We start from the raw sequence: 56,482 nt of genomic DNA on the forward strand, positions 1-56,482 counted from the left end.
GCCCTGGACCGGGCCGGCGTCAGCTCGGTGAGTTGGCCGTCGTCGCACTCGATCTTGCTCTGCTTTTCCGCCTTGAACCCACAGGCGGGGCACTTGGCGACCTTGGCCGGCTTCAGGAATTTGCACGACGTGCATTCCTTCGGCAGGGCCTCCTCGCGTGCCTTCGCATCGCGCTTCTGGCGCTCGCGCCCGTCGTCGAGCGTATCGTGGTGGATGTCGGTCACGAACCCAAGGCGCAGGTGCGTGTCCGAATGGTCGAGGATCAGGCAGTCGTCCTTGCCGTCCGCCGTCCGCAGGCCTCGTCCGATGATCTGGACGAACAGCATCTCGGACTTGGTCGGGCGGGCCAGGACGATGCAGCGAACGTCGAGATCGACGCCAGTGGTGAGGCACCCGACGCTGGTGATGACCCGCACGGTGCCGGCGGTGAACTGCCGGAAGATCGCCTCCCGGTCGGCGGGCTTCGTGTAGGCATCGATGTAGCCCGTCGAGACGTCCGCCTCAGTGAACTTGTTCTGCAGGGCCTTGGCGTGCGCCCGGTCCACCGCGAACACGAACGTCGGGCGGTTCTCCCCGTGCCGCTGCCACGTCTGGACGATGTCGGCGACCAGCTTGGGCTGGTTCATCGCCTTGCTCAGGTCGCCCTCGTGATAGTCACCGGCCACCGTCCGGACCCCTTTTAGGTCGGGGTGGCTCGGCGCGTAGACCCGAAACTGCGACAGGTACCCGGTCTCGATCAGCTCTTTCGTCGTCGTGACCTGAACGAGGTCGTCGTAATATTTCCCCAGGCCCTTCGTCCAAGGCGTCGCGGAGAGGCCGACGAACGGCACCGACGCCCAATCGGGCGCCTTCATCCACAGGCCCAGCATCTTGAACCAGCGATGGGCCTCGTCGATCACGACGATGTCGAAACGCGGGATCGCCCGGCGCTGAAGGGTCTGGATCGATGCCACCTGGATCGTCTTGCTCGCATCCGTCATCGGATGGTCGCCCTGGATCACGCCGACGTCGTGGATGCCTTCGGCGAAAAACGACCGCACCGTCTGGTCGATCAGCGCGACTGCGGGGACGACGAACAGGACCCGTTTGCCTTTGGACAGGGCGCCTTTGACGATCGCCCCGGCGACCACCGTCTTGCCGAAACCTGTCGGGGCCTGGAGCATGGGCCGGCGATGGCCGGTGGAGAGGGACTGACGCAGCCGCTCAATGATGGCCTGCTGATGAGGACGGAGATCGCGGCTCATCCAGCGAACTCCTCGTCACGGTCGTGCTGGTCGTAGCCGTTGCCGTCCAAGCCGTGGTGGATGGCGGGGCCGAAAGAGTCATCCCCATACGGCTCAGGTTGGCCGTCCGCCTGCTCACCCGTGTCAGTGCTACATCCTGATAGGTTCGTCTCGGCTAGGTTCTGATCCCTGGTCCTAGGTCCTAGGTCCAAGGTCTTTGATCTATATTCCAACATCGAGGCTTCGCGATTATTCGCGAGCCCTCGCGACTGTCCATCGAATGGGGGGAGTTTCGATTTCGACGGTTTGTCAATCTTCTGGTGTTTCAACCACTTAGGTATGTCGAGGTAGGTCGACCCATCGACGTCATACCGGCGGATGCATTCATGAGCCTCCAGCTCGGCCAACCACCCGTCGATAAGGCTCGGGGCATCGTCGTCGTAGGGGTACAGAAGGCTCGCGAGCATTCGCGAGGCCGCACGAGCCCTCCCTTCATCATCGACGATGGTCCAGAGGAGGATGAAGCATAGGCGGGCGTCTCGCGAGAGAACGCCGACCGTCTCCGACAGCGGGAATTCGGGTTTGATCGAGCGGATACGGGCCATTCTACGCTCGCCCCTCCGTCGGCATCGAGGCGAGGTCTGTCCGGCTTTTTGAGGGTTCGGAGCGAGGCTGCTGGCAGGCCAGCGCCTTGGCCTCCCAGAGGGCGTACAGCCGGTGCACGACACGCAGGCCGTACTTCTCCTGCTTCGCCGTAAGACCACCCTTGCCCGCCGCGTGCGCGAGGAGGCTGGCAGCGAAACCGAGATCCTTGTCGTCGGCATCCATGACGGCGATGCACCAACGCAGGCTATCAATCCAGATCCCGTTGGTTGGACAACACGGCACTTCTGACGCTATGAGGCTATATCCCTCTTCATCATCAGTCTGATGCAAGTATGCAGGTTCGGACATAGCCCCACCGTTCCGGAAAATGCTTGCGCATCCGGCGAAAAGTTGCTGAAGGGAGGTTGGCCGACGCTATGCGCCGAGGCGACAATCAGGGCGGGGCGCGGACCCTGGCCTTGGGGCGAGGCGTCGATTGAAGGTGGCCGCGGAATTCTGATCCCGGCGGTACGCAATGGCGTTCCCGCAGGGCTTTGAGACACTGTGCGGTCTGGCGATGCGCCGTCGCCCGCTGTCGGTTGGCCGTGGCGGCTACGTCCAGCCCCTCGGCTTCCAGGGATAAGGCCAAGCGGCCATCGACGCCGGCGCGCCCTTCGTGCCAGCGGATGAGCCTGTCGATCGCCGGTTCGGGCGGGACGTCGTAGACGTAGCTATCGGAGTCGACGCTCAATCGTCATTCTCCTGTAGCCAGACGCCGAGACCGGTCAGCCAGAGACCGTAGCGTGTGAGCATCCGCCCCAGCCGATCCTGTAGCCAAGCGGGACATGCGTTCCGCAAGCGCTTCGCACTCGGCAGCCAAGCTGGCCAGTTCATGTGATTTCCCCTGGCTACGTGCTGCACGAGCCGCCCGAATTGCCTCAATCTCACACGCCTCGATCCGTCGGGCCTTCCGGTACCAGAGGTCGAAAGCGCGCCAGTAGGACAAGCCTGCGCGACGTGCGGCTCGCCCGATCTGCGACTTGACGCGGTCCCCAGCGACAAGAGGGAGCGCGAGATCGCGCAGTCCTTCGGATGCTTCAAACGACAGAGCGGTCACTGACCCCTCCCAAGACTTTTGGGACATCTCCCAAGACTCCTCGGCCATGTTGATCGGCGTGACGAGGAGCGTTGAGATGCGGAACGGAAACGAAGGATCGGCAGTGCGCAACGTCTTGGCGGGCATTGGCGGACGGCAGATCAGTGACGTGACGAAATCGAAGCGGCCCGAGTACGGCAGCTACCAGGGGAAGGGGCGACCGCCTCACAACACGATGGTCGGCAGCAAGAGAGGAACGGTCGTGATGAGGCGCTGACGACATCATGGGTGCGCGCCCTCCGCGGCAACGGAGGGGCTGCCCGGTCGGCGCTTTACCGGCCGCATATCGGCGACGGTGACTTCGCCCGCGCTCAGTTCGACGATCCGGGCGGCAACTCGGATCGACGGTCCACGCTCCCGGTATCGGAGCTTTCGAATACCGGAAATCGATATTCCACCTACCTTTTCCGCCATTTGGCGATCCGAGAGACCGGCTATGCGCATCCACCTGCCGAGCACCATTTCACCGCCCTCCGCACTGCAGAAAGACGATGGTCGGAACCGGCGGCCGACCGAGACCGTCCTGGCTGACGCCCTCGCCGTGATGCTCGTGGACCTGATTGCGGTCCTGTCCGACTCGCACACCGTCGAGACGCTGGAGCGGTTGGCGAACCGCCTCGATGATCGCGGCAGGATAGCAAACGGGACACCGGCCGCGGCCCTGCTGGGGCAGGTGAGCGTGTCCTTGATGCGCATGGGCTTGTAAAAGAAGCATTCAAGCAGCCCCCGCAAGCATTCGCTCAGGTGGCGCAAGTGGGCGGGTATAGCGAAAATTGCGTCGGGCGGACGCCCAGGAAGCTGCCGGCACCTTGCCAGCAGAGATGTCAAAAGCTGCCGCTATAGCCCATGCCGGGATCGCACGCTCTCCCGTTTCCCACCGCTGGAGCGTGCGGGATGGGTTGCGGCCACCAATGGCTAGCCGGCGCGCGGCATCCGCGAGAGATAGACCCTTGCTGTCGCGCCACGCTCGAAAGGACATGCTTTTCGCCATAGATTGATGCATAGCCGATGCGGCTAACTCCGGCAACATGAATATGAGCCGCAGCGGCTATAGACCTCCAGAAACCGCGGAGTGCATACGGCTATATGAGCAAAACTGCCCCCAATCGCATCGCCGAGTTCCGGAAAGCGGAAGGCCTAACCCAGCAAGAGTTGGCGGAGGCAGTCGGCGCCCATTGGATCACCATCTCGCGCCTGGAGCGCGGCAAGCTGCCTCTGTCCTTCGATTGGGCCGAGCGCATAGGCAACGCGCTAAAGATCGGAAAATTTGCAGTCTATAATACAGAGCCAGAACAGAAGCGCATATTTGTTGATGGGTCAATTACTTCGAGGGGCGAAGTGGAATATTACCTCGACGAGGCGGGCAACGAAATATTTAATGGATATCTAGTAAATATCGATTTCTATCGTCGGGCCGGCGTGCAATGGTTCGAGATAGAGAGTGATGGTTTCTTTCCATTTTTTCAAACAAATGATTTAGTTCAGGTTACATGGCAAAAACCTGAAGACATAGATATATTTATCAACCGACTTTGTATCGCAAGTATCAAAATGGACAGCAAAGATTACACGAGAAACATTTTGGGATTTGTCGTTCCCGGCCGTAAAAATGGAACCTACGATGTTAACATCCTTAGCGGAGCGCCCCTGCGGAACGTCATCTTAGATACGGTTGCGGTGGTCACAATGGCTCTCTTCAATCCGTCAGCTTGGAAGAGCGTGGAGGCCGAGGATCGCTCCGATAGCGAGGGCTCAAACGGTACATAGCCGCAACGGCTAAAAATAAGTTGACATCGACATAGCCGATGGGGCTATGTTGCTTCTCGGGACTTAGCCGAGGAGCGCTTACATGCTTGCGAACACCTACCCCTTCCTCCCGATCTGCGCCTTCACCCTGCTCTGGGCGATCGGCAACGTCCTGACCAGCGGCGAGGCCTGACCCATGGCCCGCCGCAAGACTATCGCCGACGCCGAGGCCGCCGAGGTTGCCCGGTTCCTGGACGGCGCCACTGATGTCGGCCCGCTCGATCCGGTCGACGCAGCCATCGCGACGCACCGCGCGGCCTGGGCTAAGATGCTCACGCTGTACGAGGCGAAGAAAACGGCTAAGCCTAGGTACAAAGCCGAGTACGCCCTGCAGGATTACAAGGACGTCTACAGCGAGCATGTCGACGAATTCGTCCGCACGCTGCTCACCACCATGGCCCAAGTCACAGCGTTCGCGAGCTATATCGCCGAATTCTCAGGCACCTTCATGCCTTGGGACTGCCCTTCGTCGGCGCGGGGATGGCAGCTGTCCGCTGCCATGGCGAATGTCGCCGACGCACTGGTGCGCCTGAGCGCAGCCGCCCCCGCCATCACCACCGCCCGCGCGCCCTTGGCGCTCGCAGCCTGAATTCATCGGGCTCGCAATCCCGCGCGCCCGGAATGAAGCGGCCCCACCGGTGCTGAACCACCGGCGAGGCCTACCCCGAAACCCACGGAGATGAAGCATGGAACAGGGTGCTTTTGCCCATAGCACAGTCGTGTCCGAAGGGCAGGATGTGGAGCGCAGCGCGACCGATAAGGCGGCGCTGGACGATGCCGCGACGAAGCTGCTGACGGCGACGGAACAGCGGGCCTCGACCGAGGGAACGGCCGACCCGATCATTGCGCTGATCGAGGAAGGCCGCCGGCTCCTTGCCGTCTCCGAGACTCTTCACGCGAGGCCGGAAGCCGATACCGCCGAGGGTGAGGCCTTGGCGGAAGGCGAGCGCGCAGATGCCCTTCGCGCTCTTTGGGATCACAACAACGGCACGCTTCTTAAAACGGTGCCTCTTACCGCCGCTGGCTGCCGTGAACTGTCCCGGTTTGCCGTGGAGTATTCCGAGAAGAACGGTGTCTCGATTTCGGACGACGAGCAGGCCGTGACTAGCCTCATCGCACGGTCGCCCCTGTTACTGCGTCTTTCATTCGACGCCATTCCCGACCCGGTGTTCTCTGCCATCGAACGCTATCACGCGGCGCGGGCTGCTGGAGAAGCCTTCAGCAAGCGGTTTGAAGTCGAGGGGGCGGAAGCTCTCGGTGGCTGGGATGTCGCAAGTGAGGAAGATCTACGCCTCGCCTGCGTATGGTCCGACCTCGCCACCGAAGTTCTGGAAACCGCACCGACCACGGAAGCGGGGCGCCTCGCTCTCGCGGCCTTCATCGAGATGTGGGTGGACAATCACGGCAACTTGGACGGCTCGCCGCAGGACGGTTCCGAGACCGTCTTTGCCGAGGTCTATCCCGCGCTGCTCAAGGCGCTCCGGGCTTCTGTCCCTACCGGCTTTGAGCCGATCGCTGAGGTCCGCGCCTTGCCCCCGAAGCGCGCCACGGTGGCGCGCCCGCCTCAACCATCACCGGCGGTTATCCCTACTGGCGGCCTCGCCGAGGCCTGCGATTGGGCCGTGAGACATGCCGCATGGCTGAATGAGGCGACGATCGCGGAAGGCTGGACCAATGACCGCTTAGACGCAGAAATGACCAAGTATAATCTAGTTTGGGACCGCGCAGTTTCGGAGCCTGCTGACACTATCCAGACCTTGGCGGCAAAAGCCCGGATGCTAAAAACAAGTTGGCTGGACAACAAGTGCGATGAGGAGCGCGACGGTCTCGATAAGCTGATCTTATCCGTGATGGAGGACGTGGCCACGCTGAGCAGCCAGCAATCTGAGTCCGCGCCTTTATCGCTGGAGGCTCGGTCGTGAGCCAGAAGCTCAATACGCGCCCGGCCGGATCGCTCGCCTACGACGTCGCGGTGATGGGAAGGGACGATCATGCGCATCCCTGAAATCCGAGACGAGATGCAGGCCGCGGCGAACGAGACCACCGATCTGGTTTTCCGGGCGAAGCTCCTGCGCTGGGTTGGCGAGCTCCGCCGTCGCAAGCCTGTTCGCAAGGCGCGGCCACAGTGCCGGACTATGTCCGTGGGGCTGGCCGAGGCGATCAGGCGGTACGCCGCCGACCATCCGGGCGAGGGGTATCAAGCCATGTCGACGCGGTTCTCTGTGTCGGTCGGCCGGATCTCCGAAGTCCTCGCTGGTCGGAGGGATTAAGCCATGAAGGCGCCGGAAAAGCCGCCATACGGCTCCCCCTGCAACGGCTGCGGCTTCTGTTGCGCTGCCGTCCCGTGCGGGATCGCCATTGAGTACATCCCCGGCCACCCGAGCGAGGGGCCGTGCCAGGCCATGGAGTTCGCTGACGGCCGGTTCTTCTGCGGGATGATCCGTCGGCCGGGCCACTACATGGGCCTGCCGAACGATTGGGCCGACGACATGCTCGGCGGGATGATCGCCGAGGCCCTCGGCGCCGGCCGGGGCTGCGATGCCGACGACGGCGTCCTCGATATCGTGGAGATGGCATCATGAGGGTGCCGACCATCCTGGACTTATCCCAGGCGTGGGGCAGCCTCTCGCCGGCGCAGGCCGACTACATCGGCTTCCTCGCCCTCATCATGGTCTTCCACGGCTTCCTCGATGGCAGTGCCTACGAGGCGCCGGACAAGGTGCTGTCGGACCCTATCGCGCGCTCGGAGGCTAACGACCGGTCAAACGCCGCCCTGACCGAGATCTTCGCCTTCATTGAGGACGCTCTGCCCGACTTGTTCGGGCCGGAGGGCGAGCCCCCCCTATGGGCCATCTATTCGCAGGGAGTGCCGAGCAATGGTTGAAGCACAGCACGCCCCCATGCGCCCGATCGCCTGCCTTTCATTCGGCGGCACCACCCTACGGGCGCCGCCGGCAAGCGAACTGGAGCAAGGTCATGATCTAGACCATCCTCGTCCACGCTCTCACGGCTGTCATGGCCTTCACCTTCGGGCCGATGATCGTAGCCTGCTACGCCGCCCGCCGACACATCGAGGGCGGCCACTGCAACGCGAACGAAGGAATGGCAAAATGCCCGGAAAGAAACGAATTTCTGCCGTCGATAGGAGCGGCCGGGAATACAGTTGCGATGAAATGAGACTGGTCTTTAAGACGTTCTATAAGAAAAATACGGCCGTCATAGCAAAAATGCTCCCAAGTATATCAGAGGATGCAATGCGCAAGCGCGCGAAGTTTTACGGGGTAATGGAGGCGCGAGATTACGAAATTTATTCAGACTGTCATATTGCAATATTGCGGGACAAGTTCCCGGACTATGCGGAGATGGAAAGACTACTACCCGAACGCTCGGCCCGGAGCATTCGCGTCCGGTGTCGAAGGCTGGGTTTAAGACAGCCTCACTTGGGCGATTTCACCCCAGAAGAAGACGCGATGTTGCGGCGAGGCGAAAAGCCGCCCGGCCGGGGCCAGCAAAGTATATACAGACGGCACCTCAGGTTGGGCATTGATAAATCCTCCCTCAAAAAGGTCCTAGCCCTTGGAGAAGAGGCATTGCGCGAGCGGGTCAACTCTATCGTCCCGCGCGGCCTACCGCGTCACATTCGAGAGGAAGCAATCCAAATTGTCCATATGCTGTGCATCGAGGGCAAGTGCTCTCCTGAGGATGAGCCTTTACGCGCCGCCTGCAAGCGAGCCGTAACCGCCACTCGGAAAATGCACCCGGATTGGGGGGCGCCTTTGAGTATGGACGCCAAGCTCTTCGATGACGGCAGCGCGACCGTAGGTGATCGGATCTCGTCCGACACCTTCCACTTCTAGCTCCGTTCGCGCCGATGGCAGGCTCACAATTCACGAACCCGATTGTCGGCGCGAACGCCCCTCTGATCTCTACGGAGCCCGTCATGATCGAAGCCATGCGGCTGCCCTGCTGCGTCTCCACGAAGGAACTCGCGTGATGGCTAAGGCTAGGAGGGTCGCGATCCCGCAGGGACCGATCTCCGACACGACTCCGCTGCGCCTGGAAGTCGCCGCGGCCCTCGCCTACCCGGACGGGTCGATGACGGTCAGCGGCCTCCGCCGAGAGCGTGATGCTGGCCGGCTGGATGTCGAGCTCACGGCGGGCAAGGAATACACAACGTTGCACGCCATCGAGCAGATGAGGAAACAATGTCGAGGCCTTCGAAAGGCGCCCGTCTCTATGCTCAGGCAGAGCGGCGCGATCCACGAACCGGGGAGCTCCTTGAACGGGCCATCTGGGTCATCCGAGACGGTGGGACTAAGCGCAGCACAGGCGTCCCTGTCACGGACGATAGACGCGCTCCTCCAGAAGCCGAACAAGCCTTCAGCCGATACCTCGCCGAAAAGCACACGCCCCCGCGGGAAGGCCACCGTCCACTCGCTGCCATCCCGCTCGCGGATGTCATCAACATCTACCTGACGGACTGCGCCGACCGACAGGCGCGGCCGAAGGAGGTCGCCCAACGCGCCAGGGCGCTCCTTACGTTCTGGGGAACGAAGAGCCTTGCCCAGGTCAACGGCGACAGCTGCCGGGCCTATGTCGAGGAGGGCGGTACGCGGCGCCAGCTCGAAGACCTCCGGGCCGCTATCGAACACCATTTGTCCGAGGGCTACCACCGCGAGATCGTTCGTGTGGTTCTGCCGGAGAAGGGTCAATCCCGCGAGCGCTGGCTGACACGCGCCGAGGCCGCGCGCCTGGTCTGGGCAGCCTATAGGTATCGGGAGATCCAGAAGGGGCATGAGACGGACAAGCGCACTCGGCGTCACGTCGCTCGGTTCATCCTGATCGCCCTCTATACCGGCACCCGAGCGGGAGCGATCTGCGCCGCATCGTTCACGCCGACCGAGGGTCGAGGCTGGATCAACCTTGATACCGGCGTCTTCTACCGCCGGCCATCCGGCGAGCGCGAGACCAACAAGCGGAAGGCTCCGGTGCGCCTCCCCGACGGATTGCTGGCGCACCTGCGCCGATGGCATCGAAAGGGCCTATGCCGCAACCATCCGGTGGAATGGCAGGGGCGCCCCGTGAAGGACGTCGACAAGGCGTTCCGGCACGCACGAGCGGATGCTGGCCTATCCGACGACGTGACGCCTCACGTCCTGAAGCACACGGCGGTGACCTGGGCCATGCACCACGGCGTCAGTAAGGAGGAGGCGGCCAGCTTCTTCTCGACGACGGTCGACACGATCGAGCGCGTGTACTGGCACCACCATCCCGATTTTCAGAGGGAGGCGGCCAAGCGCATGGGCCGACGACCCCGACAGAAACCCGACAGAAACGACAGAAACGACCGTGAACAGGCGGGAACAAACGAGGGGAACGTGGTCGATTTCTCGAAGGCGGGCTAGTTTGCCCCCACGTTCGGGACGTGGGGGTCGCAGGTTCAAATCCTGCCACTCCGACCAAATTTCCCGAGAGTTCGCAGTCTCTTACTGCCTCCCCCAAAACCCCAGCCGCACGGCGTGGACCGCATGACGAGCATCGGTTTCCGCGTGATGTTGTCCGCCATCTTCGCGAACGGCGTGCCGCTGACAACGAGCCACGTCGCTGCGCTGTGGCGCGGAATGTGAGGCATTACGTCGTCGACGCAGGTCGGACATGGGCGGCGGCCATCGCGGCCCCGCCCACCCCGCTGCGCTACGGCTCGGTTCGCTCGCCGTGCGTCAGGCGGAGCCCGGCGGCGGGCCACCCATCAGACCAGATGCGCGAATCGGCCTCCCAGCGCTCGCGCTTCCGCCTGAAGGTCTTCTTCGTTCGCGGCGGCCTGCCCGGAAAGGCGGGCGACGATCATGGGCAATCGCCAGGCGTCGATGTCCCGCCTGTCGATGCCGCTTAATCGGCAATACGTCCACACGTAGAAATCCGCCAATCTCGCGCGGATCTGCGCATCAACCGCCTGACCCCAAGCGTTGACGGCGCCGGTGCGTCCGGATCGAAGGATGAGCTCGGTGCGAGCGACATCGGCCGCGGGATGTCCTGCCGTCGACTTTTCCCAGTCGATGACGACCAGTCCGTCCGGCGTGAAGAGCGCGTTCTCGGGGTGGAGATCACCGTGACAGAGGTTGTCCCCGTCGGGCAGGCGATCGAGCACGGCGAGCGTCGTCTGCTTCAGCCAGGCAGGAACCCGTGCTCTGGAGACCTGGACGCGAAGGGCATCCTGCTGATTGGGAAGCGGAGCATCGACGATCGTGTGGATGCCGACCTGAAATTGGGCAAGCTGCCTCAAGGCGCCCAGCAATCCGACCGGGCTCCGCTTGAAATGTTCGAGAACCGTCTTGCCGTCGATGTGTTCGAACAGCACGCCGGATCGTCCCTGCCGCTCGATGACCCCCAGAGGGGCCGGGACGCGCAGGCCTTGAGAATGGGCGTAAGACGTCGCAACGAACTCCCTCTCGGCGAGCGACTTTCCCCATCTCGCCTTGTAGAGTTTCAGTATCTGACCCGATTTTTCGACGAAGACTTCGGCACTCCGTCCCTCACCGATGCGACGTGCCTGATCAAGAGCGACCTCTTGCGTCAATACCATATCGATCCAACGTCATGGCCCCCTCGATGCCATGCGCGAAAGTATGGTCGATAAAGTTCAGTCGGCAATCCAATCCGGGACGGGATCGGCGCCGGCATGGGCAGGAGGTGCCGGTGCACACATGACGCAGCAAAAACCCCGCTCCGGCTCTCGCCGGGCGGGGTCTGACTGCGCGGACTCTTCACCCCGAAGTCTGCAGCCCGTCAGTAGCCGTAGCGGTAAGCCCGACGATAGTGCTGATCCTGGCGGCGCAGGTGAGCGTCATAGCGGCGTTCATGAAGCATCTGTCGGCGAATGTGCTTCCGATAGCGGTACTGGGGCGAATGCCCGTAACGGGGCCGGTACCCATACCCGTACTGGACGGTTTCGGTCGCTGCCGGCTGTCCGAGCGAGGTGGCATCCACGGCCAGGGGAGCGGCCTGGGCCGTTGACGTCAAGCCGGCACATACGAGCGCCGCGGCGAGCGCGAGGGAGCGCAGGTCTTTCATCGGATATCCTTCCTTGTGGGTAGGGCAACGGCATCTAGGGCGCTGAAGCTTGGCTTCAACCGATGAACCCCGCCGAACGGACCGATCCCGGTCGTCGGTCGGGATCGGTACCCCTTGGTATGGGCCATAAGCCCCTCATGCGGCGAGACGGTGGTCGAGGGTGCCGTTACGATGGGGCACGTGTACGGGCACCGTCGTCCCGACTATCGGGAAGAGGTGGCCGGGCGCAGGAGGCGGTGCCCCCGGCAGGCTCCTCCCGCAAAGCCGCTTGGTGAGAAGCCAACGGGACGCCGCTGGCCGGGCGCGATGAATGGGATCCATGCGACGTTGCTTCGTCTGTGAGGCCGACCTCCTCGAACCGACGGACCGGCACATCGTCCATGAGGATGGGCGGCGGCGGGCGTTTCCCTTCGCCTGCGCCTCGTGCGGCGTGCTGGTCCAAGACGGGGCGGACCCGGCCGCATGCTGGGCTGATCTCGCGCGGGGCTTGGCCGGGCGCGCGTTCCGCCTCGATCCGCAAGCGCCCTACGGTCTCGACATCTACACCCTGCGCCTTGCCGCGACCCGCCTCCGCCGTGGCGTGCGCGCGGTCCGCGAGGCCGACCGGGCGGCCCTGCTGCATCCGCATTCCGAGCGGGCCGCCGCCGGTGACCTGTTCGATCTCAACGCCGGACGGCCGGCGACGGTCTCCCTCGGCCTTCTCTGCCGACCTCAGGACCTGGAGGCGGTGCTGGCCGGCCTCCCCGCCCATGCGGCCTGGACCAATGACGTGGCGATCCTCGTCGACGCTCCCGACGGCCCGCCATCCGCCGCGCCCATCCGCGGCTATCCCTCCGGCGCCGTTCGGATCGCCGCCCGTCCCCTCGCCGACGATTTCGCGGCGCAGCGCAACGCGCTGCAGGACCTGTCGCGGCGTGCCTGGATGCTCCAGCTCGACGCCGACGAGGCGCTTGCGCCCGCCGTGGGTGAGCTGCTTCCGGCCCTTGCCGCCCTGGCCGAGGAGGGGGACGTCCTCTCCATCGGCCTGCCCCGGCGCAACCGCGTCGACGGGGTTCTGTCGGATGTCTATCCGGACGTTCAGTACCGCTTGAATCGCATGCATGTCCGCTTCCGCGGGCGCGTTCACGAGCGTCCCGATCTCGGCGGCGAATGGCGGCGGGGCTTCATCACCCTCCACGGCGCCATCGAGCACCGGCTCTCCCGTGCCCATGTGGAGGCGCGGTCCCGGCGCTACGAGGCGATGGACCCCGGCCGGGGGCGACCGGAGGAGGAGACGGCGCTTCTGCGCCCCTACCGGCCCTGACGCGCTCCGGCGATGGCCCGTTCGTAGAGCGCCAGGGTCTCGGACCCGAGCCGCGCCCGATCGAAGGCGCCGCTCGCCGCCAGGGCGCGGTCCCGCAGGCGCAGGCGCAAGCCGGAATCTAAGAGCAGCGGCCGGATGGCGTCGGCCAGGGCCGCCCCCGTCGCCTCGGACGCCAGCAGCCCGGCGCCCGGCGCGCCGACGAAGGCGCGGGCGCTGGCATCCACGGCGCAGGCCACCACCGGGCGGCCATGGGCCAGGGCTTCCTGGTAGACGAGGCCGAAACTCTCGTAGCGCGAGGGGGCGAGCACCGCATGCGCTTGCCCATAGGCGGCCTCCAGGGCCACGCCATCGATCCGGCCGAGGGGACGCAGGCGCCGTCGCGCGACGGCGGGACAATCCGCCGGGAGGTCGGCCTCGGGCACGCCCACGAGGGCGATCTCGAAGGGGGGAAGCGTTCCGGCCTCGTGGTCGGCACCGAGGATCGCGGCGGCGGCCAGCAGCAGATCGAACCCCTTGCGCGGTTCGGCCCGGCCGACGAAGAGCAGGCGCACCGGACCGTCCGTAGCCTCCGGGTAGGGCGCGGCGCGCGCGCGGTCGAGCATCTCCGGGGGCAGGCTCAGGCCGATGACGGCGTGGGGCCGGGCGGGGCGCAAGCCATAGAGCGCCGTCATTCGCCCCGCGTGCTCGCCGGTATTCGAGATGAGGCCGGCGCTCGCCCTGGCCTGCCGGCGTTCAAGCCGGTCGGCGGCGAGCCCGTCGAGGCGGTCGCGCAGGGAGGCGGCCGGTTCGCGCGAGAAGGCGGCGGGCGTCGAGTTGCGGGTCACCAGGGGCGGGGCTCCGCCGCCTCCGAGGAGGCAGGCCGGCCCGTACCAGTTCGTGGCCTCGATGCAGGCGAAGGGAGTCCGGGCATGGGCACGGAGCACCGCCCGGCGGAAGGCCATCGGCGCGGCGAGGTGCCCGGCCGATCCCCACTGGCGCAGCCGCGCGAGGGGGGAGCCCGGCGGGAGACCGATCCCCTCGATTGTCACGCCCCCATGGTCGCCGGACCCGGTGCGGTCGAGGGTGAACACCGTGACGGTGATGCCGAGCGCGCTCAGGCTCTCGGCGATCTCGCGCGCGGCGGTGGAGAGCCCGCTCGGGGCCGGGGGATAGTCCCAGGCGAGGAGCGCCGTGCGCATGCGCCCGCTCACCGGCCGAGCAGGCGCCGGTAGATCGCGAGGTAGTCGGCGGCCATGCGCTCGGCGGTGAAGCGTGCCTCGAAGCAGCGGCGCACCTCGGCCCGGTCGAGTTCGCCCACCCGCGCCAGGGCCGCCACCGCCTCGGCCTCGGAGGAGACGACGAAGCCCGTGACCCCGTCCTCGACGATCTCCGGCACGGAGCCCCGGTTCCAGGCGATCACCGGGGTGCCGCAGGCCATGGCCTCGATCATCACGAGGCCGAAGGGTTCGGGCCAGTCGATGGGAAACAGGAGGGCGCGCGCGCCGCCGAGGAGCCGGCCCTTGGCACGATCGTCCACCGGGCCGACATAGACGGCGTCGTCACCGAGCAGCGGGCGGACCGCCCTGTCGAAATAATCCGGGTTGCCCACGTCCACCGTCCCGGCGAGGCGGATCGGCAGGCCCGCCGCGCGTGCGACGCGGATGGCGACGTCGGGCCGCTTCTGGTCGGTCATCCGGCCGACGAAGGCGAGATGGCCCTCCGGCTCGCTGCACAGGGCGTAACGGTCGCGGGCGATGCCGTGATGGACGATGCCGGCGCGGTTCGCCGCCGGGATGCCGGCTTCCTGCGCCGCCGAGATCGCCGCCACGGGCAGGTCGGGAAACCCGGCGAAGAACAGCGCCCGGTCGCGCTCGTCCACGCGCCAGTGCACCGTCGTCAGGCTGCGGCATCGCCGCGCGCCGAGCACGGGCGCATGCGCGAACTCGCCGTGGCAATGGACGATGTCGAAATCGTCGAGGCGACGGGCAAGCGCTTCCATCTGCAGCGCTTCCAGGGCCGCGGGCACCCCCGGAGCCACCCGGCCCTCACGGGCTTCCAGGGCGGCGAGACTGAGATGATCCCCGACCCTTGGTATATCTGTCACACTGTCCGCCGGGGCGAAGAGCGTTACGTCAACCTGCAAGTTTCGCAGTGCTATGCTGAGATCGTGGATGACGCGCTCCGTCCCGCCATGATGCGTCGGAGGGGTCGGGAAGATGTTGGGTGCAACCTGCGCGACACGGATCACGGGTTGTTCTTGCGTTTTAGGTATGAAAGTCGACATTTCATCCTTGCTTGACGTGTCGGCACCCCGCCGCTGATGTTCGTTCTTCACATCGCGCTTCAAGGATGTCTTCGCGGTGACGATGTCGCCTATGGCCTCACCGCCGATACGGGCGGCCATATCCGCTACCTGCTCGATCTCGTCCGGGCCTGTGCCGGGGACACGGCCGCGGACCGGATCGTCATCGCCACCCGCCTGTTCGAGAGTGCGCTCGGGGCCGACTATGCCGTGCCCGAGGAAGCCGTATCGGGCAAGGTGACGATCGTGCGACTCGCCAGCGCGTCGCCGGACTACCTGCCCAAGGAAGCCCTGCACGGGGAGGTGGCGAGCTTCGCCGAAGCCCTCGTCGCCTGGATCGCCGCGCAGCCCGTGCGCCCCGCCATCCTCCACGCGCATTACGCCGATGCCGCCGCCGTCGCCGCCCTGGTCGAGGACCGGCTGGGCATCCCCTTCGTGTTCACCGCGCATTCCCTCGGGCGGGTGAAGGCCCGCGCCATGGGCCGGCCGTCGAACGATACCCCGTCCCTGGCGCACCGGATCGCCGCCGAGGAAACGGCCCTGGCCCGCGCCGCCCTGGTCATCGCCTCCTCCCGCGACGAGGGCGAGGTGCAATACGCGACCTATGCCGCCTACGATCCCGGTCGCATCCGCGTCCTGCCGCCGGGCAGCGACCTGGCGCGCTTCCACGCGGCGCGGACCTGCCCACGGGTCGACGCCTCCATCGACCGTTTCCTGCGCGAGCCGGGCAAGCCCGCGCTGCTCGCCCTCGCCCGGCCCGTGGCCAGGAAGAACCTCGCCGCCCTGGTCACCGCCTATGGCGAGAGCCCGGAGCTCCAGGCCCGCGCCAACCTCGTCCTCGTGGCCGGCACCCGCGACGACCTCGACGACCTCGACGGCGGCATGGCCGAGACCATGCGCGACCTCCTCGTGCTCATCGACCGCCACGACCTCTACGGGCGGGTGGCCTATCCGAAAACCCACCGCCCCGACGACGTGCCGGCCCTCTACGCCTATGCCCGCGAGCGCGGCGGGGTGTTCGTCAACCCGGCCCTCAACGAGCCCTTCGGCCTGACCCTGATCGAGGCCTCCGCCGCCGGCCTGCCCCTGGTCGCCACCGACAGCGGCGGTCCCAACGACATCGTCGAGACCTGCGGCAACGGCCTCCTCGTCGATCCGCGTGATCCGGCCGAGATCGCGCGGGCCTGCCTGCGCATCCTCACCGAGCCCGGCCTGCGCGACCGCTACGTCGCCGGCGGCGAGCGGGCGGCGGCCGCCTACGACTGGGACCGGCACGCCCTGCGCTACCACGCCCTGCTGCGGGCCCTCGCGGCGGCGGAGGCGCCGCCGAGCCCTCCGCGCCAGCTCCTGATCTGCGACATCGACAACACCCTGGTCGGATGCGATGCCGGTCTCACCGCGTTCCGCCAATGGCGCAGCGAGCAGGAGTGCCTCGCCTTCGGCGTCGCCACCGGGCGGTCGTTCCACAGCGCCATGGCGATCCTGGAGCAGCAGGCGAGCCCGCGCCCCCAGGTGATGATCACGTCGGTGGGCTCGGAGATCTATCATCTCGACGCCAACGGGGTGAGCTACACCGCCGACCGGTCCTGGCGGGACGCTGTGTCCCGCGGCTGGAGCCGGGAGGAGGTGAGGGCCGTGCTCGGGCAGGTTCCCGACCTCGTTCCGCAGGGCCCCCTGGAACAGCGCCCGCACAAGCTCAGCTATTTCGGCGATGCCGCCACCGCCCGGCGCGTGCGGGGCAGACTCGACGCCGCGGGTCTCGCCGCCTCGATCATCCACAGCCACGGCCGCTACCTCGACGTGCTGCCGCCCGCGGCCTCGAAGGGGACGGCGGTCGACCACGTCCGCGCGCTGTATGGCCTCGCCGAAGGCAACGTGTTCGTGGCGGGCGATTCCGGCAACGACGTGGAGATGCTGCGCGTGCGGCGACAGGCGATCATCGTCGCTAATTTCTCCGACGACCTCGCCACCCATGCGGCGCTCGGCCATTCCTACGTCGCCAGCGCCTCGCATGCGCGCGGCGTCATCGAGGGCGTCGCGCATTTCCGGAAGATGCCCGTCCATGCCGGCTAGCACGGCCTCGGCGAGCGTCCTCACCCTGGTCCGCCACCGGGACGGGCATCTGCGCAACCTGATGCGCGGGCTCGCCCGGCAGACGGTGGCGCCCCTGGAACTCGTGATCGCCTGGATGCAGCCGGAGCCGGCCCCCGACCTGCCGGATCCCGGCTGTCCCGTCCGGCACCTGCACGTGCCGGGGGAGCCGATGCCGCTCGCCGCCGCCCGCAACCGCGCCGCCGAGGCGGCGCAGGGCGAGCGCCTGATCTTCCTCGACGTGGATTGCATCCCCGGGACGGGACTGGTCGCGGCCTATGCCGGAGCCGAGGCCGAGGCGCTGCTGCTCGGCGAGGTGCTCTACCTGCCCGAGGGCGCCGTGGGCCTCAGCCTCGACTACGAAGCACTCGACCGTGCCGGGCGCGTGCATCCGGCCAAACCCCCGATTCCCGAGAACGGCCTCCGCCCGGAGCCGGAGGCGAGGGAGCTCTGGGGCCTGTCCTTCGCCCTCCCGGCCTCTGCCTACCGCAGCGTCGGCGGCATGGACGAGGGCTTTTCGGGCTACGGCGGCGAGGAAACCGATTTCGCCGTGCGCCTCTCGGCCTCCGGCCTGCCGACCTTCTGGGTCGCCGGGGCGCGGGCCTACCACCAGCATCATCCGGTCCACGTGCCGCCGCTGCCGCATTTCGAGTCGATCCTGCGCAATGCCACCCGCTTCCATGCCCGGCACGGCACCTGGTGCATGGAATACTGGCTCGGCCAGTTCCGCGATGCCGGCCTCATCGCCTGGGACGGACAGGCCGACTCCATCCGGCGCCTGCGCACACCCGACCCCGCCGAGATCGCCGCCGCCCGGCAGCCCGGCACGCGCCTGTTCTCCTGAACCCACCCCGAGTCCCATGACGAAACCCATCGCCTTCTTCGTCCACCACCAGGGGCGCGGACACGCCAACCGCACCCGCGCCGTGGTGGCCGAGTTCGCCGCCACGCGGCCGGTCTCCGTCCTCACCGCCGATCCGAGCCTGTTCGACGGCTTCTCCCGCGACATCGAGATCGTCGCCCTGCCCAACATGATCGGCGCCAGGGTGCCCACCGCGCGCCTGTTCGCCGAGCCGACGCCCCGCGTGATGCACTGCGTGCCGCTGGGCGTGAGGGAGACGCGCCGGACCATGCGCACCATCCTCGATCATCTCGACGACCGGGAGGTCGGCCTGTTCGTGGTGGACGTCTCGGCCGAGATCGCCCTGCTGGCGCGCGCGGCGAGCGTGCCGGCGGTACAGATCCGCATGCACGGCGACCGCTCCGACATCGGCCATGTGGGCGCCTACGAGGCCTGTATCGGCATGCTCGCCCCCTTCGACGAGCGGCTGGAGCAGGACGATTACCCGGACTATCTGCGCGCCCGGACCTTCTACAGCGGCGGCCTGTGCACCAGCGTCGATCCGGTGCTCTCTCGCGCCGAGGCCCGCGCCCGCCTGCGGCTCGATCCCGACCGGGAAATCGTCGTCGCCGTGACCGGGGGCGGTGGCAGCGGCACGCCCTACGCGCCCCTCACGGTGGCGGCGCGCGCCGTGCCCGACGCCCTCTGGCTGACCCTGGGGCCGACCCACCGCGAGGGTCACGAGACCGATTTCGGCAACCTGCGCGAACTCGGCTGGGTGCCGTCCGTGACCGATTACCTCGCCGCCGCCGACATCGTCATCGCCTCGGCCGGCGACAACACCGTCCACGAGGTCGCGCGGGTGGGCGGGCGCCTCGTGGTGATGCCCGAATGGCGCTATTTCGGCGAGCAGACGCGCAAGGCCGAGGCCCTGGTGCGCCTCGGCGTCGCCGTGCAGGCCCCGCACTGGCCCGGCGACCTCCAGGGCTGGCGCGACCTCCTCGACCGGGCGCGCCGCCTCGACGGCGAGACCCTGCGCCCGCTCCACGCCCCGGAGGCCGCCGCCCGCGCCGCCGGCTGGCTCGAATCCCTCACCGACGAACTCTGGGCCGGCGCCCCCGCCGCGCCCGCCGCCTGACCCCTTCCGCTCCCCCAAGAACCGGACCTCGAGAATGTCGACCGTTTCCGTCGTGACGCTGGCCAAGGGACGGCCTACGCATCTCACCAACCTCGTCCTCGGCCTGATGCGCCAGACGCAAGCTCCCGCCGAACTCGTCGTCGCCCGCATGCAGGACCAGCCCTACGACCTGCCGGAGGCGCCGTTCCCGATCCGCCAGATCGCCGTGGCGGGCGACCCGCTGCCTCTCGCCGCCGCCCGCAACCGCGCCGTGGCGGCCGCGTCGGGGGAGGCGGTGGTCTTCCTCGACGTGGATTGCATCCCCGCGCCCACCCTCGTGGCGGATTACGCCCGTCGCCTCGAGGAATGCGACGGCTTGCTCATGGGCGAGGTGCTCTACCTCCCCGGCGGCGCCACCGCCGGCGCGTGGAGCTGCGACGCCTTCGCGGACGTGGCCGTCCGGCATTCCGACCGGCGCGGCCCGCCGGGCGAGGGCATCGAGATCTGCACCGATTACCGCTGCTTCTGGTCCCTGAACTTCGCCATGCGGCGGGCGACCTTCCTCGGCCTCGGCGGTTTCGACGAGCGCTATGCGGGCTATGGCGGCGAGGACACCGATTTCGGCAAGCTCCTCGATACGCGGGGCATCGCCATCGCCTGGCTCGAAGGCGCGCGCGCCTATCACCAGTATCACCCGCACCACATGCCGCCGATCCATCATCTCGACAGCGTGGTGCGCAACGCCGAACTGTTCGAGGCGAAATGGGGCTACCGGACCATGGGCCATTGGCTCCATGCGTTCCGCCTCATGGGCCTGATCGACGACACGCCCGGACGGCCGATCCGGATCCTGCGCCGCCCGGATGCCGACGATCTGGCGCTCACGGGCCAGCAGAGCCACCAGCCCTACGCCAACACCGCCTCGGTCATCCGCATCCTCGATGCGCGGATCGCCGCCGCCCTCACCGAACCGGCCGGGGGCCTCGCGGCGGAGCCCGAGCCGGCATGAAAGCCATCCGATGAGGATCGCGCTCCTCGCCCATGTGCGCCAGCCCATCGCCCAGCCGTTCAAGGGCGGCATGGAGGCCCATAGCTGGCACCTCGCCCGAGGGTTGCAGGCCCGCGGCCACGAGGTCGTGCTGTTCGCCTCCGGCGACAGCGACCCGCGCTTCACCCTCGACCCGGTCCTGCCCGAGCACCAGGAACGGACGTTCCCCGGCCAGGAGCATACCGGCAACCCGGCGCTGATCGCCCATCTCGATGCCGGCTACGCCGCCGCCTGCGACCGGATCGCCGCCGGGGGCTTCGACGTGGTCCATAACAACAGCCTCAGCCGCCTTCCTCTGGCGCGCGGGCGAACGGAGGCGGTGCCCACCGTCACCTCCCTCCACGTGCCGCCCTACGATGCCCTGCGCTGGTTCGTCCACGACGGTGTCGCCCCCTCGCACCGGATCACGGTGACCTCACAGAGCCAGCTGCGGGCCTGGTTCCCGGACGGGGCGCCCCCCGAGGTGTCGGTGCTCCCCAACGGCATCGACCCGGCCGATTGGCCCTACCGCGACCGTGGCGACGGCAGCGCCGTCTGGTGCGGCCGGATCACGCCCTACAAGGGGACGCACCTCGCCATCGCGGCGGCGCGGAGGGCGGGCATCGCCCTCACCCTGTTCGGCTCGACGGAGGATGCCGGATACTGGGAGGAGACGGTCAGGCCCCTCCTCGGCGGGGCGATCCGCTATGGCGGCCATCTCGACGGAGCCTCCCTCGCGGCGGAGATCGGACGCGCCTCGGTCTTCCTGTTCACGCCCTGCTGGGACGAGCCGTTCGGCCTCGTCGCCATCGAGGCCATGGCCAGTGGCCTGCCCGTGGCCAGCATCGACAGGGGAGCGGCCCGCGAGGTCATCGGCGAGGCGGGCGCCTTCGCCCCGCCCGGAGACGACGCCGCCCTCGCCGACGCGATCGGGCGGGCCTTGGCCATCCCGCGACGCAGGGCGCATGACCGCGTCCGCCGCCATTTCACCCACGACGTCTGGCTGGACGCATGCGAGGCGCTTTACGCCGACGTCCGGCAACCGCATCCCCGCAGCCGGGATCGATAGGGAAAGCGGGACGGGACACGCCTCCCGTCGATCTGGATGATCCGCCTCGGGCGTCGCCGGCAGGGTGACACCCCCCACGGCGACGGAGCGGTCGATTTCGCCGTCCTCCTTCAGGGCCATCATCTCCTCGGCAACGGGTCGTTCGTCGTCCGACGCAGCTTCACGGACGGACGGTCGCCCGCCGTTCCGGATGACCCGACACGCCGGCACCGAGCCGACGGGATGGCGGTTTCCGGTGATCCGGCCACGTTCCGGGCTTGACGCTGGTATACCAATGGCAACATAGTGCCGGCGCTCCTCGAGAGGAGCCTTCCTATGAGCAAAACTTCACCCGCCCGGCTTCGGCCGAGGCGGGTTTTTCCGTACTTTTCGCCCCGCGCGGCATGAAGCCGGCCGTCGACGAGGAGCCGTTCCATAAGGCTGGGAGTTGAACCTGAGCGCCCTATCCTCTGTCGTCGAATGCGAGGCGCGCCATGAACGACAACGAACATGCCGTCTACGCCGTCGCTCCCGAACTCGGAGGGTGGACGGTCTACGACACCAAGACGCTGGAGCCCGCGCTGGTGAAGGGCGTCCGTCAGGTCGGACTGGGCCGGGAGGCGGCCGATGCCCTCGCCGACGTCCTCAACACCATGGAGCGGACGGCGCCCGGATCGTCCCTGGTCCGGTCGGACGGACCGTCCTAGGTCTCGCCGCCCTGCCGGTGCGTCCGCGCCGGAAGCCCGACCCCTCCTCCTACCGATCGAAGCCAACGCCGACCCGCCGATCCCGGCGACCCGATCGGACCATCCGTGCCGCGCCGGAGGCCGGCTCCCAGGAACTCAGCCCATGTCGTCATGGCCGGATCTCGACGATCCCCACCTCGCCCTCGTCGGCAACGCGCGGGAGATCGGCGATCACGGCAGGGCCATCGACGCAGCGTCCTGCGTGGTGCGCTTCAACAACGCCGCGGGGTTCGGCGGACCGGCGGGATCGCGCGTGACCATCCTCGCCCTCGTCAATCGCGGAGGCCAGGCCCGCGCCTGGGTGGAGGATGACGGGTTCCTCGATCGCCCCGTGATCCGGCAGGCCCGCAGCTACCTGCTGGCCTTCCCCGAACTCGCGCCGGACGAGGAGGGTGCCCATGAGCGCGTCTGCTGGACGGCTCCCCTGAGGGACAAGCTCGCCCGCCGCCCGATCCATGCCCTCCCGTCCGCCCTGCATGAGCGCGCCCGCCACCTGCTGGCCCCGCGCGTCTCCGGCACCCCGAATCCGAGCACGGGCTTCCTCGTGGCCCTCGCCATCATCGAGGGGCGCAGCCCGTCCCTGCCCCCGATCGACGTCTACGGGTTCGGCTTTGCCGGCTGGTCCGGCCACCCCTGGGAGGCCGAGCGGGACTGGTTCACGGCCTGCGGCAAGGCCGGGCGCCTGCGGCTCCATCCTCCCGCCGCGTCCTGACATCGGCTCGACCGCCAGGCATGGCAGCCCCGGAGGTAAAAGGTTCCACGGCCGGTCACAATCCCCATAGTTTTCCCCCAAATATCGATATCTATTTTTTGGGAGCCGCAAGGCAAAGCGAGCGTTCCTTGGAGGACTGACAGCGCCATGCCGCGTCGGTACGAAATAATACACTCGTTCAACTGGGATGATGTCTATGGCCGCCAAGCAGAAAACCTTGCATGACGCTTTCTACGAGACCCTCAAGGACGTCTATTACGCGGAGAAGCAATCCGTTCGTGCATTGAAGAAGTCGGCCAAATCCGCCGAGCACGACGAGTTGCGTCAGGCCTTCGAGACCCATGCCGAGGAGAGCGCCGTTCAGGTCGAGCGCCTTCAGCAGGTGTTCGAGATCATCGGCAAGTCGGCGCGGGCCAAGACCTGCGAGGCCATGCAGGGCCTCACCGCCGAGATGGACGAGGATCTCGAGGATTTCGGCGACAGCCCGGCGGCGGACGCGGTCCTGATCGGCTGCGCACAGGCGGTCGAGCATTACGAGATCGCCCGCTACGGCACGCTCAAGACCTGGGCGAGCCAGCTCGGCTACGAGGATGCCGCCAAGCTCCTCGACGAAACCCTTCAGGAAGAGAAGAAGACCGACGAACTCCTCACGCAGATCGCCCAGAGCATCAACGTCGAGGGCTCGGAGGAAGCCGGGACCGAAGACGAGGCCGGGACGGAAGACGAGGCGGCTCCCCGGAAGAAGGGCGTCAAGGCTGAGTCCGAGTCGAAGGCTAAGTCCAAGTCCAAGGCCGAGTAGGGAGGTCGCGTCATGGTCGATACCAGCAAGATCCAGGAGCACATGCCGGTCGTCGGTTCCGATGACGGGCATGTGGGCACGGTGGATCATCTCGACGGGCAGCGCATCAAGCTCACCCGGACCGATCCCGAGGCGCAGGGCCGGCACCACTTCCTCCACATCGACTCGATCGCTGCGGTGGAGGACGGCAAGGTCAAGCTGAACCGGACCTCCGCCCAGGCCAAGGACGAGTGGGGCACCGCGGAATAGCCCGACGCGCCGGACTGGAATCCGGAGGGGTTGCCGATGCGGCAGCCCCTTTTTCGGTTTGGCGACGGCACCCGTCGGCACGGGGCGCTCGGGCGTGGACTTTGCGGGCTCAGCGCTGGTCGCCGTGCCTGCGCGCGGCGCGAAACCTATTCCGCCGGGGCGTGCGCGGTCGCTGCCATCGCCGGGACAGGGACCGCGCCGCGGGCCGCCACGAAGAGCAGGCCCGCGACGAGCATGTAGGCCAGCGCCAGGGTCGGGGTCACCGCGAAGCCGACGGCGGGCCCGTGCATGAAGCCGAAGAAGGTGAGGACGCCCCCGGCCGCCGCGAAGGCCGAGGCCCTCGCGAAGTCGCGCTCGATGATGAAGGTCGCGATGGCGCCGAGGATCAGCCCGCCCAGGATCGCGCCTTCGCCGAGCACGGCGAGCCCGTGATAGAGCACGCCCACCTGTCCGAGCTTGTCCATGCCCACCGAAGCGGCGCTGGTGCCGGCCGCCCCCAGCGCCCCGTCGATCAGCGTCTTGGCCCAGGCGGCGAGATGCGGCGCGAAGGCCAGCACGATGGCGGGCGCGTGCGAATGCGGCGTCTCCTGGAAGGCCTGCGCCCCGATCAGCATGCCGATATAGAGCAGGATCGGCGAGATCGCGACGATCGGCACCACGCTGGAGATCAGCGAGATCAGGTTCAGCCAGGCCAGGATCAGGACGACGATGCCGGTGGCGAAGGAATAGCCGATCCGCCCCCCCATCGCCTTCCAGCCGGGATGGCCGATATAGACGGCGTTGATGAAGGGGTTGCCCATGAGGCAGCCGATCAGGCTGACCAGCCCGTCGGCGGTGAGCACCCGCGTGGTCGGGTAGGGGTCGCCCGCCACCTCCGCGCTCTCCACGTTGTCCATGGCCTCCACGAGGTCGTAGATGCCGAAGGGGATCGCCGTCACCAGGATGATCCCGATGAACTCGAAGCCGCCGAAGACGTGACCGATGGCCGGCAGCGGCACCGAGACGCCGATGCCGGAAAGCGCGCTCGTCAGGCCGGCGCCGCTGACCCCGCCGATGTCGATCCCGACGAGCTTGGCGCCCCAGGCGACGGCCATGCCGAACAGGATCGCCACGAGGCCGGCCGGGAGGCGGCCCGGATAGCGCACGCCGCCGAACCACGCGAGCAGGATGATGGCGAAGGCGACGACGCCGATCACCGGGGTCTGGATCAGCTCCAGCGCCGGGCGCATGGCGATGAAGGTGACGGAGACGCCGGCGAGGGTCCCGAGGAGCGCCGCGCGCGGCGTGATGCGCCGGATGACGGGGGCGATGAACCCGCCGATCATCAGCATGAAGCTCTGGATGAACACCCAGGCGAGCCCCGCCTCCCAGGCCTTCACCGGATCGCCGGTGGAGAGCTTGATCGGCAGCATGATCACGAAGACCACGATGAACATATGCGGCACGCTGATGCCGGAGGGCAGCGCGCAGACGTCGTCGCGGCCGGTGGCCCGGGCAAGCCGGTAGCCGAGCCAGCCGTAATAGGCGGTGGAGAGGAAGAGCATCAGGCCCACGGCGGGCAGGATGCGGCCGAAGGTGATCGCGTCGGGCATGCCGAGGACGAAGCGCAGCAGGCCGGTGAGCACCAACATGTTGACGAGGATGTTGGTGCCGAAGCCGAAGAACGCGTTCCAGTCGCCGGGCACCCAGAGGGCCGGGCGGCCGGATGCGCCGGCCGTGTTCGTCATGCCGCTCACCATGGTGCCCTCCGTCATGCCAGGGCGGGGCAGACGCCGCGCCGAAAAAAGCGGGTCAGCCGTGACGGCCGAGGGCAGCGATGACGCTGTCCGAATCCGACACCCAGCCGAAGATGCCGCCCTGCGCCTTGATCATCGCGAGGCCGGCGGCGTGGAAATCGGGGATGTACGAACCGCAGGCATCGGCGACGACGACGCAGCGATAGCCGCGGTCATTGGCCTCGCGCACCGTCGTGTGCACGCAAACCTCGGTGGTCACGCCGCAGACGAGAAGGGTCGCGATATCGCGGGCCGCGAGCACGTCGGCGAGTTCGGTGGCGTAGAAGGCGCCCTTGCCCGGCTTGTCGATCACCGGCTCTCCCTCCCGGGGCGCCAGCGCGGGAATGATGTCGTGCCCGGGTTCGCCGCGGATCAGGATGCGGCCCATCGGTCCGGGCTGACCGATCCGCGCCGTGGGCTCACCGCGCTCCAGCTTGGCCGGAGGCGCATCGGAGAGGTCCGGCCGGTGACCCTCGCGTGTATGCACGACCAGGAGTCCGGACGCGCGGGCCGCGTCGAGGAGGGCTTTCGTCGGCGGCACGGCGGAGGCGAGGAGCGAGACGTCGTTGCCGAGGCTTTCCCCGAAGCCGCCTGGCTCGAGGAAGTCGCGCTGCATGTCGATGATGATGAGGGCCGTACGCAACGCATCGAAGGACAGCGGGGACGGCTGGGCGTCGAGGAGGGTGGGCATGAGAGGCCTTGCGCCATCGCGAATCGAACCGACGGCGCCTCATCATGGATGCAAGGACGGGAAAGACCTTGCCCAAACCCTGCACTTCGATGCCCGAAGTTTCGCCTCGTCCTGGCGAGCTTCTCTACACGCTCCCCGGCGGGAGCCGGCGCCGTCAGCGCTGCAGGCGCGCGTGCCTGCGCGGACCCGGCGCGGCCGTCCGCCCCGGGCGGTCCCGCCGGCGGTTTCCCACGCGAGGGCACTCTCGGCGTCGAGGGTCTCGAAGGCACCCTCGACGCCGCTCGGGTGAACGAGGATCGCGGAGTGTGCGGCGGCGGCGTCCCGCGTGCCGCAAGGTGATCGCCTCGCGGCCCCATGCCGGGGATTCGTTGCAATTATATGACTCTCCCCGCCGGCGGTCGGCCGGTGGCCCGCCATGGCACATCGGTTGCGGGCATCCCCTCACGGGTTGCAAACGAGGAGAAGCACGATGATCGCACGGGGGCTCACGGCTGCGGCTCTGTCGCTCAGCATGATCGGATGCGGCTCGATCGAATGCAGCATGGCGGCCGATCTCGATCCGGCGAGGACGCTCGGGGTCGCGGAGCCGGCACCGATGAAGGCGCCGCCCTTCTTCCTGTTCTCCGATACCCAGGTGAGCTTTCGCTACCAGTTCCCGGCCGCGGAGCCGGGCGTGCAGATCCAGAAGGCGGATGGCAGCTTCCGCAATCGCGACATCCCGAAATACATCACCAACATCTCCCATGCCGACGCCTGGGCCTACGGCACGAACTTCTTCTCTCTCGACATCCTGCAATCGACGTCCCAGGATCCGGCGGGGACCACCAACGTCCCGGGCGGTTTCGCGCAATACGACCACGGCGCCACGGAAGCCTACGGCCTCTACCGCGGCACCCTGAGCCTGAACGCCCTCACCGGGACCAAGGCCTTCGCCGTTCCGGGCATCGTCAAGGACGTCTCGCTGTCCTTCGGCTTCGATGCGAACGCGAAGAACACCGCCTTCGGCCCGAAGAAGCGCGACGTCGTCGGGGGCCTGACATTCTCGGTGGACGTGCCGGCGGGCTTCCTCAACATCAGCGCCCACGCCTACAAGGAATGGAACCGCAACGGCTTCAACGTCCAGCCCGATCGTGACGTCAGCTTCGATACCGTTCCCGAGTTCGAGATCGTCTACAATTTCCCGCTGACCTTCATCCCGAACCTTCCCCTGAGCATCGCCGGCTTCAACAACATCGTGACGCCGAAGGGCAAGGGCATCCGCGACCCGTTCAACTATCCGGGCGGCTATTATCCGGGGACGGGCGTCGAGTTCCTGTCGCGGACGAACCTCGTCCTCGATGTCGGCAAACTGGTCTGGAACCAGCCCAACAAGCTCGATGCCTTCATCGGGTTTCAATACTGGCTGAACAAGTTCGGCAACGTCGATCGCGCGACCTTCAAGGGCAACGAAGAGAAGAGCTTCCTCGCCGGCATCGCCTTTCACATCTTCTGACGCACGGATACCCGAACGGGCTGAACTGTGCTCCGCTCCGGGGCCCATGACATCGGGAGTCAGGATGAGCGAACGAGACGCCGGAGCCCATCGCCTCTGGATCAGGAACCCGCTGGCGATCCTCGCGGCGGATGCCGCCGGCGGCATCGTCGTCGAGGGGTCGCGCATCGTGGAGCGCGTGGCGTCGGGCGGGACGCCGGCGGCGGCGGTACACGAGACCTTCGACGCCTCGCGCCACGTGGTCATTCCCGGCCTCGTCAACACCCATCACCACGTCTTCCAGACCCTGACGCGCGCCCATCCCCTGGCGATCAACAAGCCGCTGTTTCCCTGGCTGAAGGCGCTCTACACGATCTGGGACAGGCTCACCCCGGAGGCGTTCCGCCTCGCGACCCGGCTGGCCTATACCGAGCTCCTGCTGTCGGGCTGCACCACGGCGGGCGACCACCACTACCTGTTCCCGAAAGGTCTCGAGGCCTCCGTCGACATCCAGGTCGAGGAGGCGCGGGCGCTCGGCATCCGCGCCCACGTCACCCGTGGCTCGATGAGCCTGTCGGTGCGTGACGGCGGCCTGCCGCCGGACACCCTGGTTCAGGACGACGACACCATCCTGTCGGACAGCGAACGGGTGCTCAACCTGTTCCACGACACCGCCCCCGGCGCCATGGTGCAGATCGGGCTGGCGCCCTGCTCGCCGTTCGCCGTGACGAAGCGGCTGATGCGGGAGAGCGCGGCGCTGGCCGAACGCTACGATTGCCGCCTGCACACCCATCTCGGGGAAACCCTCGACGAGGAGGCCTATTGCCTGTCGACCGTCGGGCTGCGCCCGGTCGATTATCTGGAGGAGGTCGGCTGGATGAACCCGCGCGCGTGGCTCGCCCACGGCATCCACTTCAACGACGCGGAAATCGCCCGCCTCGGCAAGGCGGGGGTCGGAATCTGCCACTGCCCGACCTCGAACATGACCCTGGCTTCAGGCTTCTGCCGGACCTGCGAACTCGAAGCGGCGGCCAGCCCCGTCGGCCTCGGTGTCGACGGCTCGGCCTCGAACGACAACTCGAACCTGATGGAGGGCGTCCGCCACGCCCTGATGCTGAACCGCCTCACCTACGGCGCGGAGAAGGTCACCCATCTCGACGCCCTGCGCTGGGCGACGGAGGGCTCCGCCGCCTGCCTCGGCCGCAGCGACATCGGACGGATCGAGGAGGGCCGCGAGGCCGACCTCGCCCTGTTCACCCTCGACGAGCTGCGCTTTTCCGGCAGTCACGATCCGCTGGCGGCCCTGGTCCTGTGCGGGGCGCACCGGGCCGACCGGGTGATGGTCGCCGGGCACTGGCGGGTGATCGACGGGCACCCGGTCGGGCTCGACACCCACCGGCTTCGCGAGGAGCACACGCGCCTCGCCCGACACCTGTTCGGCACGCATTGACGATGGCGACCGCGCCCCTCACCTCCGCCCCGCCGCCCGGCCCGAGGCAGGGACCGACGCCGCTCTTCGGCGCCTACGGCATCGTCAAGCGCTTCGGCAGCTTCACGGCGAATGACGGCGTCGATCTCGAGATCCGCGCCGGCGAGATCCACGCCCTCCTGGGCGAGAACGGCGCCGGCAAATCGACCCTGATGAAGATCCTCTACGGCCTGCTGGAGCCGACGGAGGGCGTCGTCACGCACAAGGGCGACATCGTCCAGCTGCCCAATCCGGAAGCCGCCCGCCGGCTCGGGATCGGCATGGTCTTCCAGCATTTCTCCCTCTGCGAGAACCTGACGGTGGCCGAGAACATCGCCCTCGTCATGCCCAGGGACCTGTCCGGCCGGGCGCTGGCCGACCGCATCGCCAAGCTCGGCATCGACTATGGTCTGCATCTCGAACCGGATCGCCCGGTCTGGTCGCTCTCGGCGGGCGAGCGCCAGCGCATCGAGATCGTCCGCTGCCTGCTCCAGGACCCGAGCCTCGTCATCCTCGACGAGCCCACTTCGGTGCTCACCCCCGGCGAGGCGGAGGTGCTGTTTTCCGTGCTGGAACGCCTGCGCGCGGAGGGCCGTGCGCTGCTCTACATCTCCCACCGCCTCGACGAGGTGCGCCGCCTCTGCGTGCGCGCCACCATCCTGCGCGGCGGCAAGGTAGTGGGGGCCTGCAATCCCCAGGAGGAGACGGCCCGCTCGCTTGCCGCCATGATGGTGGGCAGCGCGGTCCGCGACGTCACCGGGCGCGCCGCCGGGACGGTGGGTCCGGAACGCCTGCGCCTCGATCGCCTCAGCCTCCCCGCGCCGGGCCTGCACGCCACCTCGCTGCGCGACGTCTCCCTCGCCGTCTCCGGCGGAGAGATCCTCGGCATCGCGGGCATCGCGGGCAACGGCCAGGCCGAACTCTTCGCCGCCCTGTCGGGCGAGACCCGCGCGCCGGACCCCGATTCCGTACGCATCGACGGCGCCGCCGTGGGGGCGCTCGGCATCAACGCGCGCCGGCGCCTCGGCGCCGCGTTCGTGCCGGAGGAGCGCAACGGCCACGCGGCGGCGCCTCTCATGAGCCTGTCCGAGAACGCCCTGCTCTCGCGCTACCCGTCCGCGCCGCTGACCCGCTTCGGCCTGATCCGTCTCGGGGCCGCGCGCGACCTCGCCAGGCGGGTGATCGAGGCCTTCGACGTGCGCAAGGCGGGGCCCGACCCCGCCGCCGGCACCCTGTCGGGCGGCAACCTCCAGAAGTTCGTCGTCGGCCGCGAGATCCTGGCGGAGCCCGGCGTCCTCGTCATCAACCAGCCGACCTGGGGCGTCGATGCGGCGGCGGCGGCGCATATCCGGCAGGCGGTGATCGATCTGTCCGCGCGCGGCGCCGCGATCCTGGTCATCAGCCAGGACCTCGACGAGCTGTTCGAGATCGCCGGCTCCATCGCGGTGCTGCACGACGGGACGCTCTCGACGGCGGTGCCGTCGGGCGAGACGACCCGCGAGGCCATCGGCCTGCTCATGGGCGGATCGGGCGACGCTTCGGCCGAACCTCACGACGCGTCGAGGACGGTGGCCCATGCGCACTGACCGGTGCCCGCGCGTCCCCTCGCCCCTCCGCAGAGGCTACGGGATTCACTCATCTGCCCGGCGGCTATCCCCGCCAACCGAAGGCACCACGATGAAGCGCGACCGTCTCCCTCTCCTGGAGGGAGAGGGGTGGGGTGAGGTGTGGTCCATCTCCGGAAAACTCACACACCTCACCCTGTCCCTCTCCTTCCAGGAGAGGGGACCCGTGCTGCCCGCGAGATGGGTGAACGGCGTAGCCGCGCGGGAAGAAGGGATGCTTTCCCTCCTCGAAAGCCATTCCCGGACGGCCCTGCTCGGACGGCAGCGGGATGGCGCGCCGGGTCCGGCGACACGCGGAGGGCATCATGCGGCTTGACCTCGTTCCCCGCACCCGCCGCTCTCCGGTGCTCGACATCCTCTCTCCGGCGCTCGCCTTCGTGGCGGCGGTGCTGATCGGCGGCCTCGCCGTGGCGGGCCTGGGCGTCTCGCCGGGCGAGGCCTTCGTCACCTATTTCGTCACCCCCTTGAGCGAGATCTGGTCGCTCCAGGAGATCGCCCTGAAGGCCGCGCCCCTGGCGCTGATCGCCACCGGCCTCGCCTTCTGCTACCGCGCCAACCTCTGGAACATCGGCGCCGAGGGCCAGTTCGTCGTCGGCGGCCTGGCCGGCGGCTGGGTCGGCGTCGCCACCCACGGCACGGGCGGGTTCACGCTCTGGATCCTGCCCGCGATGCTGTTCGCCGGGACGCTCGCGGGGGCCGCCTACGCGATGATCCCGGCGGTGCTGAAGGTCCGCCTCGGCGTCTCCGAGATCCTCACGAGCCTGATGCTCGTCTACGTCGCCCAGCTCCTCCTCGACTACATGGTCCGCGGCCCCTTGCGCGATCCGGCGGGCTACAACTTTCCCCAGAGCGTCGGTTTCGACGGCGCGGCGCGGCTGCCCTACCTCATGGAGGGCGAGACGCTGCATGCGGGCGTGGTGATCGCCTTTCTCGCCGTGGTGCTGGCGACCGTCGTGCTGGCCCGCACCCTGTTCGGATTCGAGGTGCGGGTGGTGGGTGCGAGCCCGAGGGCGGCGCGCTTCGCCGGCTTCTCCGATGCCCGCCTGACGCTCGCCGTCTTCGCCATCTCCGGCGGCGCGGCGGGCCTGGCCGGCATCGTCGAGGTGGCGGGAAAGATCGGGCAGCTCCAGCCGGAGATCTCGCCGGGCTACGGCTTTACCGCGATCATCGTCGCCTTCCTCGGGCGGCTGTCGCCGCCGGGCATCCTGATCGCCGCCCTCGTCATCGCGCTCACCACCATCGGCGGCGAGGGCGCGCAGATCGACCTGAAGCTGCCCCTCGACCTGACCCGCGCCTTCCAGGGCCTGCTCCTCGGCCTCGTCCTCGGGGCCGACGTGTTCGCCGGCTATCACGTGCGGCTCGTGCCGGGCGGCCCCTCTGGCCGCGCGATCTCGTAAGTCATTTCGAGGGATATCGGAGCCGGTCATGACCCTCGACATCGTCCAGATGGTCCTCGTCACGGTCCTGGCGGCCGCGACGCCCCTGATCCTCGCCGGCATCGGCGAGCTCGTCGCCGAGCGCTCCGGCGTGCTGAACCTTGGGGTGGAGGGGATGATGATCTTCGGCGCGGCCGTCAGCTTCGCCGTGGCGGTGCAGACCGGCTCGACCCTCCTCGGCGCGCTCGCCGGCGCCGGCGCCGGCCTGCTCCTGGCCGCCCTGTTCGGCATCCTCACCGTCGGGCTCGCGGCGAACCAGGTCGCCTCCGGCCTCTCGCTCACCATCCTGGGACTCGGCCTGTCGGGGCTGGTGGGTGCGAACTACGTCGGGATGAAGCGCGATCCGGCGCCGCACCTGTCCCTCCCCGGCCTCACGGACCTGCCCGGAATCGGCCGGCTCCTCTTCGGGCAGGACGCCTTCGTCTATACGGCGATCGCCCTCGTGGCGGCGGTGTCGTGGTTCCTGTGGCGGACGCGGGCGGGCCTGACCCTGCGCGCCATCGGCGACGACCACGTGGCGACCCACGCCCTCGGGCTGAAGGTCCGCAAGGTCCGCTTCCTCTCCGTGCTGTTCGGGGGGGCCTGCGCCGGGCTCGGCGGGGCCTATCTCGCGCTCGCCTACACGCCGTTCTGGTCGCCGGGTATGACAGCGGGGCGCGGCTGGATCGCCCTCGCCCTGGTGGTCTTCGCCTCGTGGCGGCCCCTGCGGGTCGCGGCGGGGGCCCTGCTGTTCGGCGGGGCGACGGTCCTGCAGCTCCACGCCCAGGCCGCCGGCCTCGGCCTGCCGGGCCAGTTCCTGTCCGCCCTGCCCTATCTCGCCACCATCCTGGCCCTGGTCTTGCTCTCTCTCGGGCAGCGCCACGGCGGCTCGCTGGCGCCCGCCTCGCTCGGGCGGGTCTTCACGCCGAGCCGATGATGTGCAGAGCCGATGAACGGCGCCGACGAGCGCGCGGTCATGGATCGAGGGGGACGACACGATGCGGGGCAGGTCCATCATGCGGGGTAGGTCAATGAGACTCGGCGGTGCGGTTCTGTGCGCCATGCTCGCCGCCGGGCCGGCCCTCGCGGCCGACAAGCTGAAGGTCGGCTTCGTCTATGTCGGGCCGGTCGCCGATTTCGGGTATTCCTACCAGCACGACCTCAGCCGCAAGGCCCTGGCGGAGGCCTTGCCCGACAAGGTCGAGACCACCTTCCTCGAGAACGTGCCCGAGGCCGACAGCGAGCGTTCCATCGAGAAACTCGCCCGTTCCGGCGCCGGCCTGATCTTCACCACCTCCTTCGGCTTCATGGAGCCGACGCTGAAAGTGGCGCGGAAGTTTCCCAAGGTGAAGTTCGAGCACGCCACCGGCTACAAGCGCTCCGACAACGTCTCGACCTATTCCGCCCGCTTCTACGAAGGCCGCTACGTCTGCGGAAAGATCGCCGGCACGCTCTCGAAATCCGGCACTTTGGGCTACATCGCGTCGTTCCCGATCCCGGAAGTCGTCAGCGGCATCAACGCCTTCATGCTCGGGGCGCAGGCGGTCAACCCGAACATCAAGATCAAGGTGGTCTGGGTGAACACCTGGTTCGATCCGGGCAAGGAGGCGGAGGCGGCCAAGGCGCTCCTCGCACAGGGGGCCGACATCCTGACCCAGCACACCGACTCGGCCGCCCCCCTCCAGGAGGCCGAGAAGCAGGGCAAGCTCGCCTTCGGCCAGTCCTCCGACCAGTACCGCTTCGCCCCCAAGGCCCAGCTCACCTCCATCACCGACGACTGGAACGGCTACGTGATCGCGGAGGCCAAGGCGGTCCTCGACGGCACCTGGAAGAGCCACGACACCTGGGGCGGCATCAAGGACGGCATGGTCGTGCTCGCCCCCTTCACCAACATGCCCGACGACGTGAAGGCCATGGCCGAGGCAACCAAGCAGGGCATCGCGGACGGCAGGATCCACCCCTTCGCGGGGCCGGTGCTGAAGCAGGACGGAAGCGTCGCCGTCAAGGCGGGCGAGACCGCGCCCGACCCGATGATCCTCGGCATGAACTGGTACGTGAAGGGGATCGACGACAAGCTGACCCAATAGCCCCGGCCGCGACGCACCTCGAACGACGAAGCCCCGCCGGAGCGTCCCGGCGGGGCTTCGTCGCTCTGAGGGTATCGTCGCGATCAGGGGCGCTCGCTGCGCACCGGCCGCTCGGGCCTCGTCTCGTCGGAGGGCGGAGGAGCCGGCACCCCGACGCCGCGCGGCGCTGCGACGGCATCGCCGCTCCGGATCGCCTCCCGCTCGTTCTCCGGACCCGCGATCCCCTCGGTCCCGCCGGGCGCCGTCGCCGGGTCGCGGCCGGCGGGCGCCCCGGTCCCCTGGGCCAGGGCCGCGCCGGTCAACCCGAAGAGCCCGCACAGAGCGAGGGCCGAAATCGTCATACGCATGGTCGATGACCTTCCAAGACAGTCGGAGCCGATGAGCAAGTCTTTGTTCGCGCGGTGAAAATCGATTCGAGGCTGAGGAGGTTCCGCGCGGTCAGCGGCGGCGGTGCGTTCTGTGGCGGCGGACGGCCCGGCCGCGAAGGCCACCGGGCGCCGTGACACGCGGTTGCCCCGCCAACGGGGTCAGGCTGCCCTGTGCCTGCGCTCCCGGAACGGCGCAGACCATTCCGCCGCCGAACAGGCACCCTGCGAAGAGCCAGGCCACCAGAGGGACGCTGAAGCCGATGGCTCGGGACGCACGCATCGGACACGCTCCTGACGTCGGCTTCGTAGCCGGCTATGCTCTCGGTCGAAGTTGTCGGATCGGCTTTTCGGGCCGACGGTCGATCTTTCAGCAAGAGCCATGCCGGCCGGCAGGTCTCCCGCGCCCCTGCGCCACCGATGCGAGCCGCGGCGTCAACTCCCGCGATAGGTCTGGTAGCTCCAGGGGGTCGCCACCAGCGGCACGTGATAATGGCCCTCCGGGTCGCCCACCCCGAAGCGCAGGGGCACGATGTCGAGGAAGGGCGGTTCGGGGAGGTCGAGCCCCGAAGCCGGTCCGACCCGCCGGAAGTGATCGCCGAGGCCGAAACGCAGTTCGTAGGTGGCGATCGGCACGGGGCGCCCGTGGATCAGGGGCATGTCGGTGCGGCCGTCCGCGTTGGTGACAGCGCGCGCCACCAGCGCCGTCTCCGTCGCCGAGACGAACTCGACGAGGTCGACGGCCACCCCGGCGGCCGGCTTCCCCCGGACGGTGTCGAGGACATGGGTCGAGATCCGGCCCGTGGTCGAGAGCGGCCCGGGGCCGCTCACCAGGGCGTTCAGGCGGATCGCGGCGATCCGCATCACCTCGGCCTCGGCGGTGCGCCGCTCGATCTCGGGAGCGGATGCCAGCCGCGCCTCGAAGGTCCGCAACAGCGAGGCGCGGCCGTGCCGCTTGACGCACAGGATGAAGGGGATGCCGAACCTCTCGCGGTAGGCCGCGTTGAGCGCCTCGAACCGGGCGTATTCCGCGTCCGACATCCGATCGAGGCCGGCGGCGGCCTGCTCCGCGATGGAATCGGGGGCGATGGCCCCGGAGCGGGCGGCGCGCCCGGCGAGTTCGGGGTGGCCGGTGAGCAGGGCGAGGCGCCGGGCCTCCGGCGCATCCCGGACCGCATCGCGCATGGCGGAAAACAGCGCCTCCACGGTGGCGAAGGGCCGCTGCGGCAGGGCCGCCTCGGCCACCCAGGGCGCGTGTTCGAACACGGCACCGAGCGCCACCACGAAATCCGCGTCCGAGGCCTCGTTGAGAGCTGCGAGTGTCGACGCCATGGCGGCGGGGTCCCCGTTGAAGGCAGGCGATGACGACGCATCGCAGGCCTGGCCGGTGCAGGCAACGGGCCATGCGCGTGACGCGGGCCGCGCCATCGCCCCTCTCGCCGGGTGGCACACGCCTTGCGCCCTCGGACAGCGCATCCCCGGTGGGGGATCTGCCCGGAGCGGCGGAGGCGTCGACCCCATGACCAGTGCCACGACCATCGCCGCACATTCCGACACCGTCGCCGACGCCGCCGGGCCGGCCACGGCGCCCGTGGCGACGGTGCCTCCCCTCGCCCTCGGTCTGCTCGGGCTGCAGCATGTCCTCGTGATGTATGCCGGCGCCGTCGCGGTGCCGCTGATCGTCGGGCGCGCCCTGAAGCTCCCGCCGGACCAGGTGGCTATGCTGGTGAGCGCCGACCTGTTCGCCTGCGGCCTCGCGACGCTGCTGCAGAGCTGGGGCCTGCCGGGGATCGGCGTGCGCATGCCGGTGATGATGGGCGTCACCTTCGCCGCCGTCACGCCCATGGTCGCCATGGGGACCAATCCGGAGATCGGGTTGACCGGCATCTACGGCGCCGTCATCGCGGCCGGCCTGTTCGCGTTTCTCGTGGCGCCGCTCATCGGACGGCTGCTGCCGCTGTTCCCGCCCGTGGTGACCGGAACGATCATCCTGGTGATCGGCGTGTCGCTGATGAAGGTGGGCGTGAACTGGGCCGCCGGAGGGATCGGCAATCCGGAATACGGCGCGCCGCTCCATCTCGCCATCGCCGCCTTCGTGCTGTGCGTGATCCTGGCGATCACCCGCTACGGCACCGGCTTCGTCAATTCGGCCTCGGTGCTCATCGGCATCGTCGTCGGGATGCTCGTGGCCGCATTCTTCGGGCTGGTCGATCTCGGCCATGTGGCCACCGCGTCCTGGTTCGACGTGGTGCGGCCCTTCGCCTTCGGCGCCCCGACCTTCGATCCCATCTCGATCGTCACCCTCTGCATCGTGATGATCGTGGTGATGATCGAATCGACCGGGATGTTCCTGGCGCTCGCCGAGATCTGCGCGGACCCCATCGACGAGAAGCGCCTGACCAGGGGCCTGCGCGGCGACGGTCTCGGCACCATCATCGGCGGCATCTTCAACACGTTCCCCTACACCTCGTTCTCACAGAACATCGGGCTCGTCGGCGTCACCGGGGTGCGCACCCGCTACGTCACGGTGGTCGGCGGGTTCATCATGCTCGGGCTCGGGCTGATCCCGAAGCTCGCGGCCCTCGTCGAGGCGGTGCCGCAATGCGTGCTCGGCGGAGCCGGGCTCGTGATGTTCGGGATGGTCGGCGCGACGGGCGTGCGCATCCTCGGCGCGGTGGACTTCGCCCGCCATCGCAACAACCTGTTCATCGTTGCGGTCTCCGTGGGTTTCGGCATGATCCCCCTCGTCGCCCCGAGCTTCTTCAAGCAGATGCCGCATGCCCTGCACCCGCTCCTCGAATCCGGAATCCTCCTCTGCGCGATCTCGGCGGTGGGCCTGAACCTGTTCTTCAACGGCCTGACCGGCGGCGAGGCCGCGCGCGCCGCCGCCCGGCATCAGGCGGCGTCCTCCGAGCATTGAGGACGGTCGTCCTCGCCCAACGCCCCTCCTCGCCTAACGCCCCTCCCGGGAGACAAGCATGCCCCTGATCGCCTCCAGATACGGCAAGGGCCGCGTGCGGGTGATGCGCCTCACCCGCGACGGCGACCACCACACCCCGCGCGAACTGTCCCTCGCGGTCCTGATGAAGGGCGCCTTCGATGCCGCCTGGACCGATCGCGACAACCGGGCCTGCGTCGCCACCGACAGCGTGAAGAACATCGTCAACGTGGTCGCGGCCAAGAACCTGTCCCTCGACAAGGAAGCCTTCGCCGAGGCCGTCGCCGCGACCTTCCTGGACACGTATCCGCAAGTGGAGGAGATCGGGATCGAGGGCAGGGAGACGCGCTGGCTGCGCCAGGCCATCGGCGGCCGGCCCCATGGCCACGTCTTCACCCTCGACGGCAACGGGACGGGCTACGTCAAGCTGGTGGCGCGCCGCGACGGCGCCGTGATGCAGTCGGGGTTGCGCGGCTTCACCTTCATGAAGACCACGCAATCGGGCTGGGCGGACTTCGTCGATGACGGCTACCGCACCCTGCCCGATGCCACCGACCGCATCGCCGCCACCGCCATGGACGCGACCTGGACCTGGAACTCCGCGCCCGCCGACTACACCGCGACCAATGCCAGGGTGCTCGACATCCTGATCGAAGTGTTCGGCACGACCTACAGCGCCAGCGTCCAGGACAGCATGTACCGCATGGGCGAGGCGGTCCTGGCGGCCATCCCCGCGATCGCCGAGATCGGGTTCGCCATGCCGAACAAGCACTACATCCCGATCAACCTGACGCCGTTCGGCCTGGAGAACCCCAACACCGTGTTCCTGCCCACCGACGAGCCCCACGGCCAGATCGAGGCGACGATCGGGCGAGGCTGAGCCCTCGCCCCCAAGCGTCGCCGAACGCCCGCGATGCGCCTCCATAGGCCTAGAACGGGCAGGCGACGAAAGACGCATGCCAGGCCGCATGTGTCTGGCGAAAAATGTCGCAGTCCGAACCATGAGCCTGATGGGAAACGGCTTATTTCCAGGGCTCCTGAATTGGCGGAGAGGGCAGACCCTGTCGGTGCATGAACATGATGCACACGCCTTGCTCATTCTGTGTTGCTTTGCGAGGCAATGATGCACAAATCTTAAGGGATCGGCCGAGGCTGCCGCTTCCCCTCAGGCAGGCCGGCCCGAACCTGGGACCCGATCATGACCGCACGCCTCGTTCTGGGAGCCGCCCTCGGTCTCGCCCTGGCCGGCGCCGCCCACGCACAAAGCTACACCGCGCCGGCGGGCATCCAGGCCGCGACCGCCCCGGGCGGCCTCGCCGGTCAGGCCGCCGCCCGAAACATCGGTGACTACGACGGCCGCTTCTCCCGCCCCGGACGCGCCCGGATCGACCTGGACGGTGCGGTGACGACGGGATCGGTGAGGCAGCTCCCGCCGCGGCATCGCGAATGAAGCGAGCCGCCGGCCGGCCTTCACCCTGATCGACCGACGGACAGGCTACTTGGACGCGCGAGCCGGTGGAATCACCGAGGGGTCAGACGCGGGCGCCGACCTCGACCACCTGCAGAAAGCGGCCACGCACACCAACACGACGACGACAAGCCGCTACAACCGCGATGCACTGTCAAAGTCGAGGAAGGTGTCAACCTGCGGGTGATCAGCCGCACCGCGAACGGGGCGTAGACACCCGGCTCCAACGGAATTCCAACGCCTCTCCAACGGATTGAAGGCCTTGGCATTAACTCTCTGGATTATCAGAGGAATTTGGTGGGTGCACAAGGGTTCGAACCTTGGACCCGCTGATTAAGAGTCAGCTGCTCTACCAACTGAGCTATGCACCCATTGCCTTGCGGCAGTCGCGGCAGCCACCAAACCCGCTGCGACGAGGGGGCTGATAGCAAAGGCCCCGGGGGGTGTCCACCCCCGGGGCCTCATTTTTCCGGCTAAACCGAAGCGGCGTGCTGGGCGTGCAGGCGCACCGCCGTGGCCGAGAGCTTGTTCAGGGCGGAGAGATAGGCGCGGGCCGAGGCCACCAGCGTGTCGGGGTCGGCGCCCCGCGCCGTCACGCTGCGGTCGCCGGCCTTGAGGCGGACGGAGACCTCGGCCTGGGCGTCGGTGCCTTGAGTGACCGCGTCGACCTTGTAGAGTTCGAGCTGCGCCTCATGCGGGACCAGGGCCTGGATCGCATTGAACACGGCGTCCACCGGTCCGTTGCCATCGGCCTCCTCGGTGACGATGCGGTCGTCGATGGCGAGCTTCATCGTGGCGCGCTGGGGACCGCGCGTGCCGGCGATCACCGAGAGCGAGACGAGGCGGATGCGGTCATGCGCCGTGGCGAGTCCCTGGTCGACCAGGGCCTCGATATCCTCGTCGTAGACGTGCTTCTTGCGGTCGGCCAGGGCCTTGAACCGCTCGAACACGTCCTGCAGCTGATTGTCGGCGAGATGCAGGCCGAGCTCCTCCAGCTTCGAGCGGAAGGCCGCGCGGCCCGAATGCTTGCCCATCACCAGGGAGGTCTTGGCGACGCCGACGGAGGCGGGCGTCATGATCTCGTAGGTCTCGGTATGCTTGAGCATGCCGTCCTGGTGGATGCCGCTCTCATGCGCGAAGGCGTTCCGACCGACGATGGCCTTGTTGTACTGCACGGGGAAGTTCGTCGCGTGGGAGACGAGCTTCGAGGCGCGGGTGAGCATCGTGGTCTCGATGCCGGTCTCGTAGGGCATCACGTCGCCGCGGGTGCGGATCGCCATGACGATCTCCTCCAGGGCCGCGTTGCCGGCGCGTTCGCCGATGCCGTTCACGGTGCACTCCACCTGCCGGGCGCCGCCTTCCACCCCGGCCAGGGAGTTGGCGATGGCCAGACCGAGATCGTCGTGGCAATGCACCGAGAAGATCGCCCTGTCGGAATTCGGCACGCGCTCGCGCACCTGGCGGAACATGCTGCGGTACTCGTCCGGCGTGGCGTAGCCCACCGTGTCGGGCAGGTTGATCGTCGTCGCGCCGGCCCGGATCGCGGCCTCGACGCAGCGGCACAGGTAGTCGATCGGCGTGCGCGTCGCGTCCATGGCCGACCATTCCACGTCCTCCACGAGGTCGCGGGCCTGGGCCACGGTCTTGAGGATGATCTCGATCACCTCGTCCTGGGACTTGCGCATCTGGTGGGCGAGATGGATCGGCGAGGTCGAGACGAAGGTGTGGATTCGTCCCCGTGCGGCCTGACGGACGGCCTCGCCGGCCCGCGCGATATCGGCGGGGATGGCGCGGGCGAGGCCGGCGATGGTGGCGCGCTTCGAGCGGCGGGCGATCTCGGAGACGGCCTCGAAATCACCGATCGAGGCGATGGGGAAGCCCGCCTCGATGATGTCGACGCCCATCGCGTCGAGGAATTCGGCCACCGCCAGCTTCTCGTCGAGGGTCATGGTGGCGCCGGGGCATTGCTCGCCGTCGCGCAGGGTGGTGTCGAAGATGAGGACCCGCTCCTTCGGAGAGGCGCTGGGCTGGGCGGTGATGTCGGTCATGGCTGTCGTCCTGTCGGAGGCGCGGTCGCGGAAGGACGCGGCGCCTTGATCCATCGATCGGCTCGACGGGGCCCTCGAGAGCCCCGGTCGCGAAACGATCCCCTGAGAGCCCAGGCGCACGCGCCCGGACGGCCCTCAGGGGCGGATAAGAAGGAGAAGGCCGGCGAGGAGCGCTCGGGGACGCGCAAGACCGCGCACCGCCGTGAAGGCGGTGTCGGCGGTTCCCTGCGTGGAGCCGGCGCTGGCCAAGGCTCGTCTCTCCCGAATGGCGTAGCGGGCGCGCGAACGATGCGGCCGAGCGGCTTCGTACCCCTCGACGCGCGCGTTGACAAGGATCGCCCTGCGCGTGCCGGCGCCCATCACATCTCCGTGGCCGGGATCCCGGCCATTGTCGCGTGCCGGTTCGCGACTAGCTTGACATGCGTCCGCTCAGCGGCGCGGCGCGCGCCCGGTCGCGCGCCGACATAACAATATCGGAAGGAAACCCCCGTCCATGTCACGCGCTATCATGCGTCGAATCCTGCTGCCCGGCCTCGTTCTGCTTGCCGGCACCGCCCCCGGCTTTGCCATCGACCTCGTGAAGACCATCGATATCGCCGCTCCCCCGGCCAAGGTCTGGTCGACGATCGGTGATTTCTGCGGCATCGGGAACTGGCACCCGGCCATCGCGACCTGCGAGCCCTCCACCAAGGGCGGCACGATGCTGCGCAAACTCAGCCTCAAGGGCGGCGGCGCCATCGTCGAATCACAGACGGCGCGCGACGACGCGGCGATGAGCTACACCTACGCCATCGTCGAGAGCCCGCTGCCGGTCTCCGACTATTCCTCCACCCTCGCGGTGACGCCGAAAGGCTCCGGGTCGACGGTGACGTGGACGGGGACCTTCAAGGCCAAGGGCGTCCCGGACACGGTGGCGACCGATGCCATCACCGGGATCTACGAATCCGGGCTCGCCGCCATCGCCGAGAAGGCCAAGTGAGACGTTCGTGAGGCGCTCGCGCTGAGGTGAGGCGCCGACACGGGGCTCGGAATCGTCGCCGGAGGCCCGGTTTCGGCGATTGACCCGCCCCACGCGCGAAGGCAAGAACCCGGCGCGGCGTCCATGCCGTGCCGGCCGTCGCGCCGGAACGTGAAGGAGAGTCCCGTGACCAGGAACGTCGTGCCGTCGCAACGGGCGAGCCTGATGCTCGTCACCCGCCTCACTCTGGTCCCTTGCCTCCTGGTCCCATGCCTCGCCGCGGGGCTCGGAGCCTGCAGCTCATCCGGCCCTTCTCCGAAGACGGCGATGGCGCCGGCCGCCGCCGCTCCTGCCTTGGCCCCGTTGCCGGCAGGCTCCGGCTGCGGTCCGAGCATCGCCCGCACCCAGGCCGTGGTGGACAGCGATGTGGCGACCGGCAACCTCAACGCGCCGGTGGGCGCACGGTTCTCGGCCGACCTCGCGCGCGCCTCCGAGGCCTGCAGCGCCGGGCGGGAGCGTGAGGCCGTCGGCCTGCTTGCCGCCGCCAAATCACGCTACGGCTACCCGTAGGCGCGCGCACTCGCCCAGGATCGCCGCCGCCCACGAAGCAGGTCATCCGTTACGGATCGACGTCGCGAGCGGCGCTGAAGCACTCGGAGCCTTCACGAAAGTGTGACCGAGCTTTCCGGCGAAGGGCGACGGCAGACGTGACTGGAGAAAGAGCGGACGGGACGCGAGTCTTCTGGTGATCCATCGCGGACGATCGCCGCAAGTCCCCCGCCTTCTTGAGGACCATCGACGGCATTCCGTTCGGCGACTGGAAAGCCACACCCGTCACATCCTCGTTGCGTTGCCACAAAAGGGCCGGGAAATCTCCTACTGTCGCGGGCGACGGAATTTCGGTGACAGGCCCCGCGACGCATGAGCTCAGCGCCCAACAACATCACGCGCCTGCCGACCGCGAGGGCCACCTCGCTCGAGTCCAAGGAGGCCGTGGCCAAGGAAGAGCGGGCCCGGGCCAACGAACTGGCGGTGAACGATGACCGCGAGATGGTTCCCCGGCGGGACGACGAGGCGAGGCGGGAGCTGGCCCTCGACGGCGCGGAAGACGAGACGTTCTCCCTCGTCCCCCTGCCGCAGCCCGATCACAACTGGAGCCGCACTCTGATCAGCTTCGGCATCGTCGTGCTTCTCCCGCTCTGCCTGCTCGGCCTGTACTTCCTGTTCCTCGCCACGCCGCAATACTTCGCCGAGTTCCGGTTCTCCGTGACCGAGGTGACCCCGTCGGCCGGCCCCCTCGGCGGGGGAGGCAGCGGGGGGACGACCGCGGCGGCGGTCGCCAGCGCCATGGGCGGCCATGGCGGGGCGGTCAGCGGCGGCACCGCGCAGAACTTCGTCGTGATCGACTATCTCAAGAGTCGCCAGGTGGTCGACGAGCTGTCGCAGAACGTCGATATCCGCGAGATCTACAGCCGTCCCGAGATCGATTGGCCGAACCGGTTCGACAAGAGCCGGTCGATGGAACATCTTGTGCGGTACTGGAACAAGATGGTCTGGGCGAATTACGACCCGCTCACCGGGCTCGCCTCCGTCGAGATCAAGGCGTTCCGGCCCGACGATGCCCTGACCGTCGCCAACCAGCTCGTCACGCTGTCGGAGAACCTCGTCAACAAGATCGCCAAGCGCGCCGAGGAAGATGCCGTCAAGTTCGCCGAGCAGGAGGTCGTCCGGGCCAAGGCCGGCCTCGACAAGGCCCGCGCCGCCATGGCCGAGTTCCGTGAGAAGGAAGGGGTGATCGATCCGATACCCAGCGTCGTCACCGGCAACACCCAGCTCATCGGGACCCTGCGCGGATCGGTGTCGCAGCTGGAGGCCGATTACGACACGATCCGGAGGCAGAACCTCAGCGAGTCGGCCCCCTCGGTCCTGGCCCTCAAGTCCCGCGTCCAGGCGGCGCGCGAGCAGCTGGCCTCCGTCGAGCGCGAGGTTTCGGGCAGCCGCTCGGGCCGCAACGTCCTGGCCGGCGTCGTCGCCCGGTTCGAGGCCCTCGACATGGACCGGCAATACGCGCAGGCGATCCTGCTCACCTCGCTGCAATCCCTCGACCGTGCACGGGCCAGCGCCGCCGCCCAGCACCTCTATCTGACGCCCTACGTTCGCCCGGCCCTGCCTGAGAGCGCCGGCGGCCCACGTGTCTTCCTGTCGATGGTACTGGGAGCCTTCCTGCTCTCCGCGATCTGGTTCATCGGCCTGCTCGCCGTGCGCTCGGTCGTGAACAGCCGCGCCTGACCGGGGCCGGCTTCGGTCGTCATGACGAGCGGCTCGGCATCGGACAAAATTCCGGCCTTGAGGCAGGCCAGATCCGGCACGGCGCAGCCGAGGGGCCGGGCCTGCAACCACCCCTCCGTGTCATCCGACATCCCTGGATCGTGATCAACGATGGCAAGCTCCTCGATCGTCCTTCCGGCCGCACCCTCCAGGCAGACGGCACGACCGTGGCTCAGGATCATGACGGCGCTGATCATCCGTGATTTCGGCTTCCGCTTCCGCAATCTTCACCCAGCACTGGGCGCGTTACTCTTCATCGAGCCCGTCATCGTCATCGTTATGATAGCGGCACTGCGAATCTTTCTCTTCGGAAAAGAGCCTCCTTTCGGCTCCTCGGTCCTCTTGTTCATGGGAACCGGCGTGTTCCCCTTCTATATCTTCCGTCGTTGTGCACGTGGCGTTCGCGGCCAGAAGTCGCGGGCGGCCGAATATTACTTTGTAAGACCGTTCGATTTCTTATTGTCGCGTTTTTTCATACAATCGATCCAAAATTTTATATTGATGGTACTGTTCTTTTCTGGACTTTACATTTATGGAATCCGAGAGGCGGCGCCTTGGGCTCCCGAGATGTGCCTGATCAGCCTTTTCGCGGTCAGTTGCCTCGCCTTTGGTTTGGCGCTCATCAACTCGAGCATCCGGTCCTATTTCCCGAGTTGGGGCAAAATCTATGCCTTCCTGAGCCGGCCGATGATGATGTTCAGCGGCGCATTCAAGACCGTCGACCTGACACCGGAGCCCCTGCGGACGATCTATTCCTGGAATCCGCTCTCGCATGTGATCGAGCTGTTTCGCGTGGGATTCTACCCGAACTATCCCCATGCCAGCTTCGATGCCGTCTATCTCACCAAATGGTGTACCGGCATCATTTTCGTCGGGATCCTGTTCTACAACAATAAATCCAAGGACTGAATCCGAGCCTACAACACGCCAAGCGCCAGCCCGACCTTCATCACCGTGCCGTCCTCCTTGTCCGGATGGACCGCGAAGCCGAGGCTGCGGCACACGGCGAGCATGGGGCGGTTCTCCCGGAGCACCGTGCCCTCGATGCGCTGGAGCCCCTCCGCCCTCGCCCAGTCGATCATCAGCTGCATCAGCGCGAAGCCGAGGCCGGTGCCCTTGCGGTCGCTGCGGATGAGGATGGCGTATTCGCCGCTCTCGTGGTTGGCATCGGCATGCAGGCGAACCGCGCCGAGCATCGACGCCGTCTGCGCATCGATGGCGACGAAGGCGATGGCGCGGGCGTAATCGAGCTGGGTCAGCCGCGCCAGGAAGGCGTGGCTGAAATCGCGGACCGGCATGAAGAAGCGCAGACGCAGATCCTCGGCACTGACCTGCTCGAAGAAGCTCTTGAACAGCCCCTCGTCCTCCGGCCGCACCGGGCGCACGGTGACCTTCTCGCGTTTCAGGACGAGGTTGCGCTCCCACTCCACCGGATAGGGGCGGATGGCGAAGCGCGGATTGCGGGTGCCGCCGCGCCGCTCCGGGGCGGGGCCGACCATCACGCGGGCGTCCAGAGCCAGCACGCCGTCGGCATCGGCGAGGAGGGGATTGATGTCGAGTTCGCGCACCTCCGGCAGGTCGGCGGAAAGCTGTGCGAGCTTGACGAGGACGAGGCCCAGCGCCCTCCGGTCCACCGCCGGCACGTCGCGATAGGCGGCCAACCGCCGTGCCACGCGGGTGCGGTCGATGAGTTCGCTGGCGAGCCGGAGGTCGAGGGGCGGCAGGCTGAGCGCCCGGTCGTCGATGACCTCCACGGCGACGCCGCCCCGCCCGAACACCACCACGGGACCGAAGATGGGATCCTCGGCGAGGCCGGCGATGAGTTCGCGGCGCTTGCCCTTGCGCACCATGGGCTGGACCGCGAACCCCATGATCCGCGCATCCGGTCGCTGGCGCCGGGCGCGGGTGAGGATGTCGGCGGCGGCGGCCCGCACGTCGGCCTCGCTGGTGAGGTCCAGGCGCACCCCGCCCACATCCGATTTGTGGACGATGTCCGGCGAGACCACCTTCAGCGCCACCGTCCCGCCCTCGGCGATGATGGGCCAGGCGGCGGCCGTCGCGGCATCGATGTCGGGGGCGAGGGTCAGGGGGACGCTGTCGATGCGGTAGGCCGCCAGGAGGCCCGCCACGGCGAGGGGATCGAGCCAGGTCTCCCCCGCTTCGAGGGCGGTCGCCACGATGGCGCGGGCGGCCTCCACTTCGGGTGAGAATTCCCGCGGCAGGGAATCCGGCGTGCGCATCAGGTCGTCCTGCGCCTCGCGGTAGCGGACGAGGTGCATGAAGCCTTCGACCGCATCGGCATCCGTGGCGAAGCGCGGAATGCCGGCGGCGGCGAGCACCGCCCCGGCCTCCCCGTCATCGCCCACCGTTACCGCGAAGACGGGCTTGCGCCGTCCGCCCCTGCGCCGCGCCGCGCTCACCGTGTCGGCGATGGCCGAGGCGACGCCGGCGCTGTCGGAGCGGGCGGTGGGAACGTGGATGGCCAGCACGGCGTCGTTGGCGGGATCGGCGAGGAGCGGCCCGAGGGCGTCGGCATAGGCTTGTCCATCGGCCTCGACGCCGAGATCGGCGGGGTTGCCGCTCGGGCCCGCGGCGGCCAGCGTGCCGCCCCGGTCCGCGAGCCTGTCGGCGGCGAGCGCGCCGATGCCCTCGCCGTTCCCCAGGATGGCGAGGCGTTGGCCGGGGAAGGGGCGCTGCCGGCCGAGCGTCTCCACTGCCGAAAACATGGCGTCGAGCCCGTCGACGCTCAGCAATCCCGCCCGCCGGAACGCCGCCTCGTAGACGGCATCCGGCCGGGCGAGGGCGCCGGTATGGGTGACGGTGTGGCGCAGGGGAGCCGCGTGGCGCCCCGTGCGCAGCACCAGGACGGGCTTGGCCCGCGCCGCAGCGCGGGCCGCCGACATGAACTTGCGCGCGTTGGGAATCACGTTGAGCGACAGCAGGATCGCGCGGGTGTGGATGTCGGCGGCGAAATGGTCGAGGCAATCGGCGATATCGATGTCGCAGGCGGTGCCGAGGGACAGGATGGCCGAGAACCCCACATCGCGATGCGCGGCCCAGGCGACGATGCCCGCCGCCACCGTGCCCGATTGCGAGATCAGGGCGAGATCGCCGGCCTTCGGCGCCGCCGCGAACAGGCTGGCGTCGAGCCGCGCGCGCGGCACGATCAACCCCATGCTGTCGGGGCCGAGGAGGCGCATGCCCCATTGCCGGGCCCGGTGGCGCACTGCCGCGCAGAGGTCGTCCGGCAGATCGGAGGTGAGGATGACGGCCACGGCGGCCCCCCGCAGCCCCGCCTTCTCCACCCAGCCCTCCACAGACGCGGCCTCCGCCACGATCACCACGAGATCCGGCGTCTCGGGCAGGTCGTCGAGGGTGGGAACGCCCGCCTCGCTGACGAGATGGACGGCGCCGGCGAACCCGGCCTTCCCGAGATTGCCGACCACGGCCTGGCCGAGCGCGCCCCGGCCGAGGCCGACGACCGCGATCGCCCGCGGCGCGAGCAACGCCTCGAAGCGATAGGTGCTCATGGACTGGCGTGACCTTCGATCGGGCCGCCGCGACGGCGAGCGACATCGCGCCGGACGGCAAGGTATAGGGCGCGGAGCACTCTCGACCGGGGGAACCACATGTCAGAACCCACAGCTTACGAGATTTCCTGCGCGATCGTCGAGGCGATGCGCTCCCTCATTACCCTCGGCCTGAGCCAGGGCACCGCCGGAAACGTCTCGGTACGCCACCGCGACGGCTTTCTCATGACACCCTCCGGCATCCCGGCCGACGCGTTGCGCCCGGAGGACATCGTGCCGATGAGCATGGAGGGACATCACGGCCATGCCCTCGCCCCCTCCTCCGAATGGCGCTTCCATCGCGACATCCTGCGGCAGCGGCCCGAGATCGGCGCCGTCGTGCATGCCCACCCGACCTATTGCACCGCCTTCGCCATGTGCGGAGCCGAGATCCCCGCCGTCCATTACATGATCGCGGCCGCCGGCGGCCCGACGATACGCTGCGCGCCCTATGCTCCCTATGGAACGGAAGAGCTGTCGGTGGCGGCGGTGGCCGCGCTCGACGGGCGCCTGGGTTGTCTCCTGGCCAATCATGGCATGATCGCGATCGGCAGGAATCTCGGCAAGGCCTTGTGGCTGGCGGTAGAGATGGAGGCCCTGTGCCGCCAATACGCCGTCGCCCTCCAGGTGGGGAAGCCGACCGTATTGTCCGACGCCGAGATCGCGCGAACGATCAAGCGGTTCGAAAACTATGGACCACGGAGCCGGGCCGACGCGCCTTAGGATTCCCCCTTCATCCCGAGGGTGCGGGCCGCGCTGATTACGTAGACGTTGCTCGGCGCGCGCCCTTGACTACCGTGAGCGGCCTCCCGTCGGCGGGTTTGCCAAAGAATTGTCTCCCCCGGCGCGGCCGTTCGGCCGCTCCGCCGGCGGCGTCGCACGCCGCATGGGCAAGCCGCTACCGAGTGTAGTCTTTTACCGCGTCGCACATCTGAAGTTGCGATCGTGAGCTAAAAGAGTTCATCAACCAGCATAAAGTTTCAAATTTCACCGATAGATTTTGAATTTTCTATGCCCTTGTATTTTTTTCAGGCCTAGGGAGCTAAAAAATTCAACCTGATGCCAGCACCGTCGGCCATTTCTCAGATGCCGAAAGCTCCCACGGCACACCTGAAGCTTCCTTCAAATTGTTGCGATCAACCCTGGTCTTGCCAAAGCCACTTGCGATTTGTTAATGGCTGTCATACGAACTGCTTAGTCAGTCCAAGCAGATGACAAGACCTTTCAGCCGGACCCAATCGGCGCCTCGCTGCGGTCCAGGGCTGTGCTACTTTCGGGGGTGAGCGTGGAAATCGAAAACGACTTCGTGCCGGATTACATTGAGCTTACGGCGGATATCGTCTCAGCGTTCGTCAGCAACAATTCCGTGCCGGTTTCGGATATTCCGGCCCTCATCGCATCGGTTCATGCGACCCTGGGTGGACTGACGACGGCGAAGACTTCCGAGAAGGCCGAGCCGCTGACCCCGGCCGTGTCGATCAAACGCTCGATCACGCCGGATTTCGTCATCTGCCTCGAAGACGGCAAGAAATTCAAATCCCTGAAGCGTCACCTTCGGACGCGCTATTCCATGACACCGGAAGAGTATCGCGCGAAGTGGAACCTTCCGAGCGACTATCCGATGGTCGCACCGAACTATGCGGCCGCACGGTCGGAACTGGCGAAGAACATGGGTCTCGGCCAGCAACGCAGGAAATCCCGCGCGAAGGCACCCGTCGCCGAGGCGCCGGCGACCCCCGCACCGCGTGGTCGTCGCTCCCGCACGACCGCCGGAGCCTCTTAAGTGTCTCTCACAAAACACCCGCTGCGCCGTGGTGCTCCGAGCGAGAACCCACCGCGATCGGGAGTTTTGTGAGGCACTCTTAAGTCCGCGACCACGGCAGAGGCCGCCGGAACACGGTCCGGCTTCGACCAGGCCCCGTAGAGGCGAAGCCGTCCGCGTGACGAGGGGATGGGATGCCCCATTCTCTCTCGCTCCTCGATCCAAGCCTGATCGACATGCCTCGCGACGATCGGGACCTCCGCCGACAAGCCCCCGGAGCACATCCGGGGCGAAACAGCCCTGGCCGCAATCCTATCCACAGGAGAGTGGCGGGGCGGATGATCGCTTATGTCCGCTCGCCGGCCGTCCATAGCCTCGTTCAATATTCTGCCTCTTAGAGCATTTTCCGCAATCTCCGGATCACGGAAAATGCTCTAACCTGCTGTGTGGTCGCATCTTCTTCACGCGAGCCGGCATCCACCTCGCTTGAAAATGCTCTAGAGGCATTGATCCTGCTGCCACGATCCATGCTGATGAAACCCGTTTCTATCCGGCAGGCTCACGAAGCAATGCTGCGCTCGGGACGGAACATCCGTGAAATGCCGGCGGGACGACAGGATCAGCGTCCGATCCGACCGGGGATGACGCCGGATTTTCTTGAGAGAGACTGACGACGCCTCGTCCCTGGTCATGTCGCGGGACGACGATGGCCGATCCGGCGGTCTTTCGCCGCCGCGCCGTTAGGCTGGCCGCAAGGCCCTCCCTGCATTCTGCCGATGCGTGAGGCGGCCGATGGGGACGTGCCGTGGCAGGAAGGGATGCGCATGTCCGGTCGATCGAGCCTCGTGGCGCGCCTGTTCTGGACCACCATCGTCGGCGGGGGCTTCGCCTTCTGGTTCGGACGACCCGCCCTGGCCGCCACCGGCCTCTGCCTTGGCCTGATCCTGCTGCATCGCCTCGACAGGCCCCGCCGCTTCCGGAGAACGGTCCGCCGGCTCGCGCGCGCGCACGCCGAGACTCTCGCCCTGCGCCGCCGCCAGGAATGTTTCGAGGACGCCTACGGCAACCGGATCGACGACGGCTGGCTGCGCGAGCGGGATTACTTCGCCGAGCGGACGATCCTGCCCCATCTCGACGCAAGGGGCTTCACCGACCTCGCCGATACCCGCTGGCCGATCGTCCTCGACATCATCGAGGGCGTCGCCCTCTCCGTCGATCTGCCGGACGAGGACGAGGCGCCGGAGGACGGCATCGCCTACGAGCGCTTCTGCGCCGAGGCCCTGCGCGAGGCGGGCTGGTCGGCGCGCCCGACGAAGGCCAGCGGCGACCAGGGGGCCGACGTGGTCGCCGAGCGCTCAGGCATCCGCCTCGTCCTCCAGTGCAAGCGCTACACCAAGCCCGTGGGCAACGCGGCGGTCCAGGAGGCCTCGGCGGCGGCGCGCTATTGGCAGGCCGACATGGCGGCCGTGGTCTCCAATGCCGGCTTCACCCCCGCCGCGCGCAGGCTGTCGGGGGCCACCGGCGTCCTTCTCCTGCACCACGATGCCCTGCGCACTCTGGCGCCCATCCGCAGATCCCGGCGCCTCGACGCCGAGCCCGCCTGAGGCGCGCGCCTCACGTCTCGTCGAGGGGAAGCCAGGCCCGCCCGTCGCGGGCGAGCAGGGCTTCCGCCCCCGCCGGTCCGTCGCTGCCCGCCGCATAGGTCTCCACCGGGGCATCCCTCCAGGCCTGGATGAGGGGATCGACGGCAGCCCAGCCCGCCTCGATGGCGTCGGCCCGCTGGAACAGGGTTGGGTCACCGACCATGCAGTCGTAGATCAGGGTCTCGTAGCCGACGCTCGGCGCCTCGGCGAAGAAATCGCCGAACCGCACGGAGGAGGTGACCGCGCCGAGGCGCATGTCCGGCCCCGGCCGCTTGGCGTTCCACTGGGTGCTCAGTCCCTGCTCCGGGTCGATATGCAGGCGCATGACGTTGGCCGCGAGGTCGGTTCCGGCGAACAGGCCGTGGCTCGGCGGCTTGAAATGCACGGCGATCTCGGTGAGGCGCCCCGCCAGGCGCTTGCCCGTGCGCAGATAGAACGGCACGCCGGTCCAGCGCGGGTTGTCGATGGTGAGCGTCAGGGCGGCATAGGTTTCGGTGCGGGAGTCCGGTGCCACGTCGGCCTCCTCGCGGTAGCCCCGCACGGCCTGGCCCTGCTCCTCGCCGGGCGCGTACTGGCCGCGCACCGCCCGGTCCGGCGTCGCCGGCCGCACGGCCTCGAGGACCCGCGCCTTCTCGTTGCGGATGTCCTCCGCCTCGAAGCTGCCGGGGGGCTCCATCGCCACCATGGACAGGAGCTGGAACAGGTGGTTCGGCACCATGTCGCGCAGCGCACCGGTGGGTTCGTAGAAGCGGCCACGCTGCTCCACGCCGATCGTCTCGGCGGCGGTGATCTGCACGTGGTCGATATGGCCGGCGTTCCAGATCGGCTCCAGCATGGCGTTGGCGAAGCGCAGCGCCAGAATGCTCTGCACGGTCTCCTTTCCGAGGAAGTGATCGATGCGGAACACCTGCCCCTCGTCGGCCTGGGTCAGGATGCGGGCGTTGAGGGCCCGCGCCGAGGCGAGGTCGGTGCCGAACGGCTTCTCGATGACCACGCGGCGGAAGGCGCCCTCCCCCTCCGTCAGCAGGCCGGCGGCGCCGAGCTGGTCCACCACCGTGCCGAAGAAGCGGGCGGAGACGGCGAGATAGAAGATCGCGTTGCCGCCGATGTCTTGGGCGAGCCGCCGATAGGTCTCCGCCGCCTCGAAATCCCCCTTGGTGAAGGTCAGGCGCTCACGGATGAAGCCCCAATGGCTGGGATCGATGGAGTCCGGGTGGAATTCCGAGGTCCGATCCCGGGTGAAGGACTGCATGGTCTGCGAGAGGTCGTCACGCCATTGCTCGCTCGTGCGGTCGTTATGGTCGATGCCGACGATTTTCAGCCCCTCCGCGAGGAGGCCGTCGGAGGCGAGATTGTAGAGGGCCGGCATCAGCAGGCGCTTCGTCAGGTCGCCGGCCGCCCCGAAGATGACGAGGGTACAGGCCGGCGCCGTCCTGACCTCGTCGTTGGCGCGGGGCTGCTTGCCGTCGTTCATGGGGGCATCTGGAAGGGTCATGGGACGGGCACTCCGGGCTTCATCGGCGACGCCGGTCAAACCGCCCGTGGGCGGCCCCGTTCCGCCGCATGGTGCATGGCAGCGATCACTCGTCCGTGCGGATGGCCTGTCCCCGGTCGATCGGCAGGCGGTCGCCCTTGAGTTCGTCGGGGGTCGGCAGGCTGCGCACGTCCCAGCCGCCGCCGAGCGCCCGGATGAGGGTCACCGCCGTGGTGAAGCGGTTGAGCCGTACCTGCAGCGAGGTCACCTCGTTGTTCAGTTCCAGCGCCTGGGCGGTGATGACCGTGGTGAAGTTCTGCGTGCCGGCGCGGTACTCGTTGAGGGTGATCTCCACCGCCCGGCGGGCGGAGGCCACGGCCTCCTCCTGCGCCGCCTGCTGGCGGGCCAGGATGCGCACGCCGGCAAGCCCGTTCTCCACCTCGGCGAAGGCGGTGAGCACGGTCTGGCGGTAGGTCGCCACCGTGGCGTCGTAGGCGGCGCGGGCGATCTGCACGGCGGCGGTGCGGGCGCCGCCGTCGAGGAGCGTCTCGCTGCCGGCCGCAGCCACCGACCAGACCTGGTTGGCCGCCGAGAACACCCCGTTGCTGGTCAGGCCCGAGACGCCGCCGGAGCCAGACAGGACGAGGGTCGGGTAGAAGGCCGCCACGGCGACGCCGATCTGCTCGCTCTGGGACTGGACGCTGCGTTCCGCCTGGGCGATGTCCGGCCGCCGCTCCAGCAGGGCGGAGGGGATGCCCACCGGAACCGCCGGCGGCGTCTTCGGCAGGCTCCCCTTCGGCAGGGACAGTTCGGAGGGCGGACGCCCGATCAGGGTCGCGATGGCGTGTTCGAAGGTGGCGCGCTGCAGGCCCACCGCGATGGCCTGGGCCTGGGTCGACTGCACCTGCGTCTGCGCCGTGATCACGTCGGACCGGGCCGCCACGCCGGCATTGTACTGGTTCTCGGTGATGGCGAGGCTCTTCTTGTAGGCCACCACCGTCTCGTCGAGCAGGCGCTGGAGCGAATCCTGGTAGCGCAGGCTGTAGTAGTTCGTGGCGACCTCGGACTGGATCGCGAGGCGCACCGCCGCCAGGTCCGCAGCACTCGCCTGGGCGTTGGCCACCTCGCTCTCGATGTTGCGCCGGATGCGGCCGAACAGGTCGAGCTCCCAGGAAGCCTGGGCCTGGAGCGAGACCGAGGTGCGCTCGGTGCCGAGCGTCCGCGAGCGCGTGATCGTCGGCGCGCCGATGACCGTGGGGTAGAGCGCCGAGCGCGCCTGGGCGACGAGGCCGCGCGCCTGGTCGTAGGAGGCCAGGGAAACGCGCAGGTTCTGGTTGTCCACGTCGACGAGGCGGATCAGCCGGTCGAGGGCGGGGTCGCGGAACACGCGCCACCAGTCGCCGCGCTCGGCCCCGTCATTGGGCTGCACCGCGCGCCACCCCTTCCGCGTCACGACATGGGCCACGCTGTCCTCGCGCATCCCGCCCTGCTTGAACGCCAGCGGCGTCTCCACGGACGGTCGCGAGTAATCCGGCCCGACCATGCAGCCGGAGACGGTGGTGGCGAGGGCGAGGAGGGTAACGAGCGAGCGCAACGGGCTCCCTCTCCTGGAAGGAGGGGGACCTGCGCCGTCATTGAAACGCGGTGCGCCCCCGCTCGAAAGGGAAGCCACGAGCCCGCGCAGGCGGCCGTCCGTCAAACCGCCCACGCTCATTCGGCCGCGCCCGGAACCACGCCCAGGGCCGGGCGGCGCCGCCGGAGGCGGTCGAGATAGAGGTAGACGACGGGCGTGGTGTAGAGGGTCAGGATCTGGCTCACGATCAGGCCGCCGGCGATGGCGATGCCCAGGGGGCGGCGCATTTCCGAGCCTTCGCCCCCGGCGAGGATGAGAGGCAGGGCGCCGAGCAGGGCCGCCAGCGTTGTCATCATGATCGGCCGGAAGCGCAAGAGGCAGGCCTCGAAGATCGCGTCCTTCGGCGCGGCCCCGCGCGTGCGCTCGGCGTCCAGTGCCACGTCGATCATCATGATCGCGTTCTTCTTGACGATGCCGATGAGGAGAAACACCGCGATGAGGGCGATGATGGTGAATTCCGTCCCCGAGACGAGGAGCGCCAGCAGCGCGCCGATGCCGGCCGAGGGCAGGGTCGAGAGGATCGTCACCGGGTGGACGAAGCTTTCGTAGAGGATCCCGAGGATGGTGTAGACCGCCAGCAGCGCCGCCAGGATCAGCAGCGGCTGGCGCGAGGACGAGGCCTGGAAGGTCTTGGCCGCGCCCGCGAACTCGCCGTGGATCGTCGCCGGCAGGCGCAGTTGCGCCTCGGCCTCCTCGATGGCGGCGGTGGCGTCCGACAGGCTCTTGCCCGGCGCCAGGTTGAACGAGATCGTGGTGGCCACGAACAGGCCCTGGTGGCTCACCTGCACGGGTGCGTTGCCGGTCTCCACGCGGGCGAAGGCCGAGAGCGGGATCATCGTCTCCTTGGCGCTCGAAACGGGGGCGCTGGACGAGGCGCCCGCCCCGCCGGCGATGGCGTTGGAGGCGGCGTTGCGGGCGGAATCCGCCGCGATGGTGGAGGCGGTGGTTCCCGTCGCCGCGGCCCCGGCCACGGTCCCGGCCACCGCGTTGGTGACGGCCGAGCCCCGCGCCTTGCCGCCCGAGGTCGAGACGAAGACGGTCTTCAACGTCTCCGGGCTCTGCAGGTAGCGCGGCGCGATCTCCATCACGACGTGGTACTGGTTGAGCGGGTTGAAGATCGTCGAGACCTGCCGCTGGCCGAAGGCGTCGTAGAGGGTGTTGTCGATCTTGTCCGGCGTGATGCCGTAGCGGTAGGCCGTGGCCCGGTCGATGACGAGGCGGCTCTCGAGCCCGCCCTCCTGCTGGTCGGAGGTGACGTCGGAGAAGACCGGGTTCTTCTGCAGCGCCTCCACGAGCCGGGGGGCCGCCGCGTAGAGCTCGTCCGCCGTGTCGCCCTGGAGGGTGTACTGGTACTGGGCGAAGCTCTGGCGCCCGCCCATGCGCAGGTCCTGGCGCGGGAACAGGAACAGCCGGGCGCCGGCCACCTGCGCGAGCTTGGGGCGCAGGCGGGTCATCACCTCGGTGATCGAGGCCCGCTCGCCCCGCGGCTTCAGGCCGACGAAGACGTTGGCCGAGTTGGTGGCGCGCCCGCCCGTGAAGCCGACGACGCTGTCCACCGCCGGGTCGGCCTGCACGATGGCGGTGGCCTGTTCCAGCTTCTGCTTCATCGCCTGGAACGAGATGCGCTGGTCGGCCTGGATGCCGCCCATCATCTGCCCGGTATCCTGCTCGGGGAAGAAGCCCTTGGGGACGATGATGTAGAGGTAGAC

53 protein-coding genes and 2 tRNA genes (1 of these 55 cut by a window edge) are annotated in these 56,482 nt (G+C 68.1%); 36 read left to right on the forward strand and 19 right to left on the reverse strand.

Annotation, left to right across the window (positions count from 1 at the left end; translation table 11 throughout):
* The 4 genes from MKK51_RS25735 to MKK51_RS25750 form a co-directional block, all read right to left on the reverse strand.
* The coding region (locus MKK51_RS25735) for a DEAD/DEAH box helicase (protein WP_243982447.1) at positions 1-1,244 on the reverse strand (1,244 nt) is incomplete at its 3' end.
* The gene (locus tag MKK51_RS25740; protein ID WP_243982456.1) at positions 1,241-1,828 is read right to left on the reverse strand and encodes a hypothetical protein; all 588 of its coding nucleotides are present in this window, start codon (positions 1,826-1,828) and stop codon (positions 1,241-1,243) included. The genes MKK51_RS25735 and MKK51_RS25740, both read right to left, overlap by 4 nt.
* A 1-nt stretch (position 1,829) precedes the next feature.
* Positions 1,830-2,051, reverse strand: coding sequence for a hypothetical protein (locus MKK51_RS25745; protein ID WP_243982458.1), 222 nt, complete (start codon positions 2,049-2,051; stop codon positions 1,830-1,832).
* Positions 2,052-2,262: 211 nt separating this feature from the next.
* A complete protein-coding gene (locus MKK51_RS25750) occupies positions 2,263-2,559 on the reverse strand; it encodes a hypothetical protein (protein WP_243982460.1) in 297 nt (98 codons plus the stop codon).
* 841 nt (positions 2,560-3,400) lie between these two features.
* Here MKK51_RS25750 and MKK51_RS25755 point away from each other — a divergent pair.
* The 10 genes from MKK51_RS25755 (at position 3,401) to MKK51_RS25800 (ending at position 10,232) form a co-directional block, all read left to right on the forward strand.
* A complete protein-coding gene (locus MKK51_RS25755) occupies positions 3,401-3,670 on the forward strand; it encodes a hypothetical protein (protein ID WP_243982462.1) in 270 nt (89 codons plus the stop codon).
* A 380-nt stretch (positions 3,671-4,050) separates the two neighbouring features.
* Complete coding sequence (locus tag MKK51_RS25760; protein WP_243982463.1) at positions 4,051-4,731, forward strand: helix-turn-helix transcriptional regulator; 681 nt, start codon at positions 4,051-4,053, stop codon at positions 4,729-4,731.
* A 175-nt stretch (positions 4,732-4,906) separates the two neighbouring features.
* A complete protein-coding gene (locus tag MKK51_RS25765; protein ID WP_243982465.1) occupies positions 4,907-5,359 on the forward strand; it encodes a hypothetical protein in 453 nt (150 codons plus the stop codon).
* 97 nt (positions 5,360-5,456) lie between these two features.
* Positions 5,457-6,692: a hypothetical protein gene (locus tag MKK51_RS25770; RefSeq protein WP_243982467.1), complete on the forward strand. Its 1,236-nt coding sequence runs from the start codon at positions 5,457-5,459 to the stop codon at positions 6,690-6,692.
* Between the two features lie 69 nt (positions 6,693-6,761).
* Positions 6,762-7,040 carry a hypothetical protein gene (locus MKK51_RS25775; protein ID WP_243982469.1) on the forward strand — a complete coding sequence of 93 codons (279 nt, stop codon included), beginning with the start codon at positions 6,762-6,764 and terminating at the stop codon, positions 7,038-7,040.
* Positions 7,041-7,043: 3 nt separating this feature from the next.
* Positions 7,044-7,352 (forward strand): hypothetical protein, encoded by a 309-nt coding sequence (locus MKK51_RS25780; protein ID WP_243982470.1) that lies wholly within the window; start codon positions 7,044-7,046, stop codon positions 7,350-7,352.
* Positions 7,349-7,654, forward strand: coding sequence for a hypothetical protein (locus MKK51_RS25785; protein WP_243982471.1), 306 nt, complete (start codon positions 7,349-7,351; stop codon positions 7,652-7,654). Before MKK51_RS25780 ends, MKK51_RS25785 begins: the two co-directional genes overlap by 4 nt.
* Positions 7,655-7,880: 226 nt before the next feature.
* Positions 7,881-8,627 carry a hypothetical protein gene (locus tag MKK51_RS25790; protein ID WP_243982472.1) on the forward strand — a complete coding sequence of 249 codons (747 nt, stop codon included), beginning with the start codon at positions 7,881-7,883 and terminating at the stop codon, positions 8,625-8,627.
* A gap of 348 nt (positions 8,628-8,975) precedes the next feature.
* Positions 8,976-10,175: a tyrosine-type recombinase/integrase gene (locus MKK51_RS25795; RefSeq protein WP_243982474.1), complete on the forward strand. Its 1,200-nt coding sequence runs from the start codon at positions 8,976-8,978 to the stop codon at positions 10,173-10,175.
* A tRNA-Pro gene (locus MKK51_RS25800) sits at positions 10,143-10,232 on the forward strand. Before MKK51_RS25795 ends, MKK51_RS25800 begins: the two co-directional genes overlap by 33 nt.
* Before the next feature lie 287 nt (positions 10,233-10,519).
* On the opposite strand, the gene MKK51_RS25805 is transcribed toward MKK51_RS25800, so the two are convergent.
* Both MKK51_RS25805 and MKK51_RS25810 read right to left on the reverse strand, forming a co-directional pair.
* Positions 10,520-11,353 (reverse strand): phosphotransferase family protein, encoded by an 834-nt coding sequence (locus tag MKK51_RS25805; protein ID WP_243982476.1) that lies wholly within the window; start codon positions 11,351-11,353, stop codon positions 10,520-10,522.
* Between the two features lie 203 nt (positions 11,354-11,556).
* Complete coding sequence (locus MKK51_RS25810) at positions 11,557-11,841, reverse strand: hypothetical protein (protein ID WP_243982478.1); 285 nt, start codon at positions 11,839-11,841, stop codon at positions 11,557-11,559.
* 319 nt (positions 11,842-12,160) lie between these two features.
* Here MKK51_RS25810 and MKK51_RS25815 point away from each other — a divergent pair, with 319 nt between their 5' ends.
* Positions 12,161-13,144 carry a hypothetical protein gene (locus tag MKK51_RS25815; RefSeq protein WP_243982480.1) on the forward strand — a complete coding sequence of 328 codons (984 nt, stop codon included), beginning with the start codon at positions 12,161-12,163 and terminating at the stop codon, positions 13,142-13,144.
* On the opposite strand, the gene MKK51_RS25820 is transcribed toward MKK51_RS25815, so the two are convergent.
* Entirely contained in the window at positions 13,132-14,322 is a 1,191-nt protein-coding gene (locus MKK51_RS25820) for a glycosyltransferase family 4 protein (protein ID WP_243982482.1), read from the reverse strand. The two genes, MKK51_RS25815 and MKK51_RS25820, sit on opposite strands and share 13 nt — an antisense overlap.
* Positions 14,323-14,330: 8 nt before the next feature.
* Complete coding sequence (locus MKK51_RS25825; protein WP_313898840.1) at positions 14,331-15,371, reverse strand: glycosyltransferase family 4 protein; 1,041 nt, start codon at positions 15,369-15,371, stop codon at positions 14,331-14,333.
* A gap of 72 nt (positions 15,372-15,443) precedes the next feature.
* On the opposite strand from MKK51_RS25825, the gene MKK51_RS25830 reads away from it, so the two are divergent.
* The 9 genes from MKK51_RS25830 to MKK51_RS25870 all read left to right on the forward strand — a co-directional run bounded on the left by MKK51_RS25830 (position 15,444) and on the right by MKK51_RS25870 (position 24,055).
* Positions 15,444-17,498, forward strand: coding sequence for an HAD-IIB family hydrolase (locus MKK51_RS25830; RefSeq protein ID WP_243982493.1), 2,055 nt, complete (start codon positions 15,444-15,446; stop codon positions 17,496-17,498).
* Entirely contained in the window at positions 17,488-18,360 is an 873-nt protein-coding gene (locus tag MKK51_RS25835; RefSeq protein ID WP_243982495.1) for a glycosyltransferase family 2 protein, read from the forward strand. Before MKK51_RS25830 ends, MKK51_RS25835 begins: the two co-directional genes overlap by 11 nt.
* A gap of 16 nt (positions 18,361-18,376) precedes the next feature.
* Positions 18,377-19,495 (forward strand): glycosyltransferase, encoded by a 1,119-nt coding sequence (locus MKK51_RS25840; protein WP_243982497.1) that lies wholly within the window; start codon positions 18,377-18,379, stop codon positions 19,493-19,495.
* A gap of 34 nt (positions 19,496-19,529) precedes the next feature.
* Positions 19,530-20,483, forward strand: a complete 954-nt coding sequence (locus tag MKK51_RS25845; RefSeq protein ID WP_243982498.1) for a galactosyltransferase-related protein — start codon at positions 19,530-19,532, stop codon at positions 20,481-20,483.
* Between the two features lie 10 nt (positions 20,484-20,493).
* Positions 20,494-21,570: a glycosyltransferase gene (locus MKK51_RS25850; protein WP_243982499.1), complete on the forward strand. Its 1,077-nt coding sequence runs from the start codon at positions 20,494-20,496 to the stop codon at positions 21,568-21,570.
* A gap of 473 nt (positions 21,571-22,043) precedes the next feature.
* Positions 22,044-22,256, forward strand: coding sequence for a hypothetical protein (locus MKK51_RS25855; RefSeq protein WP_243982501.1), 213 nt, complete (start codon positions 22,044-22,046; stop codon positions 22,254-22,256).
* Between the two features lie 142 nt (positions 22,257-22,398).
* Complete coding sequence (locus MKK51_RS25860) at positions 22,399-23,007, forward strand: hypothetical protein (RefSeq protein WP_243982504.1); 609 nt, start codon at positions 22,399-22,401, stop codon at positions 23,005-23,007.
* A 196-nt stretch (positions 23,008-23,203) separates the two neighbouring features.
* The gene (locus tag MKK51_RS25865) at positions 23,204-23,806 is read left to right on the forward strand and encodes a ferritin-like domain-containing protein (RefSeq protein WP_243982505.1); all 603 of its coding nucleotides are present in this window, start codon (positions 23,204-23,206) and stop codon (positions 23,804-23,806) included.
* A 12-nt stretch (positions 23,807-23,818) separates the two neighbouring features.
* Positions 23,819-24,055, forward strand: coding sequence for a DUF2171 domain-containing protein (locus MKK51_RS25870; RefSeq protein WP_243982508.1), 237 nt, complete (start codon positions 23,819-23,821; stop codon positions 24,053-24,055).
* Between the two features lie 146 nt (positions 24,056-24,201).
* Here the strand turns inward: MKK51_RS25870 and MKK51_RS25875 are convergent, their stop codons facing one another.
* Complete coding sequence (locus MKK51_RS25875) at positions 24,202-25,794, reverse strand: regulator (protein WP_243982510.1); 1,593 nt, start codon at positions 25,792-25,794, stop codon at positions 24,202-24,204.
* A 52-nt stretch (positions 25,795-25,846) separates the two neighbouring features.
* A complete protein-coding gene (locus MKK51_RS25880) occupies positions 25,847-26,521 on the reverse strand; it encodes a cysteine hydrolase family protein (protein ID WP_243982512.1) in 675 nt (224 codons plus the stop codon).
* Between the two features lie 469 nt (positions 26,522-26,990).
* Here MKK51_RS25880 and MKK51_RS25885 point away from each other — a divergent pair, with 469 nt between their 5' ends.
* The 6 genes from MKK51_RS25885 to MKK51_RS25910 all read left to right on the forward strand — a co-directional run bounded on the left by MKK51_RS25885 (position 26,991) and on the right by MKK51_RS25910 (position 34,587).
* Positions 26,991-28,013, forward strand: coding sequence for a hypothetical protein (locus tag MKK51_RS25885; protein ID WP_243982514.1), 1,023 nt, complete (start codon positions 26,991-26,993; stop codon positions 28,011-28,013).
* Between the two features lie 64 nt (positions 28,014-28,077).
* The gene (locus MKK51_RS25890; protein WP_243982516.1) at positions 28,078-29,442 is read left to right on the forward strand and encodes an 8-oxoguanine deaminase; all 1,365 of its coding nucleotides are present in this window, start codon (positions 28,078-28,080) and stop codon (positions 29,440-29,442) included.
* 2 nt (positions 29,443-29,444) lie between these two features.
* Complete coding sequence (locus MKK51_RS25895; protein WP_243982518.1) at positions 29,445-31,046, forward strand: ABC transporter ATP-binding protein; 1,602 nt, start codon at positions 29,445-29,447, stop codon at positions 31,044-31,046.
* 344 nt (positions 31,047-31,390) lie between these two features.
* Positions 31,391-32,482: an ABC transporter permease gene (locus MKK51_RS25900; RefSeq protein WP_243982520.1), complete on the forward strand. Its 1,092-nt coding sequence runs from the start codon at positions 31,391-31,393 to the stop codon at positions 32,480-32,482.
* A gap of 28 nt (positions 32,483-32,510) precedes the next feature.
* A complete protein-coding gene (locus MKK51_RS25905) occupies positions 32,511-33,437 on the forward strand; it encodes an ABC transporter permease (RefSeq protein ID WP_243982531.1) in 927 nt (308 codons plus the stop codon).
* 94 nt (positions 33,438-33,531) lie between these two features.
* Positions 33,532-34,587, forward strand: a complete 1,056-nt coding sequence (locus tag MKK51_RS25910) for a BMP family ABC transporter substrate-binding protein (RefSeq protein WP_243982533.1) — start codon at positions 33,532-33,534, stop codon at positions 34,585-34,587.
* A gap of 83 nt (positions 34,588-34,670) precedes the next feature.
* On the opposite strand, the gene MKK51_RS25915 is transcribed toward MKK51_RS25910, so the two are convergent.
* From MKK51_RS25915 to uraD, 3 genes are all read right to left on the reverse strand, one after another.
* Entirely contained in the window at positions 34,671-34,934 is a 264-nt protein-coding gene (locus MKK51_RS25915; protein ID WP_243982534.1) for a hypothetical protein, read from the reverse strand.
* Positions 34,935-35,025: 91 nt separating this feature from the next.
* Complete coding sequence (locus MKK51_RS25920; protein WP_243982536.1) at positions 35,026-35,235, reverse strand: hypothetical protein; 210 nt, start codon at positions 35,233-35,235, stop codon at positions 35,026-35,028.
* A 152-nt stretch (positions 35,236-35,387) separates the two neighbouring features.
* A complete protein-coding gene (uraD, locus tag MKK51_RS25925) occupies positions 35,388-36,284 on the reverse strand; it encodes a 2-oxo-4-hydroxy-4-carboxy-5-ureidoimidazoline decarboxylase (RefSeq protein WP_243982537.1) in 897 nt (298 codons plus the stop codon).
* Between the two features lie 187 nt (positions 36,285-36,471).
* On the opposite strand from uraD, the gene MKK51_RS25930 reads away from it, so the two are divergent.
* The 3 genes from MKK51_RS25930 to MKK51_RS25940 all read left to right on the forward strand — a co-directional run bounded on the left by MKK51_RS25930 (position 36,472) and on the right by MKK51_RS25940 (position 39,340).
* Entirely contained in the window at positions 36,472-37,872 is a 1,401-nt protein-coding gene (locus MKK51_RS25930; RefSeq protein WP_243982538.1) for a nucleobase:cation symporter-2 family protein, read from the forward strand.
* Between the two features lie 58 nt (positions 37,873-37,930).
* Positions 37,931-38,770, forward strand: coding sequence for a factor-independent urate hydroxylase (pucL, locus tag MKK51_RS25935; protein WP_243982540.1), 840 nt, complete (start codon positions 37,931-37,933; stop codon positions 38,768-38,770).
* A gap of 318 nt (positions 38,771-39,088) precedes the next feature.
* Positions 39,089-39,340 carry a hypothetical protein gene (locus MKK51_RS25940; RefSeq protein ID WP_243982548.1) on the forward strand — a complete coding sequence of 84 codons (252 nt, stop codon included), beginning with the start codon at positions 39,089-39,091 and terminating at the stop codon, positions 39,338-39,340.
* A gap of 313 nt (positions 39,341-39,653) precedes the next feature.
* Here MKK51_RS25940 and MKK51_RS25945 read toward each other — a convergent pair.
* Positions 39,654-39,729, reverse strand: a tRNA-Lys gene (locus MKK51_RS25945).
* A 102-nt stretch (positions 39,730-39,831) separates the two neighbouring features.
* Complete coding sequence (locus tag MKK51_RS25950) at positions 39,832-41,406, reverse strand: 2-isopropylmalate synthase (protein ID WP_243982550.1); 1,575 nt, start codon at positions 41,404-41,406, stop codon at positions 39,832-39,834.
* A gap of 493 nt (positions 41,407-41,899) precedes the next feature.
* On the opposite strand from MKK51_RS25950, the gene MKK51_RS25955 reads away from it, so the two are divergent.
* The 4 genes from MKK51_RS25955 (at position 41,900) to MKK51_RS25970 (ending at position 45,601) form a co-directional block, all read left to right on the forward strand.
* The gene (locus tag MKK51_RS25955) at positions 41,900-42,385 is read left to right on the forward strand and encodes an SRPBCC family protein (protein WP_243982552.1); all 486 of its coding nucleotides are present in this window, start codon (positions 41,900-41,902) and stop codon (positions 42,383-42,385) included.
* A gap of 204 nt (positions 42,386-42,589) precedes the next feature.
* Positions 42,590-42,934, forward strand: coding sequence for a hypothetical protein (locus tag MKK51_RS25960; RefSeq protein ID WP_279601332.1), 345 nt, complete (start codon positions 42,590-42,592; stop codon positions 42,932-42,934).
* Between the two features lie 351 nt (positions 42,935-43,285).
* Positions 43,286-44,653: a hypothetical protein gene (locus MKK51_RS25965; protein WP_243982555.1), complete on the forward strand. Its 1,368-nt coding sequence runs from the start codon at positions 43,286-43,288 to the stop codon at positions 44,651-44,653.
* A gap of 219 nt (positions 44,654-44,872) precedes the next feature.
* Positions 44,873-45,601 carry an ABC transporter permease gene (locus tag MKK51_RS25970; protein ID WP_243982557.1) on the forward strand — a complete coding sequence of 243 codons (729 nt, stop codon included), beginning with the start codon at positions 44,873-44,875 and terminating at the stop codon, positions 45,599-45,601.
* 8 nt (positions 45,602-45,609) lie between these two features.
* On the opposite strand, the gene MKK51_RS25975 is transcribed toward MKK51_RS25970, so the two are convergent.
* A complete protein-coding gene (locus MKK51_RS25975) occupies positions 45,610-48,222 on the reverse strand; it encodes a bifunctional acetate--CoA ligase family protein/GNAT family N-acetyltransferase (protein ID WP_243982559.1) in 2,613 nt (870 codons plus the stop codon).
* 99 nt (positions 48,223-48,321) lie between these two features.
* Here MKK51_RS25975 and MKK51_RS25980 point away from each other — a divergent pair, with 99 nt between their 5' ends.
* The 3 genes from MKK51_RS25980 (at position 48,322) to MKK51_RS25990 (ending at position 51,627) form a co-directional block, all read left to right on the forward strand.
* A complete protein-coding gene (locus tag MKK51_RS25980; protein WP_243982561.1) occupies positions 48,322-48,984 on the forward strand; it encodes a class II aldolase/adducin family protein in 663 nt (220 codons plus the stop codon).
* A 562-nt stretch (positions 48,985-49,546) separates the two neighbouring features.
* Positions 49,547-50,044 (forward strand): MucR family transcriptional regulator, encoded by a 498-nt coding sequence (locus MKK51_RS25985; RefSeq protein WP_313898841.1) that lies wholly within the window; start codon positions 49,547-49,549, stop codon positions 50,042-50,044.
* A gap of 803 nt (positions 50,045-50,847) precedes the next feature.
* Positions 50,848-51,627, forward strand: a complete 780-nt coding sequence (locus MKK51_RS25990) for a restriction endonuclease (RefSeq protein ID WP_243982565.1) — start codon at positions 50,848-50,850, stop codon at positions 51,625-51,627.
* A gap of 10 nt (positions 51,628-51,637) precedes the next feature.
* Here MKK51_RS25990 and zwf read toward each other — a convergent pair whose 3' ends face one another.
* The 3 genes from zwf to MKK51_RS26005 form a co-directional block, all read right to left on the reverse strand.
* On the reverse strand, positions 51,638-53,161 hold the full coding sequence (gene zwf, locus MKK51_RS25995; RefSeq protein WP_243982566.1) for a glucose-6-phosphate dehydrogenase: 1,524 nt from the start codon (positions 53,159-53,161) through the stop codon (positions 51,638-51,640).
* An 85-nt stretch (positions 53,162-53,246) separates the two neighbouring features.
* Positions 53,247-54,734, reverse strand: a complete 1,488-nt coding sequence (locus tag MKK51_RS26000) for an efflux transporter outer membrane subunit (protein WP_279601328.1) — start codon at positions 54,732-54,734, stop codon at positions 53,247-53,249.
* Between the two features lie 116 nt (positions 54,735-54,850).
* Positions 54,851-56,482, reverse strand: the 3' portion of a protein-coding gene (locus tag MKK51_RS26005) for an efflux RND transporter permease subunit (protein ID WP_243982568.1). Its footprint extends 1,686 nt past the window's final position; the window shows 1,632 of its 3,318 coding nt (coding positions 1,687-3,318); its start codon lies beyond the right edge, outside the window — the gene reads right to left on this strand; the stop codon is at positions 54,851-54,853.

Origin of the sequence: Methylobacterium sp. E-045, assembly GCF_022829685.1 — a bacterium.
Classification (GTDB): Bacteria; Pseudomonadota; Alphaproteobacteria; order Rhizobiales; family Beijerinckiaceae; genus Methylobacterium.

Bases quoted from the DNA above. Each gene is read 5' to 3' on its own strand.
- MKK51_RS25740 (WP_243982456.1), bottom strand. From the start codon at position 1,828: ATGGCCCGTATCCGCTCGATCAAACCCGAATTCCCGCTGTCGGAGACG.
- MKK51_RS25745 (WP_243982458.1), bottom strand. From the start codon at position 2,051: ATGGATGCCGACGACAAGGATCTCGGTTTCGCTGCCAGCCTCCTCGCG.
- MKK51_RS25755 (WP_243982462.1), top strand. From the start codon at position 3,401: ATGCGCATCCACCTGCCGAGCACCATTTCACCGCCCTCCGCACTGCAG.
- MKK51_RS25760 (WP_243982463.1), top strand. From the start codon at position 4,051: ATGAGCAAAACTGCCCCCAATCGCATCGCCGAGTTCCGGAAAGCGGAA.
- MKK51_RS25765 (WP_243982465.1), top strand. From the start codon at position 4,907: ATGGCCCGCCGCAAGACTATCGCCGACGCCGAGGCCGCCGAGGTTGCC.
- MKK51_RS25770 (WP_243982467.1), top strand. From the start codon at position 5,457: ATGGAACAGGGTGCTTTTGCCCATAGCACAGTCGTGTCCGAAGGGCAG.
- MKK51_RS25775 (WP_243982469.1), top strand. From the start codon at position 6,762: ATGCGCATCCCTGAAATCCGAGACGAGATGCAGGCCGCGGCGAACGAG.
- MKK51_RS25780 (WP_243982470.1), top strand. From the start codon at position 7,044: ATGAAGGCGCCGGAAAAGCCGCCATACGGCTCCCCCTGCAACGGCTGC.
- MKK51_RS25785 (WP_243982471.1), top strand. From the start codon at position 7,349: ATGAGGGTGCCGACCATCCTGGACTTATCCCAGGCGTGGGGCAGCCTC.
- MKK51_RS25790 (WP_243982472.1), top strand. From the start codon at position 7,881: ATGCCCGGAAAGAAACGAATTTCTGCCGTCGATAGGAGCGGCCGGGAA.
- MKK51_RS25795 (WP_243982474.1), top strand. From the start codon at position 8,976: ATGTCGAGGCCTTCGAAAGGCGCCCGTCTCTATGCTCAGGCAGAGCGG.
- MKK51_RS25805 (WP_243982476.1), bottom strand. From the start codon at position 11,353: ATGGTATTGACGCAAGAGGTCGCTCTTGATCAGGCACGTCGCATCGGT.
- MKK51_RS25810 (WP_243982478.1), bottom strand. From the start codon at position 11,841: ATGAAAGACCTGCGCTCCCTCGCGCTCGCCGCGGCGCTCGTATGTGCC.
- MKK51_RS25815 (WP_243982480.1), top strand. From the start codon at position 12,161: ATGCGACGTTGCTTCGTCTGTGAGGCCGACCTCCTCGAACCGACGGAC.
- MKK51_RS25820 (WP_243982482.1), bottom strand. From the start codon at position 14,322: ATGCGCACGGCGCTCCTCGCCTGGGACTATCCCCCGGCCCCGAGCGGG.
- MKK51_RS25830 (WP_243982493.1), top strand. From the start codon at position 15,444: ATGTTCGTTCTTCACATCGCGCTTCAAGGATGTCTTCGCGGTGACGAT.
- MKK51_RS25835 (WP_243982495.1), top strand. From the start codon at position 17,488: ATGCCGGCTAGCACGGCCTCGGCGAGCGTCCTCACCCTGGTCCGCCAC.
- MKK51_RS25840 (WP_243982497.1), top strand. From the start codon at position 18,377: ATGACGAAACCCATCGCCTTCTTCGTCCACCACCAGGGGCGCGGACAC.
- MKK51_RS25845 (WP_243982498.1), top strand. From the start codon at position 19,530: ATGTCGACCGTTTCCGTCGTGACGCTGGCCAAGGGACGGCCTACGCAT.
- MKK51_RS25850 (WP_243982499.1), top strand. From the start codon at position 20,494: ATGAGGATCGCGCTCCTCGCCCATGTGCGCCAGCCCATCGCCCAGCCG.
- MKK51_RS25855 (WP_243982501.1), top strand. From the start codon at position 22,044: ATGAACGACAACGAACATGCCGTCTACGCCGTCGCTCCCGAACTCGGA.
- MKK51_RS25860 (WP_243982504.1), top strand. From the start codon at position 22,399: ATGTCGTCATGGCCGGATCTCGACGATCCCCACCTCGCCCTCGTCGGC.
- MKK51_RS25865 (WP_243982505.1), top strand. From the start codon at position 23,204: ATGGCCGCCAAGCAGAAAACCTTGCATGACGCTTTCTACGAGACCCTC.
- MKK51_RS25870 (WP_243982508.1), top strand. From the start codon at position 23,819: ATGGTCGATACCAGCAAGATCCAGGAGCACATGCCGGTCGTCGGTTCC.
- MKK51_RS25875 (WP_243982510.1), bottom strand. From the start codon at position 25,794: ATGGTGAGCGGCATGACGAACACGGCCGGCGCATCCGGCCGCCCGGCC.
- MKK51_RS25880 (WP_243982512.1), bottom strand. From the start codon at position 26,521: ATGCCCACCCTCCTCGACGCCCAGCCGTCCCCGCTGTCCTTCGATGCG.
- MKK51_RS25885 (WP_243982514.1), top strand. From the start codon at position 26,991: ATGATCGCACGGGGGCTCACGGCTGCGGCTCTGTCGCTCAGCATGATC.
- MKK51_RS25890 (WP_243982516.1), top strand. From the start codon at position 28,078: ATGAGCGAACGAGACGCCGGAGCCCATCGCCTCTGGATCAGGAACCCG.
- MKK51_RS25895 (WP_243982518.1), top strand. From the start codon at position 29,445: ATGGCGACCGCGCCCCTCACCTCCGCCCCGCCGCCCGGCCCGAGGCAG.
- MKK51_RS25900 (WP_243982520.1), top strand. From the start codon at position 31,391: ATGCGGCTTGACCTCGTTCCCCGCACCCGCCGCTCTCCGGTGCTCGAC.
- MKK51_RS25905 (WP_243982531.1), top strand. From the start codon at position 32,511: ATGACCCTCGACATCGTCCAGATGGTCCTCGTCACGGTCCTGGCGGCC.
- MKK51_RS25910 (WP_243982533.1), top strand. From the start codon at position 33,532: ATGAGACTCGGCGGTGCGGTTCTGTGCGCCATGCTCGCCGCCGGGCCG.
- MKK51_RS25915 (WP_243982534.1), bottom strand. From the start codon at position 34,934: ATGCGTATGACGATTTCGGCCCTCGCTCTGTGCGGGCTCTTCGGGTTG.
- MKK51_RS25920 (WP_243982536.1), bottom strand. From the start codon at position 35,235: ATGCGTGCGTCCCGAGCCATCGGCTTCAGCGTCCCTCTGGTGGCCTGG.
- uraD (WP_243982537.1), bottom strand. From the start codon at position 36,284: ATGGCGTCGACACTCGCAGCTCTCAACGAGGCCTCGGACGCGGATTTC.
- MKK51_RS25930 (WP_243982538.1), top strand. From the start codon at position 36,472: ATGACCAGTGCCACGACCATCGCCGCACATTCCGACACCGTCGCCGAC.
- pucL (WP_243982540.1), top strand. From the start codon at position 37,931: ATGCCCCTGATCGCCTCCAGATACGGCAAGGGCCGCGTGCGGGTGATG.
- MKK51_RS25940 (WP_243982548.1), top strand. From the start codon at position 39,089: ATGACCGCACGCCTCGTTCTGGGAGCCGCCCTCGGTCTCGCCCTGGCC.
- MKK51_RS25950 (WP_243982550.1), bottom strand. From the start codon at position 41,406: ATGACCGACATCACCGCCCAGCCCAGCGCCTCTCCGAAGGAGCGGGTC.
- MKK51_RS25955 (WP_243982552.1), top strand. From the start codon at position 41,900: ATGTCACGCGCTATCATGCGTCGAATCCTGCTGCCCGGCCTCGTTCTG.
- MKK51_RS25960 (WP_279601332.1), top strand. From the start codon at position 42,590: ATGCTCGTCACCCGCCTCACTCTGGTCCCTTGCCTCCTGGTCCCATGC.
- MKK51_RS25965 (WP_243982555.1), top strand. From the start codon at position 43,286: ATGAGCTCAGCGCCCAACAACATCACGCGCCTGCCGACCGCGAGGGCC.
- MKK51_RS25970 (WP_243982557.1), top strand. From the start codon at position 44,873: ATGACGGCGCTGATCATCCGTGATTTCGGCTTCCGCTTCCGCAATCTT.
- MKK51_RS25975 (WP_243982559.1), bottom strand. From the start codon at position 48,222: ATGAGCACCTATCGCTTCGAGGCGTTGCTCGCGCCGCGGGCGATCGCG.
- MKK51_RS25980 (WP_243982561.1), top strand. From the start codon at position 48,322: ATGTCAGAACCCACAGCTTACGAGATTTCCTGCGCGATCGTCGAGGCG.
- MKK51_RS25990 (WP_243982565.1), top strand. From the start codon at position 50,848: ATGTCCGGTCGATCGAGCCTCGTGGCGCGCCTGTTCTGGACCACCATC.
- zwf (WP_243982566.1), bottom strand. From the start codon at position 53,161: ATGACCCTTCCAGATGCCCCCATGAACGACGGCAAGCAGCCCCGCGCC.